We start from the raw sequence: 57,671 nt of genomic DNA, 5'->3' as shown, positions 1-57,671 counted from the left end.
GAGCTCGGTGTCCGCCGCGAATTGCGGCAGGACCGACGCGCCGAGCAGCGCGATGCCGCCGAGCGAAATTCCCACCGAAACGCGGCGATGTTGCGGAGTTTCCGCCGCGCGAATCGCGGCCGCCGCCGCAACCAAGCCGCCGACATCCGTCATCACCGACGCAATTCGCCGGATCGACAACGCGCGCGATGCGTGGTGCTCGGCCTGCGCACTGCCCCCGAACGCCGCATTCACGGAGCGCGGCCAGAGAAAGTCGAGCGTCGCGACTCGCTCTTCGGCATCGCCGCGCACCACGTCGAGTCCGCGTAGCCTCGGAACGATGTTGAGCGCGCATGCGTCGTACGTGCACCGAGACGTCAAAGCCGACGGCGCGTGTACGCTCCGTCCGGCGCAGACGCCGGCCGCGCACGCGAGCACGATCATGACTCGTCCGAACATGTTCCGCTCCCGGATAGTCGAATCCCTGCCGGACACCGCCCGGCAGGGATTCCGCAGAGGTGAGTTGTCGATCAGAAGCCCACGGCGCCCGCGATCATGAAACCGTTGAACTTGCCGCCGTTGTAGATGTTGTTCGATGGGAAGTTGTTGTACTCCTGCGTCACCCATTCGGCCTTGGCGAGCACGTTCGGTGTCACGAACCAACCGCCGCCGAGCTCCCAACGGTTCACGTTCTGATCCGTGTAGACCCTTGGCAGCATCTGCCCGTTGAGCGTGAGATACCGCGCGCCGCCGTAGAACCGCTCGCCGCCGCCGAAGCGATACAGCAGGTCGCTCGAGAACTGACGCAGGTTGCGCAGCTTCGGTTCGGTGAATGCTCCGCCACGGGCGGTTTCATAGCTGCCGAAGTATTCCAGTCCGCCGATCTTGACGAAGGGATTCAGAATTTCCGCATTGACCTTGTTCGAGAACCCGGGGCGGATCTCACCCGACCACGCGTTGGTGGTTTCGGTCGACGCGGTGTTCTCGAGCACATCATAGAAGGGCGAGCCGCCGCGATCGCCGGTGAACAGCGTGTTGCTCGCCGACTTGTTGTTCGAGTAGAAGCTGCCGGTCAGGCGGACGCGGACGCCTTCGTCGAGTTTGGTGTCGAATCCGAGCTTGCCGAGCACCGAGGCACTGCGCGCACCCGGAGCGGTGACTTGGCCATGCACTTCGCCGCCGGTCACGCCGAACATCGCGATGAGATCGCCAGGACGGTAGAACACTTCGCCGCCGATCTCGGTCGTGAACGCCTCGAGGATCGAGTTGCCGATGAACGGGTTGTACATCGAATTGCCGTTGTCCGAGCGGCGCGCATGATCGTCACCGTAGTCGATCTCGAAGTGACCAACCTTGAGTGTGACGTTCTTCATGAGCGCGTCGAGCAGCGCGGTGTGAATCGGCGACTCGTCCATCAGGAAGTAGCCGTCCTTCACCCAGCTCTCCTGGTGATGACGCGCGGAGAGATACGATGTCATGGCGACGCGGATCCCCGGCGCGATCTGCGCGTTCACGTTCAGGTTCGCGACCGCGTTGTTGAAGCCGTGACCGATCGCGATGAGTTGATTCGCATTCACACCGTTCGTGAGGGCGGACAGCGCGGCGTTCGTGTGGTCCAGGCCCTGGAACTCCTGCGTGAAGGCACCGCCGAGCGACAGCGCGAAGCCCGTGAACGGCACGGTGCTCTGCTTGGGCGGCTCGAAGATGTTGAGACCGCGGATGTCGGCCGGACGGATGTGATCGATCTCCGCCGGACGGTACAAGGTCACGGACTGCGGATTGATCTTGGGGTCCTTCTTGGCACTGTCCGGCTTGACGCTGTCCGTAGCAACGCGAGCAACGGTGGCGCTCGCGATTTTCATCGACGGCTGCTGGGCCATCGCAAGTCCGGCGACCAGGGTCGCGGCGGCTGCGAAGCTGAGAGTCTTGAGGCGTAGCATGGTAGTTCCTCCGGTCGGGATTCAGTCGAACGGGGTGCCGCCACTCGGCGGCGCGCCTCGCTCGATCTGATCCGAAGCTACGGCTCGCCAACCGGGGATTCCGTCGGGCAATAGCGGTCGCGCACGTGCGGGGATGCTTGTTTTTTTGTGAGGGAATTCCCCACAGCCTCGCGTCGCACGCGCTGGCCGACGCTATGCGCGAAGCGACGAAACCGGTCGGAGATCGCCACGTGCATGCGAAGGTTTCCCGGTGTGCCGGCCGGCGGTGTCATTCAACGCCTCGCGCGGCCCGCGCGGCGCCATCGACGTCCGCAGCGCGTTGAGAATCACCGCGACGTCGATCGCTTCCTGCACGCCCGCGCCGATCGCCGGCGGCAGATTGGTGACCGCGGCAACGAGCATGGCGACGCCGCTCATACTCAAACCCGCGATGATGCTCTGCCGCGCGATGCGCATCGTGCGGCGGCTGATGCCGATCGCGTCGACGACGCGGTCGAGCGAATCGGCGAGCAGCACGACGTCCGCCGCCTCCGCCGTGATGCCGCCGCCATGCGCGGCCAGCGCGACGCCGACGTCGGCAGCGGCCAGTGCGGGCGCATCGTTGATCCCGTCGCCAATCATCATCACCACGTGCCCTTCCGCCTGCAGCCGCTCGACGAACGACGCCTTCTCGACGGGCAACAGATCGCCGTGCGTCTCCGTGATGCCCGCGGTGGCGGCAACCGCGCGCGCGATGGGCGCATGGTCGCCGGACAGCAGCACCTCGCGCCGGACGCCGGCGTTCCGGAGCGCGCGCAAGACCGCGGGCAGCTCGGGTCGTATGCGATCGGCGTACTCGAATACGCCAGCGAGCTCGCCGTCGATGCTCATATAGGCGCGCAGCGTGGTATCGTCTCGCTCGAGGCGAGCGGCATCCATCACGCCGTTCTCGCAATACGGTACGACGAACGCGCGCGCACCGACGCGCACGTCGTGCCCGTCCACCTGCCCGCGCACGCCATGGCCCGGCGTCTCGGTCGCGCCGACCGCGCGCGGAATACCCAGACCGTCGGCGTGCACCGCGTCCACCAGCACGCGCGCCAGCAAGTGACTCGACTCCTGCTCGACCGCACCGGCGTAGCGAAGCACGGTGTCGCGATCGAATCGCGGCATCACGTTCGCGCGATCCAACGACGGCTTTCCAATGGTGAGCGTACCGGTCTTGTCGAACACGGCGGCATCCACGACCGCGAGACGCTCGAGCGCGCCACCGTGACGCACGATGATGAACCGGCGCGCCGCGCGATTGATGCCGCCGATGATCGCGACCGGTGTCGCGAGAATGAGCGGACACGGTGTAGCCACGACGAGAATCGCGAGCGCGCGCATCCAGTCGTGTGTGATCCAGACCGCCGCCCCGCAGACGAGCACCGTGACCGGCGTGAACCAGATCGCGTAGCGGTCCGCGAGACGCTGCAGCGGCGCCTTGCTCGACTGCGCCGAGCGCACGAGCTCCACGATCCGCGCATATTGGCTGCGTTCGGCCGGCGCGCTCGCACCCATGCGAAATGCGCCGTCGCCATTGATGGAGCCGCTCATCACGCTGACACCGGCCGTCGCGCGTACCGGCGCGACTTCGCCCGTGAGCGACGATGTGTTGAGCTCCGACTCGCCGTCGATCACGACGCCGTCGCACGGCACGGCGTCGCCGGCGCGAACGAGTAGAACGTCGCCCACACGGACCTGCGAGACCGGCACGTCCTCGACGCTCGTGTCACGCACGACGTGCGCGATGCGCGGCGCCGCATCCTCGAGCGCGCGCACCGCGGCCGACGCGCGACCCTCGGCATATTGCTCGAGCGCTTCGCCGCCGGTCTGCATCAACACGATGATCAAGCCGGCGAACGGCTGATCGAGCGCCACGCTTCCAATGATGGAGAGCGACGCCACCATGTCCGTCGCCAGTCGCCCGCGCAGCGCCTGACGCAGGGTGCGAACGACGACCGGCGCACCCGTGACGACGACGCCGATCATCCATATCAGCCGTGCGATGTCGGCGCGGCCAGTGACGTACAGTGCCGCGCCCGCGGCGAGGGTCCCCAGCGTCAGGCCCAGCGAGAACGTGCGTGCGCGTCTAGACATTGTTGGGCATGGCTCCAGAGCTCGAGGACATGCGAACGGCCGCGCCGACCGTCGCGAACCGCCCGCACGCCTCGACCGAGTTGACCGCTACGAGGTGAAGTGCAGCAACGTCTGCCCCGCACCGTGTACAACTCGGAGTGCAACGTCGCGGCCAGCGGCGTCACGCAGCACGTCGATCCCGGTTACCCCTCCGATGCCCCGCGAAAGATGACGTCGCGTATCGCCGAGCTGGCCGAACATCAGCTCCACCCGTTGGTCGTGACTGTCGAAACTGGCGCCGAGCAGCGGGTAGTCGAACTGTTGCGCCTGGGCGCCGATCTCCGGATCGTCGACTTCGAGGATGGACTTTCGTCCCATGTTCTTGCGCGTGAAGTCGTCCAACTGGGTGCTCCAGTCGTTGCGCGGAAGCGCGACCACCGCCGCCGGCTCGACCCGTGTTCGCACGCGTGTCATCGCGGCGGCGTGCGGCACCGTCAGCACGCTGCACGTCGCGCATCGCACGATACGCGTCGTGACGCTGCCGATCAGCAGGCGCGCCACGAAGCCGTGCCCATGACTTCCCGTGGCAATGAGGTCCGCGTTGACGCTCGACGCGAACGCCAGCAACTCGGTCGCCGGATCACCCTGCAGGAGCACGCGCTGCACCGTCATGTCGGGCGGCACGCGCAGTTGATCCTGCGTCTTCCGCAGCGCGGCGCCGGCATCCATCCGGTACGACGTGCCGGGCGCGTTCCACTCATACAGCGTGCTGTCGCGAGGCGCAACGTGCGCGAGATAGACTGTCGCCTCCGGCGCCGCGACCTCGAGCGCCAGCCGCGCCGCGCGCAGACTGGTCTCGCTGAAATCCGCCGCGACGACGATGCGCCGCGGCGCGTGCGTCGCCCCAGTGGCGACGGCGAGCACCGGGACGTCGGACAGGCGAATGAGCCGCAGCGCGGTCTCGTCGCCGAACACTCGATCCATCACCCGATGACGCCCAAGACCGGCAACGATCATGGTGGCCGCCGATTCGTGCGCGAGGCGCGTGACGACGGTCGCGGGATCTCCGTCGTACAACTCGACCGCACCCGACTCCTTCGCGTCGCTCGACCACCAGCGCTGCATCTGATCGATCACCGAGCGGCGCGCTTCGGCCCGTCGCGCCGCCTCGACATCGGCCGAGACGGAGAGCTGCATGTCGGGGCTCACCACCGGAACCGTTTTGAGAACGGTGACGATGCGGAGCGCGTCGGGAGAACCGGCGACCAGGCGTCCCAGGACGAGCGCGGGATCGGACTGATCGCGGCCGTCCGTCGCGATGATGATGGGCGCGGCACGCGAGGCGCGGACGCCGAGCTCCGGCGTGGTCGAAGGCATCTTGAGCGTGGTCATGGTTTCCTCCTCCAGAGGGACCCGCGGTCGGTGGGCGGGCGCTGATGGAAGAATGGACGCGACGCGGCGGCGAGTCCGTCGGCGATCCGCTGAAACGCCGTCGGGGAAAACCTTCCCCCTCAGAACAACTTCACGCTCACGTACCGCTTGGGATTGGCGCGGACGTCGGCGGCGAGCATCCGCAGCTCGGCGAGCAGCGAATCGGTGCGCCGATAGAGCGACGGATCGTTGAGCAGCAGCCCGAGGGTGCCGTCGCCGCGGTTCAACTTGCGCGCGACGCTGTCGCTGACGGCGAGCAGCGCATCGAGCCGCGCCTGCGTCGTCGACACCCGCGCGGTGAGGTCGCGCACTTCCGTCGCCGCGTGACGGAGCTCGACCGAGGCGATGCTGAAGTTCGCCACGAGACGCCGCGCGTCATCCGACGTCACGGCCGAATCGATACGGCGCGACGTCACCTCGACGCCCGCCGCCGTGCGATTGAGCGACGCCACCGCCGCGCGCAGCTGCGCGGAGAGCGAATCGATGTCCGACGCATGCGTCGTCGCCACGCTGCGCAGTGTCGTCGAGAGATCCGCCACATTTCGGATCGATGCGCGCAACTCGCGCGCCGCGGAATCATCGAACGCGACCTGCACGCGATCGGCGACGGTCGCCACGTCGCCCGCGATCTGCCCCGCCACCGCCGTGAGCTTGCCGATGCCGGGGAGCGACGCGCCCGGAAGCTTTCCCGCCTCGTGCGACGCCGCGTCGATCTCGCGCTGCACATCCGCGTCGCGCAGCGCCGCGCGCTCGACGATCGTCGCCTGCCAATCCCCGAACAGGCTCGATTCGTTGAGCAACACCGCCGGCTCCGCAGGCAACACGGTCGACGGATCGATCCGCATCCGCACCTCGACCCATCCGCGTGGCGCGAGCTCGATCGCCTGAATGCGTCCGCCAACCACACCGCGCACCACGACGTCGTTGCCGACGCGCGCATTCCCAACGTCACGGAAGAGCGCGACGACGTCGCGCTGCCGCCGCCCGACGTCGGTCTGCCGGGCCCACGCGACGCCCGCGATCGTCGCAATGACGACGACGACCACCACCAACCCGACGAGCGCATCGTATCGACGTTTCATCGCGCCGCCTGGCGGCCGAGCAGCCACGTCACCGCCCAGAATGCATCGAGCACGAGAATGCAGATCGCGGAGTACACGACCGCCGACGTGGCGGCGTTGCCCACGCCCACGGCTCCGCCTTCGGCGTTCAATCCGCGTCGCGATCCGACGATCGTCACGGCCGCGCCGAAGCTCGCCGATTTGACGAGCCCGTACTCGACGTCGAACGGCTGAAAGAACAGCCGGAATCCCTTCGTGAACTCGGCCGATGAGAGATGTAGCAACATCACCGAGGCCGCCCATCCGGCCGCGACCGCGATGAGCATGGCCGCCGCCACGACGACGGGAAACATCACGACTCCCGTGATCACGCGCGGCACGACGAGAAACGACACCGGATCGTAGCCGAGTGTCTCCAGCGCGTCGATCTGCTCGGTGACGCGCATGGTGCCGAGCTCCGCGGCGATGTTCGCGCCGACCCGCCCGGGCAGCGCGAGACCGGTGAGCACCGGCGCGAGCTCGAGCGTGATGGTCTTCTCGACGAGCGTTCCCACGAAGTAGAGCGGCACAGCGCCCGTGAAGGAGTAGCTCGCGAGCAGCGCGAGCACGATGCCGGTGAAGAGCGCGATGAATGCGGCGATCGGCAGCGAGCCGACGCCGAGCCGCCACATCTGCTGGATCGCCGGCGAACGCCACGTTCGTGCATCGCGCAACGACGCGGCAATGCCGCCGACGAACCGCGCGGTGCGCCCCACCACGCGCAGTCCGCGCAGCGTGGCGGTCCCCAGCGATTCAATCGGATAGAGCGGCGAGGTCATCGTCGTGACGGTGTGCGGTGCGCGCGAACGTTGGTATCTCGCGACGCCGCCGACTGTCGGGGATTTGGCGGACACCGCCCGGCCTTCGCCCGACAGCCCGGCCGCGCGCCTCGAGCCAGCTTGCGTTCGTATCGCACGTGGAGCCGAGCATGGCGCGTCATCGTGGACTTCGCATTGCCATCCGCATCACCGGCGTCGTTCTCGTCGCGGCCATCTGGGCGGCGAATGCGCTCAGGCCGACGACGTGGACGTGGGAGCGCGCGTTGAACGCGGCCGTGCTCGGCGCCGTCGTGATGCCGCCACTCCTCGGCTTCATCATCGCGTGGATGGGCACGTTCGATCATTCGGTGTTCGTCGTGACCTTCACCGCCGGCGCGTGGCTGGTGCTGGGCGGCGGTTTCGCGACGTCGGTGGTTCGCGCATTTGGGCGCCGGCGCGCACTCGACGCGGCGCATGCCATCCGACTCAATAGACCGTGAGAGGGGGATACATCATGTATCAGCACATTCTCATACCCGTCGACGATTCCCTCGCCGCGGACCGGGCGTTGCGTGTCGCGGGCGGGCTCGCCGCGCGCGACGGCGCCACGCTGACGTCGCTTCCGCTGCGCGCCGCTGTCGGTTGCGTGATGGCGGAGTGGGTGAGCCGACAGGCTCGCGAGCTCGACGCCGATCTGATCGTGCTTGCGGCGCCGCGCATCGGACGCCTCTCGAGCGTGTTCGCCGAGAGCGTCGGAGACTATCTCGTCGCGCACACGGACGTTCCACTGCTGGAAGTGCCCGAGGATCCCCGTCCAATGCGGCCCGGCGTGGTTCGGTCACGAAACGACTTCGCACGCATCCTCGTTCCAGTCGATGAATCGGCGGAGTCGCGCACCATTTTTGGACCGGTCGCGAATCTCGCGCGCCACGGCGTGTCGCAGATCCTCCTGCTCCGCGTGATCGAGCAGCCGGCGCCATCGCTGCAGCGGTTGCTTCGATCGAACTATCACGAGGCCGAGCGCGATGAGCAGGCGATGCAGACGGCCGTCGCCGACGCCTACGAGGAGCTCACGCACGCGGCGATCGACCTGGCCGCTCGGAGCGACTGCGACGTCGATTCGTACGTCATCGTGTCACGCGACGTCGCGGCTGCCATCCTGAAATTCGCGTGGACCTACAACGTCTCGGCCATCGCGATGGCCACGCACGGCAGCGGGGCTTCGTTGCAGAGTCGCGGACGCGTCACGGCCCGGCTCGAGCGCGAAAGCCGCCTGCCCCTTCTCCTCCGCCGCCCGCCGTCAGCGCCGTGGCGCGGCCGCGGCATCCCCACCGAGCGCGCGTCGGAGGCCATCCAATGCTCGTGAAAGACGCCATGACCTGGAGCCCCGCCGAAGTAGTGCCGGGCGATTCGATCACGACGGCGGCGCGGCTGATGCGCACGCACGGGGTGGGCCTGCTGCCGGTCGTCGAGAGCAAACTCTATCGCCAGTTGCTCGGCGTCGTGACCGATCGCGATCTCGTGGTGCGCGCGATGGCTGAGGAGCGGGCGTCAGCGGATCACGTGCGCGACGTGATGACGCCGGCGCCGGTGGCGACGATCGGACCGCTGGACAGCGTCGACCGGGCGCTGGCCGCGATGGACGCCGCGCGAGTGCGCCGGCTGCCCGTGGTCGACGAAGACGAGATCGTCCTCGGCGTGATCAGCCGGGTGGACATCGCGCGCTTGACAGCTTCATCGGTCGGTGCCTATATAGGCCATGACCTATGAATACGTGCTGACCGCCCTCGCCGATCCCACGCGCCGCGCGATGTACGCGCACCTTCGCCGGCGCCCCTATACCGTGGGCGAGCTCGCCGAACGCGTCGCCATTCGCCAGCCGAGCGCGTCGGAACACCTGCGCGTGCTGCACCGCGCGCATCTCGTGCACGATCGCCGCGAAGGGACGCGCCGCTACTACGCCGCGTCCACCGAAGGACTCGAGGCCCTGCACCGCTGGCTCGAGTCGATGTGGGACGACGTGCTCAGCGCCTATGCCGACGCCGGCGAGGCACCGGCACGCCCGCGTCCAACCCCTTCACGGAAACGCCGCCCATGACCCACGCATCTCGCGATGTCCCGCCGATTCGCCGATCGGTAACCGTTCCGTGGACGCCCGACGCCGCCTACCGCCGCTTCGTCGAGGAGTTCGGGCGCTGGTGGCCGCGTTACGGACACTCGATCGGCGGACGCCGCGTGAAGTGTGTCGTATTCGATGCGCGCGTCGGCGGCGCCATCTACGAGGAGCACTACGACGGCACGCGCTACGAGTGGGGCACTGTCACGCAGCTCGAGCCTCCGGCACGCGTGGCGTTCACCTTCCACGCGGCGTTCGCGCGCGCCGACGCGCAGCAGGTCGAAGTGACGTTCACGGCCGAGGGACGCGGAACACGCGTCGAGTTGGTGTCGTCGGGCTGGGAGCGGATGAGCGATCATGCCCGCGGCGCCTACGGCGGATACCGCATGGGCTGGGGCGGATTGCTCGCGCGGTACGCCGGGCGGTTCAGCGGCGTGGAGGTTCTGTTCACGTCGATGGCCGTCGCGATGGACGTCCTTCGCCAACGCGAGTCGTTCACGCGGAACAGCGAAGGGCGGATTTCTTCGACCGGAGCCCCTACATAAACGCGGTCGAATGAAGGTTGCGCGGTGTCGGCGGCCGTGACATGATGACGCTTCCCCTCAATCGAGGAATACGCAGATGGTCTCGAGCAAAGCCCTCACGCCCGCCGCGCTCGCGTACGAAGTGCCCCTGTCGCGCTTTCCGGACACGTACAACAAGCAGCCGCTCATGTACCTCGCGCTCGCCGCGCAGAAGAACAACTACGCGTTGTACATGACGGGACTCGCGGACAGCAAAACGCTGCTCGCCCGCCTCGCCGCCGCGTACAAGGCGCGAGGAAAGAAGCTGGACATGGGCAAGAGCTGCCTGCGATTCAAATCGCTCGACGAGCTTCCGATGGACGTTCTCGGCGACATCATCGCGTCGACGGGAGTCGATGACCGCATCGCGGTCGAGCAGAAACGCGTCGGGCGCTCGTGATCCCGTCGGAACGAAAGTCTACATCTACTGAGCGGCAGGCGCGGGCGCGACCAATACCGCGCATCGCGCATCGCGAACGACGCGCGTTCTCACGCTCCCCAGCACGATGCTGGTCGAGGAGCCCTCGTTCATCCCCTCCAAGCGTAATGAGCTCGCAGTGCTCGCGTCGTGCGTATTCAACGACGGGGCGACTGGGCTCGCCCTCGAGCATCGCTGAATCGACACGCCGCTTGGTGTGGCGGCGCAAGTCGCTGAGGGCCAGTTCCAGCTTGGTGCTCGCACCCGCGCGATAGAGCTCGACCAGGTCTCCCGGCTCGGCCTTGACGCCGGCGAATCCGCACACGTGCACCGCGGTCAGCGTTCCTGCGTCGCTCAGAATGTCGGTGCCAATCGCCGCGGCAGCCATGCTCGGCGCGGTGAAGTCGATCGCCGCCACCGCGCGCTCTGGCAGACCGCTCATGCGCGCAGGTACGGCAAGCACTGGAATCGTCGAGTGCTTCATCACCGCAATGGCGGTCTCGCTCCCGAAGATTCGATCGACGCGTTTGTGGCGGCCAAGTCCGGTCACAATCAGCGTGGCGCCCCACTGTCGCGCGAGATCGTCGATGGTAGACGCCGGATCGCCGATGACCGCGCGCGTCTCCCACTCACCCGCGGAGAACTGGTGGACCGCTTGCCGAACGGCTTCGAGCACCTCGAGTCGGCTCGTCTCGTCGAGCGCGACGGGATGCCGCATCGACGTGATCGTCGAGAGGTTGTGCGGGAACGGCGTGACGACGCCCAGCGCCAGCACAGGTGCGTGATACCGTTTGGCGATTGCGGCCGCCACCGTGGCCGCACCGCGTGATTCGGGCTCGCCGGCGGTCGCCAACAGCACGCGTACTTCCATCGGGCGGGGGGCGGCGACGCGCGAGCGACGCGTTTCCGCGCGCTCGCGAACAGTCTTGGTCATGACGTGCCTCCGTTGATCTCATCGTGCACGCGTTTGCATGGTTTCGTCTGTCGGCCGTTGGCCGTATGTCCGTCCCGCGTTCAGCCGTCCGGATTTGCCCGGACTCTCGCGCGCGGCGTGACGATCACCGAACAATTCGCGCAGCGCACCACGCGCATCGCCACCGGTCCGATCGCGACGCGATCCAGTGCCCCATGCCCGTGCATGCCTATCGCGAGCGCGTCCGCCGACCACTCACTCGCGAGCGAGAGCAGCTCCGTCGCCGGATCGCCGCGCAGCATCCGCGATGTGATGCGACCGCAGAATCCGGTCTGCAGCGTCTCCACCATGCGCCGCATGCCCAACTCGGGCATCGCGCGTCCGTCGGGCGTGCCGACGTGGGCCAGCACGATCCCGGCGTCCGGCGCGGCGAGCTCGCGCGCAAGGGTCGCCGCCTCCACGCTCGTCGGCGTAAAGTCCATGCCGACGATGACGCGACGGGGCGGCGTCGCGCGCCCTTCGGCGACGACAAGGACCGGCGTGCGACTCAGTCGCACGAGACGAAGCGCCGATTCGTCGCCGCTCAACCGATCGAGCACACGGGGTCGGCCGATGCCGACGATCAGCAGCGCCGATTCGTGCGTGTCGGCATACGCGGAGATGACGGCCGGTGGGTAGCCGGCGCGCGTCTCGATCGGCACGCTCACCGAGTCGCCGAACAGGCGCTCAATCTGCGCCTTCACCAGTGCCAGCTGCTCTGCCGCATCAGTGGGATCGACGCGCGCGTCGAACGGCGTCGTCGACGTGTTGCTTGGAATCACCGAGAGCACTCCGAACGAACCCATCGGAGCGAGATGGCGCGCCGCGCGGAGCGCGGCGTCGGCAGGCGTGCGACCGTCGCTCGCGACGAGAATGCCGTGCGGCCATCCCTCGCCGAGCCCATGATACTGTACGCGTGGTGCTGCGTTGACGAATGCGGTCATGCCAGGGAAGCTCGGCGATCGGGCGCCGGCGCGGTGTCGGGCGAGCAACCGACGAATGTCAGGAAACCCCTGACAGAACAGCGGCGCCCACGTGCTACACTGCCTGACAGCTATTCCCCGCCTCGAGTGCTGCTTCCAAAACTTGTTACAACGTTAAAGACGTATGACCGCGCCCAGTTCGGCCGCGATGTCATCGCCGGCGTCATCGTCGGCATCGTCGCCATTCCGCTGGCGATTGCCTTCGCGATCGCCAGCGGGGTCACGCCCGGGCGCGGCCTCTGGACCGCGATCGTCGCCGGGTTCCTGATCTCCGCGCTCGGCGGATCGCGCGTGCAGATCGGCGGACCAACGGGCGCGTTCGTCGTGATCGTCTACGGGATCGTTCAGAAGTACGGCATCGACGGTCTCACCGTCGCGACGTTCATGGCCGGTGCGCTGCTCGTCGTCATGGGACTATCCGGCTTGGGCGGCTTGATCAAGTTCATTCCGCATCCGGTCATTACGGGGTTCACGAGCGGAATCGCCGTCATCATCTTCTCGAGCGAGGTCAAGGACCTCGTCGGCCTGCGCATGGGCGCCGTACCTGCGGCGTTTCTGCCGAAGTGGAGTGCGTTCATCGAACACGCACGCGCATTCACTCCGGCGGCGCTCGTCGTATCGACGCTCACGCTCGCGATCCTCATCGTGTGGCCGCGCATCAATCGGCGCATCCCCGGGCCGTTCGTGGCGCTCATCGCAACGACACTCGTGGTGTACCTCGGACATTGGCCGGTCGAGACGATCGGCAGTCACTTCGGGCCGATCGATCCCTCGGTGCCGCACCCGCAGCTCCCGCATCTGTCGGTCGAGCAAATCACGGGGCTCGTCGGACCCGCATTCACGATCGCCATGCTGGCGGCGATCGAATCGCTGCTCTCGGCTGTCGTTGCGGATGGCATGATCGGCGGCCGTCACCGCTCGAACATGGAGCTCGTGGCGCAAGGCGTGGCGAACATCGCGTCGCCGCTGTTCGGCGGCATCCCCGCGACGGGCGCGATCGCACGCACCGCGACGAACGTCAAGAACGGTGGTCGCACACCCATCGCGGGAATGACGCACGCCCTCACGCTGCTGCTCGTCACATTGTTTTTCGGCCGTTACGCCGCGCTCGTGCCGCTGGCGACGCTCGCCGGCATTCTCGTCATTGTCGCGTACCATATGAGCGAGTGGCGAACCTTTCGGGCCGAGCTTCGTTCGCCCAGGAGCGACGTTGCAGTCCTCCTCACGACGTTCGGACTCACCGTCCTGGTCGATCTCACGGTGGCGATCGCCGTTGGTCTCGTGTTGGCGTCGTTCCTGTTCATTCGCCGAATGGCGACCACGGCAAACATCAACGAGGTACGCCGCGCGCTCGACGATGATGCCGATACCGACGACCTGGCCGAGTGGCAGGCGCGCATTCCCGACGGCGTGCGCGTGTTCGAGGTCGCGGGCCCGCTGTTTTTTGGCGCCGCGGAAACGTTCAAGGAGACACTCGGCCAGGTCGCCGAGCGTCCCCGCGTATTGATCATTCGGATGCGCGACGTGACGGTGCTCGATTCCACGGCCATGCACGCCCTGAAAGACGTCATGCGGCGATGCCACAGCGACGGCACGCGGTTGCTGCTGTCGGACGTGCAGTCTCAGCCGCTTGCGGCGCTCGAACGATCGGGACTCCTCGAGGAGATCGGACGCGCGAACGTCGCGCCGGACATCGAGAGCGCGTTGGCCGCCGCCGGCGGTTAGAAGCGCTCCCCTTTCGCTTCACGCACGGCGCTGCCGACCGCATGAATCCGCGACCACATCGTGTAGAAGAATACGGCGAGTCCTCGCCAGGCTCGGACCGAGCTCGCGCTCGGTCATCATCCAGCCGCCGATCGCGAGGCCGACGAAAAGAAACATGATTGCGGTCTTGATGTAGCGGCGAACGAGCGAGTACATGCGAGCATGATAGCGCGTGCCGGAGCGCGATGCCTCCAGGACCAGGAGTCCGATCGCTTGTAGGAGTTTCCCCGACGAACGCCGCGGCAATGTCCGCACAACGCATCCGGGATGCCGCCGACTTTGTCGGACGCCCACAATGGCGATTCTCATATCGACATGAGAAACTCGCCAATTCACGGGACCCGCTGATGCTTTCCCTCACCGCCGACTACGCCCTTCGTGCCATACTCGTGCTCGCGCGCGAGCCACGCGGTACCGCGGTGCAGTCGGACCGGATCGCCGCGGCGATCGATGCGCCGCGCAACTATTTGTCGAAGACCATGAACGCGCTCGCGAAAGCCGGCATCGTCGCAAGCGCGCGCGGTCCGCTTGGCGGCTTCGTACTGACGCAGGATCCATCGAGCCTGTCCGTCGCGCGCGTGGCCGAGGTGTTCGATGAGCCGCGGCTTCACCGGAAGTGTCTGCTCGGACGCCGCCAGTGCGACGCCGATAATCCCTGCGCCGCGCACGCACGCTGGTCCACGATGATGCGCTCCGCACGCGCTCCGCTCACCACCACGTCGATCGCCGACCTCCTCGGCCGCAACGGTATCTGACCCACCATATCCACGCTGAGATCATAGCCATGTCGTCCACCGTCACTCACCTTCCGATCCCTCTCAAGCGCGCCGCGGCGGCTGCCGCGCTGACCGCGCTCGCTCTCTTTGGCACCGCGACGATCACGAGTTGCACGCATGCCGATGCCGCTGAATCGCGCAACAATACCGTGCCGGTTCGCACGCCGTCGGATCCGATCGTCGGCCAGGAAGTCGCCGTGTTGACGGATGCGCCGAATGTGCCGCCGGCAATCACGCGCACGCACGCGACGAAAGTCATTGTCAATCTCGAGGTGATCGAGAAGACGATCCAGATCGCCGACAGCGTGCGATACAACGTGTGGACGTTCGGCGGCTCGGTGCCCGGCAAGTTCATTCGCGTGCGCGAAGGCGATCTCGTCGAGCTGCATCTCGAGAATGCGCCGGGCAACACGATGCCGCACAACATCGACCTGCACGCCGTCACGGGCCCGGGCGGCGGCGCGAAGTTCTCGATGGTGATTCCCGGCCATGAATCGATCTTCGCGTTCACGGCGATGAACCCCGGCCTTTTCATCTATCATTGCGCGACCTCGCCCGTACCGATGCACATGGCGAACGGCATGTACGGCATGATCCTCGTCGAGCCGAAGGCCGGGCTGCCCAAGGTCGATCGCGAATTTTACGTGATGCAGAGCGAGTACTACACGACGGGCAAGTACGGCGAGCATGGCCTGCAGCAGCTCGACATGGAGAAGGGCGTCGAGGAGCGGCCGACCTACGTGGTGTTCAACGGCGCCGTCGGCGCGATCGCGGGCGACAAGTCGTTGCAGGCGAAGGTCGGCGAGCGCGTGCGCATCTTCATCGGCGACGCGGGACCGAACCTCACGAGCTCGTTCCACGTGATCGGCGAGATCTTCGACAACGTCTATCCCGAAGGATCGAGCGTCGCGACCGAGCACGACGTTCAGACAACGCTCATTCCGTCGGGCGGCGCGTCGATCGTGGAATTCGGCGTGGAGAATCCTGGGGATCTGATTCTGGTCGATCATTCGATCTTTCGGGCGTTCAATCAAGGGGCGCTCGGAATGATTCACGTCGCGGGGGCGGCGAATGCGAAAGTGTTCGCGGCCATACAAGGGTTGGGCGTTCAGAAGGAATGATCGAAAACGCTGAAAGGGCGCAGGGCCCGAACGGCGCACACACAACGCACCTGTCATCCTGAGCGAAGCGAAGGACCTCTGTCATGCTTCTCCAACTCTCCCTCCCCCTCTCCGTCATTCTCACCGCCACGCTCGGCTCTCACGCGAAACCGCCGGCGAGCATGGCCGCAATCCCCGCCGGGTCCTACCGCCCGCTCTACGCGATGCCGGCCAGCCCGCGTACGCGCGTCGCCGCGTTCTCGATCGATCGTGAGCCCGTCACGCGCGGAGAGTTCCTTCGTTTCGTGCGCGAGCATCCATCGTGGCGTAAAAGCGCCGTCAAGCCGGCGATCGCCGAGTCATCGTACCTGAACGATTGGACAAGCGACCTCGATGCCGGCGACGGCAAGGCACTTCGCGAACCCATTCGAAACGTTTCGTGGTTCGCGGCCCGCGCGTACTGCGAATCGCTCGGCAAGCGTCTGCCGACGACCGACGAGTGGGAGTACGTCGCGGCGGCAAGCGAAACGAAGCGAGATGCGACCAGTGACCCCGCATTCATTCAACGGCTTCTCGCGAGCTACACAAACCACACCGGCGGCTTTCGCAACGCGTTCGGCGTGTCCGACCTGCATGGCGTGCACTGGGAGTGGACGTCGGACTTCGACGGCGGACGGATGGACCACATGCATCACCACGATCTCAACTGCGCCGGCGCGGCGATGGGCGCGTCAGATCCCTCGAACTACGCCGCGTTTCTTCGCTCCGCCTTTCGTTCCGGACTTACGACGCGTACGGCGGCGACCCACCTCGGCTTCCGTTGCGCGCTGCGCTGATCACATCATATAATTAGAGACTACTCATGTTCTCCACGACACACGCGCTCGACATACAAATGTCCATCAACGAGGTCCTCGGCCAGTACCCGTCCGCCGGCGCGCTATTGCATGCCTGCCGCATCGATACCTGTTGCCGCGGCCAGATGTCGCTCGCCGATGCCGCGACCGAAGTCGGCCTCGACGGCCACGCAATCGCCGCCGAGATCCTCGCGACCGCCGCCGCGACTGATTCGACGGTTGCTCCGGAGCCGAAGTCGTGCTCCTGCGGCTGCAGCTCGCATCGCTAGGAACTCGCGATGGACTGGTTTGCTCGCGCGTTCATCAAGTCCAGCCTCGCCTGGCTCGGCGTCGGCGTCACACTCGGCGTGTGCATGGCGGTCGAGCCGGCGCTGACGATCTACGCGCCGGCACACATGCACATCAACCTGCTCGGCTTCGTCACCATGATGATCTACGGCGTCGCGTATCACGTATTGCCGCGCTTCACCGGGCATCCGCTATGGAGTCGGCGCGTTCCGGTGTGGCACTGGGTCGCGTCGAACGCCGGGCTCGCGATGATGGTCGTGGGCATCGCGCTGCGCGTGCATCTGCAAACTGTGACAGCCGGCACGATCGTGCTGTCGGCCGGCGGAACGCTTTCGGCGCTTGGCGCCTACATGTTCATTCTGAATGCGTGGCGAACGATCGATGGAAAGCGCCTTCGCCACCCGGCGCCGTCGGGCGATCGCATGCATCGTATCGCCCGGTAATGGCGTTATCCTGAGCCGATTGATACTAGTCGGCGTTTAGCAAGATCATGAAATAAAGACCTGGCGAGACGGCCTCGGTCTGATTAGTGTTTGCCTCGAGTCATTCCCACCGGGCAGCACCACCCAACCATTGAGGCTGAATCGTATGCGATTCAAACGCTGGATCGGCGCGTCTGTCGTTCTCCTTTCCTCGTCAGCGTGCTTTCACCAAGTCGTGCAGACGGGTCGTACTCCCGGCTCGACGACGGTCGACAAGACGTTCGTCGCGACGTGGCTGTGGGGGATCGTTCCTGCGCAGCCGATCGACGTTCGCCAGCAGTGCCCGAACGGCGTCGCCGTCGTGACGACGGAGCAGAGCTTCTTGAATGGCCTGGTCGGGGGGCTGACGCTCGGCATCTATTCCCCGCAGCATGTCCAGATCACGTGCGCGTCGAGCACGGCAAGCCTGCCCACTGGCGCGCAAGTCGTGACGATTCCAACGACAGCGACGCCCGAACAACGTGGCCAAATGATCAACGACGCCATCAAGCACTCGCTCGATACTGACATACCGACAGTCCTCCGGTTCTAACCCCCCAGCCGAGGCAACTTCCGATGCATATAAAACTCGTTCTGCCAACACTTGCCGCGTTTCTTTGCGCCGGCTGCTATCACGTTACGGTTGTAACCGGCGCCCCCGAAGCGGCGCAGAAGATCGATAAGGAATGGCAGAATAGCTTTGTGTACGGGCTCGTTCCGCCCACTCAGATCGAAGCGCAGTCAACGTGCGCACAAGGCGTCGCGAAGGTCGAGACCGAACGCACCTTCCTGAACGGTCTCGTAGGCGCCATCACGTACAGCATCTACACGCCGATGCACACGAAGGTGACGTGTGCCGCCGGACCGGTAGCGCGCTAACACGCGCAAAGGCTAAGCGCGGCGGTCGGGGCAACGTGCTCCGACCGCCGCGTTCGCGCGCGATGTAGACGCGACGTCCCAGCCGCGTCTATCAAGTCACAACGAGCATCGTTCCCACATCGGCGACTTCGTGCGAATCAACTTGTTCACGGAATCACGCCGCTTCCGGACCGAACTGTCTCGTTCGTCGACGTCAGGGATCGACTCCTCCTCGATATGCACCCAGTCGGCGCATATCTGATCCATCACGCGGACGCTGAACACCATCGTACCGTCCCCGTGCAGCTCCGTGCGGCACGTCAGCGCAACCGAGACACAGCCTTTGGTCCATGGATCCATGCCGACCAGGTCCGGTACCCAGAACCAGCCGACAATGTGCGGATGGATGGCGCCGGTGTCGGGATCCGCCGTTGAAGCGGCGACGAGCCTGGCAATGTCTGGCCGCAACGTCGCGACGAACGTCACCGAATCGACGCCATGAATCGTCAACGGCGTAGCCGACAGCGTGACCGGCTTCTCCGTCGCATGACGTGCCTGATTCGCGCGCGAATCAGTCGCGCGCGACTGACACGCCGCGAGACACATCACTGAACCACCGAAGCGCAGCAGCCAATGAGCAAGCCGCGGAGCGCGAACGTTGCCCGACGGATCGACGGCGGTCAGCATGTGTACCTCGGCGTCCGGCTCTATTTTATCGCTCGACGCGCCCAGAACGGTGACAACCGCCGCGCCATCGCACTCGCGTGCTGCAGACGCTCGCCATGCGCCGCCAACAGATCGCTTCGCGATACGATCCCGACGACGCGACGCGGCTCGTCCCGCGTGACCACGGGAAGACGGCCGACGTGATGTACGACCATCAAATCGGCCGCTTCGCGCAGCGTGTTCTCCTCGAACACGGCGACGGGCGGACGATGAATCAGCGAATCGAGCGGCTCGCCCTCCGTTCGCTTCGCGTCAAAGATGTCGCGTCGCGTCAACACGCCGACGAGAAGATTGCGCTCGTCTACAATCGGAAATCCCTGGTGCGCCGTGTCGCCCGAGCTGTCGAGCAACCACTTGCGCGCTTCGGCCACCGACATCGCGGCGCGCAACGTCTGTACCTTGCGCTTGCCGACGGCACCGACGTTCACGCGTCCCAGGTAATCGATCGCGTACTCGGCGCGGATGCTGATGCCACGCCGTGCGAGCTTCTCCGTCATGATCGAGTTTCGCCCAAGGAATAGCGCGACCAGATAACTCGAACTGCATCCGACGAGCAGCGGTAATAGTCCGACCGGTTGTCGCGTCGTCTCGAACGCGAACACCATCGACGCGAGCACCGCGTGCGACGCACCGGCGAACAGCGCGGCCATGCCGACCAGACCGGCGACGTGTGCGTCGAGCGCGGCCGCTGGAACGAGTCGCGCCGCACCGCTGCCGATGCCCGCACCGACCCCGGCGCCGATCGTGAACAACGGCGCCATCGTTCCGCCCGAGGTGCCGCTGCCGAGATACACCGCCCACGAAATGAATTTCAGAATGACGAGCACCGCGAGCGCCCGCCCGACGATCGTGCCATCGATCTCGCCGATGATGTTTTCGTAGCCGACGCCCAGCGTGCGAGGCTCGATCAAGCCGATGCAGCCCACCACGACGGCGCCGATGGCCGGCCACCACATGAAGTGAATGTGCCAATGTTCGCCGTAGTGCTCGAACGCGTCCTCGACCCCATACGTCACGCGTGTAATGAACGTCGCGACCACGCCCATCACGAGACCGAGCGCCGCGTATCCGGCCAACGCCGTTCCGCTGGGCTGTTGCATCGTGGCGATCGGAAAGATCGGCGCCGTACCGTGGAACACGATGCGCGTCGCGGCGGCCGTGGCCGCGGCGAGCGCCACAGGAATGAGCGATCGCGGACGGTATTCGAACAACAGGAGTTCGACGGCGAGCAACACCGCGCTCACCGGTGTGCCGAACGTCGCGGCCATGCCCGCTGCCGCGCCAGCACCGAGTAGTGTCTTGCGTTCGTCGGCGGTGACGCGAACGATCTGTCCGGCGATCGATCCGAGCGCGCCGCCGGTGGCGATGATCGGGCCCTCGGCGCCGAACGGCCCGCCGGTTCCGATGGCAATCGCCGCCGATAAGGGTTTTAGAATGAGCACGCGTGGCGCGATCTTGCTCTCGCCGAACAGCACGCGTTCCATCACTTCAGGAATGCCGTGGCCGCGAATCGCCTTCGAACCCCAGCGGGCCATGAAGCCGACGATGATCGCGCCGAGGATCGGAATGAGCAGCAGCGCGGCCGGGTGCCGCATGCCGAGGCCCGGTGCGACGAGCGCGGTGCTCCAACGATCGTAGAACGACACGTTGGTGACGAGGCCGATCAGGCGGCTGAGAAACTCCGCGCACAACGCCGCGAGAAACGCGACGACGATCGCCATCACGGTGATGACGAGCGTGCGTTGATCGACCGGCTCGTATTCGGCCGGCGTGAGCGGCGTGCGTTCGCGCATCGCCGACGCGTCCTCGATTTGCTCGAGACCGGGCGAAACGGGTATGGCGTCCGCAGGCGTCAAGCTGTCCGGCGGATTGATTTCAGGTTCATCCATAGACGTCAATATAATGGGAACCCAATTCAGGCTGCTCGCTCTCGGAGATCCACCACGCGAGGGGTGTGCCCGGTGTGCTCGAAGAACCGCTCGAGGTCCGTGCGGGCCATGATCAACGTGGCGGTGTTCGTGAGCGGATGGCATCGCCAGAGCGGCGCGTTCCAGACGTCGCGATCGACGTAGAGCTCGACGCCCAGCGTTTCGTCGTGAATCAGTCCGAGGACGGTCACCGAGCCGGGCGTCACACCCAGGTATTTCATCAGTCGCTCGGGCGATCCGAAGCTCAATCGATCGGCGTCTGCCTGCTCCGTGAAATCCTTGATGTCCACCGCCTTCTCGCACGTCGTGACGAGCAGCAGGTGGCGGCGTCCGCGCTTGTCGCGCAGAAAGATGTTCTTGGTCTGCACGCTGTCGTGACCGGGGAGCGCGGCGAACGCCTCGTCGCACGTGAAGACCGGCGCGTGGTCGTGTCGCTCGAACGGAATCTTCAGTGCGTCGAGTGTCGCGAAAAGATCGGGCATGCGACGCAAGCTACGCATGCTAGTAGGCCAAGGTGAACCTCTCTCGAACGTGCTTGGGCTGCTCGATCTCGTCTACCAGCGCGACCGCGTAATCCTCGTACGTGATGTAACTCTTCCCCGAAGCATCCGCGACGAGATTGTCGCCGCCGAGGCGGAATTTGCCGGTGCGTGCTCCGGGCCCGATTTCCGCGGCTGGACTCAAGAATGTCCATTCGACGTTGCCGCCCTCGGCGCGATAAACGTCCAACGCGTCGCGCCCCTCGATTGCTTCACCGAGATAGGCAGGAGGAAATCCAGGTTGATCCATGAGCTTCTTGCCCGGCGCGACCTCGAGCGAACCCGCGCCGCCCACGACGATCAATCGTTTGACGCCGGCCGCCGCGAGTCCGGCGATGAGTCCGCGCGCCGCGTCACTCAGTGAGGGCGCGGGCAGATTCGACTTCGCGTTGGGGCGCGGTGAGATCGCGCTCACCACGGCGTCGGCGCCCTTCACCACGCGCGCAACGCTGTCGGCATCAGTCGCGTCGCCTTTCACGAGACGTACGCGCGGATCGGGCGGTGTGGCGTTATCGGGATCGCGCACGACACCGGCGACCTCATGTCCGCGACGCAATGCTTCCTTCGCGATGCGCTGCCCGATGTTTCCCGATGCTCCGAACAAGACGATCTTCACGAGCGACTCCTGGCGGTGGTGCGAACGAATCAGCGCCGTGGTCGCGCGGTTCCTCCGACGTCGGATGCCGCGCTCGCCGCGCTCGGCACACCCTGTCGTGCCGTTACGAACGCCGCGCCGAGTGCCAGCATGAGCAATGCCGCCACGAACGCGGCGACGCCGAGCCATTTCGCGTCGTCCCAGAACAATCCGCCGGCGGATCCAGCGACGCTCGAGCCGACGTAATAAAAGAATAGATATAGGGCCGCGGCCTGGGCCTTTGCGTGCTGCGCGCGCAAGCCGACCCAGCTGCTGGCGACCGAATGGCCGCCGAAGAATCCGAACGTCAGCGTCGCGATGCCAATCACGACGAGCGCCAGCGGCCGCGCGAGCGTGAGCGCGACGCCGGCCACCATGACGATCGTCATCAACACGAGCATGCGGCCGCGGCCGACACGATCGGCGCGCGCGCCAATCCATGCCGACGCGAAGATGCCGACGAGATAGACGGTGAAGATGAGACCGACCGCCGATTGGCTCAGCGCGTACGGCGCATCCATCAGGCGATAGCTGATGTAGTTGTAGCTCGTGACGAAGCTCCCCATCAACAAAAAGCCAATCGCGAACAGGGGTACGAGCCGACGGTCACGCAGCTGCTCGCCGAACGTTCGAAACAGGTCGCCGAAGTGCGTCGGACGCGGCTGAAAGTTTCGCGACGGCGGCAGCGTGCGCCAAAAGATGACTGTCGCAACGAGTCCGAGCAGTCCGATGACGCCGAGCGAGTAGCGCCACGACAGGAGGTCGGCGATGAGGCCCGTGAGCAATCGTCCACACATGCCACCCAGGCCGTTACCGCCGATCGAGAGGCCGACGCCGAGGCCGACGGATGTCGCGTCGAGCTCCTCGCTGAGATAGGCGAGCGAGATCGCGGGCAGGCCGGCGAATGTTATCCCGGCGAGCGCGCGCAGCGCGAGAAACGTTGGCCAGTGCGGAACCACGGCGCAGACGATCGTGAGCACCGACGAGGCGAACAGCGACGCGACCATCATCGGTTTGCGGCCGCGCGATTCGGAGATCGCGCCGGCGAGAATCATCGCCGGCGCGAGGAGGCCGGTGGTCAGGGAAAGAGAGAGGCTCGATTGTGCGGCGCTGACGTGAAAGTCGCGCGCGAACACAGGCATGAGTGGTTGCACGCAGTAGAGCAGCGCGAATGTCGCGAAGCCCGCCGCGAACAGCGCGAGCATCGCGCGGCGGAACTCGGGGGTTCCGTGGTGGATGCGAGTGGAATTGTCGGGCACGCGAATGAACCTAAAGGCGCGCGTTTGGTGGAGAGGGTACCGCGGCCGTGCGTTTCGTCGACAGGGTACCGCGGCCGCGCGGCGGCCGAGTGGGCGGCGCGGCGACGCGCGCCGTTCGTCATCCTGAGTCGCGCCGCGACGAACGGATCTCGTCCGCGTCCCGGCATCGGGATCACGTACGCGGATGAGATCCTTCGCTTCGCTCAGGATGACACCACGGCCTGCCCGACGAGCGACGGGCCGAGGATGTCTGGAGGCGAGGCGTGGCAATAGTGCCCGGCCGTATCGGCACTATTGCACTCGCTCGCCGGAAGACATCCCCGGCCCGGAGCGCCCACTGCGTCCACGCGCGCACACATCGCGCGAAACGCGAGACGCGCTAGTACATGCGCACACCCGCGCGGATCTGCTCGAGACGCGCCGCCGAGCCGCTGAACATCCCATCCGGATAGCGGCGGTACTGCACCATCTGACTGAAGATCCCGGCCTGATCGTAGTGATTGAGCCCGAGCCCCGCGAGGAACTGAAGACGCAAATTGCGATCGTGGTTGATCTGCGCATCGGCCAGCCACGGCCGCAGCATCTCTTCATTACCGGCGAACGTCGAGAACAACTCCGTTGCGTTCGAGAATCCGATCTCGCGCAAGGACGCCGACACCTGCGCGTACTCCGGACTCGCGAGCTTCGCTTCGATCGCGTCGACGTCGATTTTCATCGGGCCAGGCACGTTCTGGCCGACGAGCACGAGATCGTAGCCGCCGCCGTTGTTCGTGTTGCCGAAGACGACGGCATTCGGGAACGCCTTCATGAAGGTCGCGACTTCGCTCTTCACCGCCGGCGTGCCGCTCTCGTAGAGCTGCACGAACAGCGTGACGACGCCGCCCGGATTGAGATGCTCCTTTGCGACGTTGAAGAACTCTTCCGTGTACAATGTCGCCGCGCCCTTCACCCATGGATCGAGCGGATCCGACGTGATCGCGTCGAACTTCTGGTCGGTAGTGAGCACAAAGTGACGCGCGTCGTCGATCTGCACGTGCACCTTGGGATTCGTCACGACGTTGAAGTTGTGCGCGCCGAAATACTTCGACACCACCTTCGGCACCAGCGGCTCGATCTCGGCGATGGTCTCGCGCTTGAGCCGCGGCTCGATGCTCACCGCGCCCGCCGTGACACCGGCACCACAACCGATCACGAGCACGTTGTCCGCCTTCGGCGGCAAGAGCGTCGTGAGGTGGCCGAGCATGCGTTGGAGCCGCATGTCCTGCGGCTCGCTCGACGCCTGCACCTTGCCCGCATTGTGATAATTGAGCACGCCATTAGAGAGTTGTGATACCGCCACCGACGCCGTCATGCCTTCGCCGACATAGATGAAATCGCCGGCGTTGTCGAGCCGCGTCGCGAACCAGCGCCCATATCCGACGAGAAGCGGCGGCACGGGCGGAACGAGCTTGCTGCCATAGATCGCGAGGATCAGCGCGTACGCCGCCAAGAGGATCGCTCGGCGCCGGCCGCGCGCGCGCACCTGAGTGCCGCGCCGCAGGTCGAACACCAGGTCGGGCAGCAGGTCGGGCAGCAGCGCGATCATCGCGCTGACGGCCGCGACGCTGATGAGTACCTGCTGCGACTTCTGCGATCCGATCCACGCGATCAGCAGCAGGCTGCCCAGTAGCGCGCCGACGATGCCGCCGATGGTGTTCGCCGCGTATACGCCCCCGACGAGGCGACCCGGATCCCTTTCGTCGCGGCCGACGGCGGCAAGCGCCAGCGGGAAGCTCGCGCCCCACAAGATGGCAGCGGGCAGCACCGCCCACAGGCAGCGCACGAGATCGATCTGAAACGTGTTCGTCGGCGTGGATGCGAGACTCGGATTGATCGGCCAGTATGGAAGCTGCTCGAGCATCGCGTGCGCGGCCCAGGCGATCGCGACCGCGAGCATCGCCTGACAGAACGCGAGCGCGCGGCGCGGATTCGTCGACGCGCGACCGACCGACGCGCCGATCGCGCTGCCGATGCCCAGTCCGAAGAGAAACGCCGCGAGAATGATCGAGAAGGTGTACGTCGTGGCGCCAAGGAGGAGCGAGAGCAATCGCGTCCAGATCGCTTCGGCCGCGAGAGCCGTGGCGCCCGAGAGGCCGATGCTTACATAGACAGGCCACATGCCGCGCGGAATGAGACGCGGACGTTCGCGCGGCGCGTCATCATGCGCGTCATCATGCGCGTCATCATGCGCGTCGACCTCGCTCGTTGCCGGCGGCGAGTATCGCGTCACGCGTGAGAGCGCGAGCGCCGCACCGACGACGATCAGATCGATGAACGCCGCGACATAGGTCGCGATCGACATGTCGTAGATGCGCAGCAGATAGAAGCCGGCGAAAAGCGACCCGAACACCGCGCCGCCGATGTTGCCGCCGTAGAAGAAACCGAGCCACGCCACGCCGTCAGCGGTCGTCTCCACCCAACGCGCGATCGCGGGCAGCGTCGCGCCCATCAGGATCGTCGGCGGCAAGAGGCACAGCGCGCAGATGATACCGCGCACGAAGATGCCGTTCATCCCATGCACGGCGATCTTGAAGTACAGGCCGCCGACGTACGGCATACCCCACAACACGAGCAGTCCGAACAGCGCGATCGCGCCCTCGAGCATGGCGTACACGCGCAATGGATGTTGCGCGCGCGACACGTACTTCGACAGGAAGAGACTGCCGATGCACATGCCGCCCATGAACGTGCCGAGCAAGACGGCCATCGAGACGGCGCTGGAGCCGACGATGAGGCTGAGCAACTGCAGCCACACGATCTCATAGATGAGTGCCGCGGCGCCGCTGCCGACGAACAGCAGCACGAGGAGCGGGAGGAATCGGTTGGCCGCGATCGGGTCGGCCGGAATGATGGGAGCCGAACCGGTGTTGTAGGCTTGCGTACGGCGAGCGGATTTGGTCGACGACACGGCGTGTGAGGGCTTGAGGGACGTCGAAGGCGGCGGGAGGAACTGACAGACTACGGGTGTTAGTGGGCAGATGTTGGACGGTGGACCGGGTGTTGGCTAGGGAGAAAAAGCGCGCGCGTGTCATCCTGAGCGGAGGCGCGGAGCGCCCGCCGCTTGTGTCATCCTGAGCGGAGGCGCGGAGCGCCGGAGTCGAAGGACCCCCTTCACTACGGAGAGCTCCTCCGCCGGGACGGGGGTCCCTCGACTCGCTCGCTGCGCTCGCTCGGGATGACACGAGTTGCCGGCAATCAAGGCTTGACAGCACCGCAGGATGTAGACACTCTACATCAACCCTGTAGACACCCTACATCCATGTCCAGACACCCGCTCTCCCGCGTCGAGCTCCTCCAAGGCACGCTCGACTTCATCATCCTCCAGACCCTGCGCTGGGGACCGCGGCACGGGTACGGCATCGCGCAGATCATCCGCGCCAATTCGAACGACGCGCTCCAGGTGGAGACGGGGTCGCTCTACCCGGCCCTCCACCGCCTCGCGAAGAAGAAGTGGATCTCGGCCGACTGGGACGTCTCCGAGAACGGCCAGCGCGTCCGCGTCTACACGCTCACGCCCGCGGGGCGCAAACAGCTCGCCGTCGAGCGCGATAAATGGGAGCAACTCACGCACGCCATCGCCGGCGTCATGCGTCCACCCGTCACCGAGGGTGAATCATGAGCATTTTCTCACAGTTGCCATGGCAGCGTCGTCGCGATACCGACGACGCCGCGCTCGACGAGGAGTTGCGCGCGCATTTCGGCATGGCCGTCGCGGACCGTATCGCGCGCGGCGAATCCCCGGACGAAGCCCTCGCCGCCGCTCGCCGCGAATTCGGCAACGTCGGCCACGTCAAGGAAGTCACGCGCGAAACGTGGGGTGGCCTCTGGGTCGAGCGCCTCCTTCAGGATCTTCGCTACGCGCTGCGTTCGTTGCGGCGCACGCCGACGTTCGCCGTCGTCGCCGTACTCACGGTCGCGTTGGGCATCGGCGTCAACACGGCGATGTTCACCGTCGTCAACGGCGTGCTGCTTCGGCCGCTGCCGTTCGAGGATCCGTCGCATCTCTACATGATCGCGCACGCACCCGCGAACTCGCCGTTTCTCGCCTGGAACACCATGGCCGACCGCGAATACGCGGAATATCGCGGAGCAACCCGCGCGTTCGCGGCGACGACGGCGTACAACGCGTACGAGGCAACACTCGTCGGCGTGGGCGAGCCGGCGCACGTTCAAACCGTGCGCGTCACGCCGTCGTTCCTATCCGTGCTCCGCGTGCGGCCACAACTCGGCCGCGGGTTTCTGCCGAACGAGGATCGCCCGGGCGACGATGCAGTGGCCATGCTCAGCGCCACGCTCTGGCGCACACGATTCGGCGCCGACTCGAGCGCGATCGGCCGCAGCATCACCATCGAAGGCGAACGACACACGATTGTCGGCGTGCTGCCCGACGGCTTCGATTTTCCGGCGCGCGCGGAAATCTATCTGCCGATGTACATCGCCCTCGACCCGCATCGCATGGCGATGCGCCCGGTCATCGGCCGGCTCGCGCCGGGCGCGAGCGTCGCCGACGCGACCGCCGAGCTGGACGCGTTCATGAAACGCATCGAGCGCAACCTGCCGGACCAGCGCAACGAACACGCGGTCTCGCGCATCGTTCCGCTCCGCGATGCGGTCGTCGGCGAGACGCGGCACGCGTTGCTGCTCTTCAGCGCCGCGGTGGGATTCGTGCTGCTCATCGCGTGCGCGAACGTGTCGAATCTCCTGGCGATGCGGGCCGCCGCGCGCGGTCACGAGTTCGGCATTCGTGCCGCGCTCGGCGCGTCGCGCATGCGCATCATTCGGCAACTGTTGACGGAGAGTCTCGTGATCGCCGTGATCGGCGGCGCACTCGGTGTGGGCGTCGGCATGGTGTGTCTGCGCGTCGCGCTCGCGATGGCGCCTCCGGGCCTGCTGTCCCGCACGAGCGAGATTCACCTCGACTGGCACGTGCTCGCCGCGACGCTCGCCGCGTGCGTCGTCGCCGGCGTGGCGTTCGGCCTGCTGCCGGCGTTGCACACGGCGCGCCGCGATCTTCGCGGCACATTCGGCGCGCCGGGGCGCGTCACGACGCGCTCCGCGGCGCGCAGCATCATGGTGCTGATCGAAACGTCGCTCGCCCTCGTCCTGCTCGTCGGTGCGGGGTTGCTCGTGCGCAGCTACGTGCGGCTGGTGAACGTCGACCTCGGTTTCAAGCCGGACAACGTCGTCACCGTCACGCTGGACTTGCCGGAGAGCCGGTACCGCAGCGCCGAAGCGCTGCACGCAACGCAGCGAGAGTTGTCGGCGCGCATCGCGTCGATTCCCGGAGTCGCGGCGTCCGCCGCCGTGAACTGGATGCCGATCACGGCGGCACTGACGATGGGCGATTTCGAGCTCGCCGACGGGCGCGAACTGCCGCCGGACTACATGGTCGCGAAACCGTGCATCACGCCCGGGTACTTCGCGATGATGCGCATGCCCATTCGCCACGGACGCGCGTTCACGAACGCGGACGACGCGCGCGCGCCGCTGGTCGCGGTCATCAGCCGCTCGGTGGCGAGCTACTTCTGGCCGAAGGGGAACGCGGTCGGACAACGTATCGCGATGGAGGATCATCCAACCGCCGCCGACTGGATGACGATCGTCGGCGTCGTCGACGACGTGCACCAACACAGCGCTCGTGACGGGACCATGCCGGCGATCTATCTGCCGCTTGCGCAGACGAAGCGCACGGGCTGGCTCGAGCACCTGACATTCGGTGCGCGCACGACGGGCGACGTCGCTCGAGTGGCGTCGGCGATGCGCGCCGCCGTCCACGCGGTCGATGCCGATCAACCGACCGAGTCGATCGAGACGATGAGCAGTATCGTCGCGTCGTCGGTCGCCGAGCCGCGGTTTCAGACGGCCGTGCTGACCTTGTTCTCGGTGCTCGCGTTGGTGCTCGCCGCCGTCGGCATCTACGGTGTGCTGGCGTATTCTGTCGGTGAGCGCACGCGCGAGTTCGGCGTTCGGCTCGCGCTCGGGGCAACGTCGCGCGGCGTCGTGCGCATGGTACTCATGCGCACCCTGGTGCTCATCGTGCCGGGGCTGGCGATCGGACTCGCGGCAGCGTTCGCGCTGATGCGATTGCTCTCGAAGTTCCTGTTCGAGATCACGCCGACGGATCCCGCGACCCTCGTCGGTGTCTCGGTCCTGCTCGCGACTGTCGCGCTGGTGGCGGCGTGGGCGCCCGCGCGCCGAGCGGGGAAGGTGGATCCGATGACGGCGTTGCGCGCAGAGTAGCTTCCGTCCCGGACTATCTCTTGCACTTTCGGTGGTCTCGCCATGACCACCGTCGATACCACGGTCGCCGAGCCCGACGCACTCGACTCATACGAATTCCGCGTCACCCGCATCCGCGCGTTGCGCGGCCCGAACTATTGGCGCCTGGCGCCGGTCATCGCCTGCGACGTCCGACTCGGCAAGCTCGAGGACGTCGCATCGAATGAGATCCCAGGCTTCTGCGAGCGACTGCTCGCGAATCTTCCATCACTGCGTGAGCATCCGTGCTCGCGCGGTGATAGCGGAGGCTTCGCCGAGCGGCTCAATGAAGGCACGCATTTGCCGCACGTGCTCGAGCATGTTTCGCTCGAGTTGCAGTCGCTCGCGGGCAGTGACGTCGGCTTCGGCCGCGTCGTTCAGTCCGGCGACGCCGGCGTATGGTGGGTGATCGTCGAGTACGAGGAAGAGGAGGTCGGGCTCGAGGCGATGCACCAAGCCGTCCGATTGATTCGCGCGTGCATCGATGGCGCGCAGGTCGGCATGGATGATTTGATCGACGACTTGCAGGATCTCTACGAAACCGTCCAGCTCGGTCCGTCGACGGCGGCGGTGGTCGAAGAAGCACGACGCCGCAACATCCCGGTGCGCCGCCTCAACTCCCGCTCGCTGATTCAGCTCGGGCTCGGCAAGAATCTGCGGCGCATTCAGGCGACGGTAACCGAGTTCACGAGCTCGATTGCCGTCGAGATCGCGCAGGACAAGGAAGACACGAAGCGCGTCTTGAGCAACATCGGTTTGCCGGTACCGCGCGGCGGCACGGTGAGAACGCTCGATGGCGCGATCGAGCTGGCCGAAGACATCGGCTATCCGGTGATCCTCAAACCGATCGATGCGAGCCACGGCCGCGGCATCTCGGGCAAGCTCGACTCGCCGGATTCCATCGGCGAAGCGTGGGAGATGGCGCGCTCCGTGTCGCGGCGCGTGCTGGTCGAGCACTATCACGAAGGGAACGATCACCGCGTGCTGGTGGTGAACGGCAAAGTGGTCGCCTGCGCGGAGCGGGTGCCGGCGCACGTGGTCGGCGATGGCGTGCACACGATCATCGAGTTGATCGAGATCGCGAATCGCGATCCGCGCCGCGGCGTCGGCCATCGAAAAATTCTCACCCGGCTGCCGAGCGACGATCGCACGGTGGCGTATCTCGCGAAACGAGGGCTGACGCTCGACACCGTCCCGCCGAAAGACGAGAGAGTTTTTCTGCGCGGGACGGCGAATCTCTCGACGGGCGGGACGTCGATCGATCGCACGGAGGAGATGCATCCCGACAACGTCACCGCGTGCGAGATGGCGGCGGGCATCGTCGGTCTCGACATCGCCGGCATCGATGTGCTGACGAGAGACATCGGCGTGCCGTTCCGCGAGAACGACGCGGTGATTCTCGAGGTCAATGCGGCGCCCGGCATTCGGATGCACACGCATCCGACCGAGGGCACGGCGCGCAACGTCGGCACGCCCATTCTCGACATGCTGTACCCGCCGGGCTCGGACGCCACGATTCCGATTCTCGCGGTCACGGGCACGAACGGAAAGACGACGACGGTGCGGTTGCTCGCGCATCTGTTCCGCAACACCGGACATCGCGTTGGGTTCACGACGACGGACGGGGTCTACATTCAGAATCGCCTGGTGATGGAAGGCGACATGACGGGCCCGTTCGCCGCGAACATCATCCTCTCGAACCCGACGATCGACGTCGCGGTGCTGGAGACCGCGCGCGGAGGCATTCTGCGCTCGGGACTCGGGTTCGAGGAATGCGACGTCGGCGTCGTGCTCAACGTCAGCGCCGATCATCTCGGCCTGCGCGGCATCAACACGATCGAGCAGTTGGCCGATGTGAAATCTGTAATACCAGCGGTAGTAAAACGCGAGGGTCACGCGGTGCTCAACGCCGACGACCCGCTGGTCTTCGCCATGCGCGACAAGACGGGCGCCGACATCGTCCTGTTCAGCACTACGGCGCCGGGCGAGAACCAGCTGGTCGAGGACCATATCGCGCGGAACGGCATCGCCGCGAACATCGAGGACGGTCAGTTCATCATTCGCCGGGGGCGGCTGCGCATTCCGATCGCGAGCGAGCGCGAAGTGCCGCTCATGCTTGGCGGCGCGGCGCGATTCCAGCGGCAGAACATTCTCGCCGCGATCGGCAGCGCCTACGTGCAGGGTATGCGCTACGATGACATTCGCGCCGGCCTTCTGTCCTTCTTCCCGTCGGCGTCGCTCACGCCCGGGCGGTTGAATCTCATTCGCCTCCACGGCGGCGCCCGCGCAATGGTGGACTACGCGCACAATGCCGCCGCGCTCGAGGGACTCATGGACTTCGTGCATCGGCTGCCGGCGCGGCGGCGGATTGGTATCGTCACCGTACCGGGCGACCGCCGCAACGAAGACATCATCCGCGCCGGCGAGCTCGTCGCGAGCTTCGATCACGTCATCATCAAGGAAGACGAAGATCTGCGCGGCCGCGTTCCCGGCGAGATCGCCGAGCTGCTCGAGGAAGGTTTGGTGAAGGGCGGGCTCGAACACGAGGAGATCGAGATCATTCGCAACGGGCGCGAGGCGATCGATGCCGGCATCGTGCAAGTCACCGAGGATGATCTGCTGGTCGTGATCGCCGAGAAAGTGCCGCAGACGCTCGCGGCGATTCGCGCCCACGCGGTGACCGCCACGTGACGTCCGGCGAGGTCACCGAGACCGTTCGGGATCCAACCGCCGAGATCAAGATCACGACGCTGCACTCGACGCGCGGCATCAACTTCTGGTCGAAACGGCCGGTCATTCGCATGGACCTGGCCGTCGGCGCGTACGATGAGATCCATTCCGCGGCCGTCGACGGGTTCACCGACCGCTTGCTCGCCGCGCTGCCGGGTTTACAGGATCATCATTGCAGCATCGGCTCGCGAGGAGGGTTCGTCATTCGCCTCAAGCGCGGCACCTATGCGCCGCATATCATCGAGCACGTCGCGCTGGAGTTGCAGGCGCTCGTCGGCCACGAGGTTGGCTACGGCCGCACGCGCGGCGGCGACGTGCGCGGCGAGTACACCGTCGTCTTCGAGCATCGGCACGAGCAAGTCGGGATGCGCGCTGCCGCTGCCGCGCTCGACATCGTACAGCGCGCCTTCGCCGGTTCGCTGGAGACAGTTCATCCGATCATCGAAGAGCTCGAGTCACTCGCCGGCACCACGAACACACCGGAGCTGCGGCAGCGGGTGACATGCGGCATCACTGGCGGCGGTCCGCGCGCCGAAACGCAGGCGGAGTTGGTGCGCCTGCTCGAGGCGCGCGGTGTTCAGGATCCGCTCGTCATCGACGCGGCGCCGTCGTACCTGCTGCAAGCCGGACTCCCCTACTCGCGCTCCGAGATCGCGATCATTCTCGATGCCCGCCCCGGGAACGCCGTGCCCGAGCGTTACCAGGAACCGGAGAATGCGCGGCGCCTCGTGGGCATCGTCGCCGACGCGGTGCCGCGGAACGGCACGGTCATCTGCCCGGCGAAGGAGTGGGAGCTGCAGGATTACGCGCGCGATCTCGATTGCCGAGTGGCGATCTTCGCGGTGGACGACGACGTGACGTGGCGCGATCAGCGCGTCGCATCGGCGGTCGGTCTCGTGCGCAACGGAGAGATCTGGGTCGAGCGATGCGGTGATCCCGTGTCCGCGGGAATGCTGCGCGATGACGTGTCCGCCGAAGCGCAGGTGGCCGCCGCCCTCGGCGAATACGTAACGAGAGTCGACTGTGCGTGAGCGGCATGAGAAACGTGAGAACGGCGTTCCCCGCGTCGACGAACCGGTCGACGTTCCGGCCGCATCCGAGCAAGGGAGCGACGGCACGCTGATTCTGATCGGCGGCGCCGCGACACCGCACGGCCACGCGATGCGATCCTTCATCGACGCGACCGGCGCGGCCAATGGGGCGCGCATCGTCGGATTGACGACGGCGAGCGGCGAAGCGGTCGACGCCGCGGCGTATTGGAAGGGCGCGTTCAATCACATCGGCGTGCGGAACGTGGACATTCCGATTTTCGAGGCACGTGAAGACGTCGACGCGCGCATCGCGCGCATGATCGACGAGGCGCAAGGCGTATTTCTCGGCGGCGGCGACCAGGTGAAGCTGGTCACGTCATTGAGCGGAACGAAGACGTGCGCGGCGATGCGCGAGCTGTTCATGCGCGGCGGCACGATCTGCGGGACGAGCGCGGGCGCCGCGGCGTTGAGCCAGCTCACGATGGCCGGCGGCGAGATGGACGAAGAAGGCAACCTCGTCGAGCAGTACATCGGACCGGGCTTCGGATTGCTCGGCCACGATGCGATCATCGACACGCACTTCTCGCAACGACGCCGTCTACAGCGTCTGTTTCTCGTCGTCGCGTCGAACACGCAGTTGTTTGGACTCGGCATCGATGAAGACACGGCGCTCGTCGTGCACGACGGCGTCGGCGAAGTCGTGGGGGCGGGCGGCGTGACGTTCGTGGACGGGCGAGATACCGTGCGCTTCGACAATGCGGGGGATCTCGAGAAGGGGCGCCAGCTCACGCTGTCGCATCTGCGCGTCGGCATCGTGGGGACGCACTATCATCTCGATCTGCGCCGGCGCGAGTTGCATGAATTGGTGAGCGGCGAACCGAGTCCGCATCGGCGCGGGATGAGCAATAGCGCGGTGGTGGTGGCGGACCTCTAAGGACCGCGGCACGGTGCTAGCGGAGCCGCGCGCGCGGCGGTACCCTATAGAAGTCCCCGCCACTTTCATCGTACCCCAGGTACTCCCCGTGAAACCGCATCAGGCTCGCGATATCACTGTCGCGCTCCTTCTCGTCCCGGCGGCGTTTGGTTGTCGCTCGCCACAGCCGGCAGTCGCGACACCCGCCCCCGCACCCCTCGCCTCCACTGCGCCCGCCCCGGCGCCCACTGCGACCCAAGCCGCTCGACCCGCGCCCGAAAAGCCCGCCGAGCAACCGCACCCGATGGCTGGCATGCCCGACATGACGGACATGTCGATGTCGGCGACGATGCCTCGGATCACGATTCCCAAGGGCGCGCTCTACACCGAAGCCGACGTGCGCTTCATGCAAGGCATGATCGCGCACCACGCACAGGCGATCTACATGTCACGCATGGCGGCGGCGCACGGCGCCGATGCGCGCGTGCTGAAGCTCGCGAACAAGATCGACCAGTCGCAGGTCGCCGAAATCAAGCTGATGCAGCAGTGGTTGCGCTCGAACGGCCAATTCGCGCCGGATACTTCGTCGTGGCACAGGATGTCGATGGCCGGCATGCTCACGAGCGCACAGCTCGCGCAGCTCGACTCGGCGAAGGGGCCGGAGTTCGACCGGCTCTTTCTGACCGGCATGATTCACCACCATAAAGGCGCGCTTCAGATGGTGAGCGATTTGTTCGCGAGTCCGCTCGCCGCGCAGGATGTGGACGTCTCTGTTTTCGCCAACGATGTAGTTGTCGTGCAGACGGCGGAGATCGGCGTCATGCAACAGATGTTGAACGGACTGTGAACCCCCCACGGAGCTTCATTAGATGAGTATTCGTCACACGTACGCATTCGCGTTCGCCGCCCTGCTCGCCGCGGCACCGGCGCTCCTCTCGCAGACGTATCCCAAGGGCAACGACCCGCGGAACGGCCTCAAGGCCGGCTTCCTCGACGCCGGCACCGCCGCCAAGAACATGCGGCTCGTCTCATTCACGAAGAAACCCGCCGAGTTCGATACGGCGAGCGGCCTCACCTTCATCAACTCGGATCTCGCGTTCAAGGGCAACACGATCGTGCAGGGCAACTTCGCGGGATTCACGGTGTGGAACGTGAAGAATCCGGCGAAGCCCGAGATGCTCGCCGTCGTGCCGTGCATCACGTCGCAGGGCGACCCGTCGATCGTCGGCAATCTGCTCTTCGTGTCCGCGGAAGGCAACGGCAATCGCAACGACTGCGCGAAGGGCGGCGTCAAGGATCCGAAGGATCACATGGCCGGCGTGCGCATTTATAACATCTCTAATCCGCGCATGCCGAAGCTCGTCAAGAACGTGCAGACGTGCAAAGGCTCGCACACGCACACGGTCATCCCCGACCCCAAGGACAAGAACATCGTCTACCTCTATGTCTCGGGCAGTCAGGCGGCGCGTCCGGACAGCGAGCTCGCCGGCTGCAACAACGGCACCGATCCCGCGGACGAGAACAATTCGATGTACCGCCTGGACGTCATTCGCGTGCCGCTCAACCATCCCGAGCAGGCCGCGGTGGTGACGGGCGCGCGCATCTTCACGGGACTCGATGCCGCGCCGACGAGCGCGATCCGTCGCGAAGCGTTGCAGTCGCGTGGCAGCCGTGGTGGTCGCGGCAATCGTGGCGCGGCGGGCGCACAAGGAGCGCAGGGCGCCCAGCAGGCGGGCGATCCGATCGTGCCCACGGGCCCGAAGAACTGTCACGACGTGACGGCGTATCCCGCCATGCACCTGCTCGCCGGCGCGTGCGCCAGCTATGGCCTGCTCGTCGACATCTCCGATCCGATGCACCCGGTGCGCCTCGACGCGCGCGCCGATACGAACTTCTCACTCTGGCACACCGCGGTGTTCAGCAATGACGCATCGAAGGTCGTGTTCACCGACGAGTGGGGCGGCGGCACGCAGCCGATGTGCCAGGCCACGAGCATGATGGAGATGGGCGGCAACACGACGCTCACCATCAGCGGCGGCAAGATGACGCAGCGCGCGTACTTCAAGATTCCGTCGGCGCAGTCGGCGCAGGAGAACTGCGTGTCGCACAACGGCGGACTCGTGCCGGTGCCGGGCCGCGACATCATGGTGCAGGGCTGGTATCAGGGCGGCGTCGACGCCATCGACTTCAGCGATCCCGATCATCCGTTCGAGATCGGCTTCTTCGATCGCGGTCCGGCCGACCTGCCGCCGGCGCCGGGCGACACCGCGAACAAGTCGATCAGCCGCCAGCGCGGCACGATCGGCGGCTCGTGGGGCGCGTACTACTACAACGGCTACGTGTATTCCTCCGAGCTCGCGCGCGGCTTCGACGTGCTCGAGCTGCTGCCGAGCGATGAGTTGTCGAAGAACGAGCTCGAGGCGGCGAAGCTGGCGCGCATCGACGGGTTCGACCCGAAGACGCACGAATACAATCCGCAGAGCCAGCCGCACGTCACATGGCCGGCGGCGTTCCCAGTCGTTCGCTCGTATCTCGATCAGCTCGTGCGCAATAACGGCTTGTCGAGCGACCGCACGTCGGCGATCGATCAGGCGCTCACGGCGGCCGAAAAGCAGAGCGGCGCCGCACGTGCCAAGTCGCTTCAGGCACTCGGCGCCAAGGTTGACGGATATGTCGACGCCGCGCGCGATCCGGAGCGGGTGAAGACGCTGGCGAACGAGATCCATCGGCTGGCTTCGGCGACGAAGTAGCATCGTCATTCCGAGCCGCAGGCGAGGAATCTTGCAGGTTGGTAGAGAGAATAGTGACTCTACCAGGACGTCAGATTCCTCGCTTCGCTCGGAATGACAGCCATTCGCCGCACCACGTCAAACACGAGCCGCGTGCCGAACTCCAACGAGTTCAACGGCACGCGCTCGTCGTTTCCATGCATGCGTGATTCATCATCCGCATCGAGGGGAAACGGCAGCAGGCCGAACGTCTGCACGCCCCAGGCGCGCAGCTGCGCGCTCTCCGTTGCTCCCGTGCTCATGTACGGCACCGTCACGATCGACGGGTCGAGCGACGTAACGGCGTCCCGAATCGCGGCGAACATCGGCGATTGATGATCGGACGCCGGCGCATCGGTTCCACGCGACGTCACCGCGATCGTCACGGCATCGTCGGCAACCATAGCCTGCAGCCTATGGACCACGTCGTCGATCGAATCGCGCGGCAACGTCCGCACGCTGAGCGTCGCTGTGGCCTCGGCCGGAATCACATTGTGGCGCATGCCCGCCGACATCACCGTCGCCGAGATTCCCGTGCGCAGCACCGCGTTGTACATCGGCAACCGACAGAGCTCGGCGTATCCGCGCTCGGCGACACTCTTGTCGTCCGCGCCGACGTCGCGCATCGCCGCCGCGACATTCGCCTCTGGCCAGATGGCGCTCAGCCGCGCGAAGAATTCGCGCACGGTGGGAATGAGTCGCACCGGCTCTTGATGCGCCGTAACGATGGCAACGGCCCTCGCCAGCCGCGCGACAGCGTTCCCCGCGAGCGGCACAGACGCGTGCCCGCTCGGCCCATGCGCCGTGATCGTCACGACGTGCGCCGCCTTCTCGGTCGTCTGCACCGCGGCGTACAGCGGCTTCCCATCGACGATGCGAATTCGCCCGCCCTCGTTCAACGCATACTCGGCGCGGATGGCGTCGGGATGATTCGCGATCATCCATCCCAACCCATACGCGCCGCCGGTTTCCTCGTCGGACGTCGCCGCGAAGATGACGTCGCGGCGAAGCCTGAGCCGCCCGGCGTCGACGTCGCGCTTGGCGGCAAGCATCGCCGCGAGATTCGCCGCCAGCATGCCCTTGTCGTCGATCGCGCCGCGGCCATAGAGCGCGCCATGACGAATCTCACCGCCGAACGGATCGACGCTCCACGACTCGCGCTCGACACCCACCACGTCCATGTGCGCGGTGATGAGAATCGGCGGCGCGCTTCCATCGCCGCGCAGGCGGCCGATGAGGTGCGCGCGCCCCGTCACGGGCTCGAACAGCTGCGTCTCGACTCCCGCCGCCGAGAGCGTCCGTTCGATGTACTTCGCCAGCGGCAGCTCGTTGCCTGGCGGATTGGTGGTGTCGATCTGGATCATGCGGCGCAGGTGCGCCACGGCGTCGTCGATCATCGGGATTAGAAACTCACTATTCGGGATTCGCAGATAAACTATCGCGACCGAATCCACGATCATGAATCGACCACCCACGCGGGATCGCTGCCGCAGCCGGACTCAGCCACGAGCTTGCCCCCGCATAACCCGCCCGTGTAACGTCCGGGGTTTACGAACGGAGCCCTCGCCGCATGGATGACGGGCCGGCAGCCAGCGAATCGTCGGGAACAACAAATGTCGGGGCGCTCGCGCCAGCATCCACTCCCGCGTGGGCGCAGTTCGCGCTGCTCGTCGAGAATCTTCGCGACGGCATTACGGTGCAGGACATGCGCGGGCGGCTCGTCTACGCGAACGAGCGTGGCGCGCGAATGAGCGGCTACGACTCCGCCGCCGCCCTGCTCGCCGCCCCGGTCGGCGACTACCTCCGCCGGTTCGAGGTGTGCGACGCCAGCGGCGTTCCGCTTCCGATCGAGGGACTGCCCGGACGTGTCGCCATTCAGCGCGGCCACGCCGACGCCGTACTTCGCGTGCGCGAACGCGCCACCGGCCGCGAACGGTGGTCCGAAGTGCGCGCGTACGCCGTGCGCAACGACGGCAAGCTTGGCGAGACGCAGTTCATCGTGAACGTCATTCGCGACGTCACCGAAATGATTCAGCAGCAGCTGCTGCTCGAGGAGCAGGCGAACGAGCTCGAGAAACACAGCGCGCAAGCCCACGCGCTTGCCCATGAGCTCGAGCGCACGAATGCGGAGCTGGCGGCGTCGCTGGTTCTCGCCGAAGAGTCGCGCTCGCTGGCGGAGCAGCGCGCCGAGCTGCTGGCGCATCTGCATGCGCTCACGCTCTCGCTCTCGCACGCGCCGGCGCCGCGGGATGTGGCGGAGATCGCGGTCGAGGAAGGCCGCGTCGCGGTTGGCGCCGACCACGCGTCGCTGTGGCTGCTGAGCGACGACGAATCGTTGATTCGTCTCGAGCGCTATCACGCGATGCCCGACGGCCTGGCGACGCAGTACCAGGAGTTGCCGGCCGACGCGCCGTTCCCGCCGGCCGACGCGATTCGCTCGGGCGAGACCGTGGTGTTCGAGGATCAAGCGTCGCTCATCGCGCGATATCCGAATCTCATCGAGCTGGTCGAGCGCAGCGGGGTCGCGTCGGGCATCTCGATGCCGGTGCGCGTCGGTGGCCGAATGATCGGCGCGCTCACCTACACGTACGCCGCCGAGCGTAGTTTCTCGGCCGACTTTGTGGCGAGTCTGCGGACATTCGGGAAGGGAGTCGGGCTGGCGCTCGACAGCACGCGAACGCGTGAAGCGCTCGAGACGGCGCGCGCCGATGCCGAAGCGGCGAGCGAAGCAAAATCGTCGTTCCTGGCGACGATGAGCCACGAGCTTCGCACGCCGCTCAACGCGATCGTCGGCTTCACGGATCTCTTACAGATGGGCATTGTCGGGGCGCCGACCCCGTTGCAGGCCGGCTATCTCGAGCGCATCCGCAAGAGTACGGAGCATCTGCGACAATTGATCGACGACGTGCTCGACCTCTCGCGCATCGAGGCGGGAGGGCTGGCGGTCACCGTGCAGATCGCGTCCGCGCAGGAAGTGATGAACGAAGCAGTATCGCTCGTGCGCCAGGACGCGCTCGATCGCGGCCTCACGCTCGACCACACGTGCCGGAACGCGATCAACTACCTGGGCGATCCGCTGCGCGTGCGTCAGATCCTCGTGAACCTGCTCTCGAACGCCATCAAGTTCACGCCAAGCGGCGGCTCGGTGCACTTGATGTGCTCCCCGGCGAACGACATTCCGGGGACGGTGGTGTTCGTCTGCGAGGACACCGGCGTCGGAATTCCGCGCGAAGAGCTCGATCGAATCTTCGAGCCGTTTACGCAGACGGGACATGTCTACACGCGCACGCACGGCGGAACGGGACTGGGGCTGGCGATCAGCCGCCGGCTGGCGCGCATGATGGGCGGCGACGTGGCGGTGTTGAGCGCGGTCGGCAAGGGATCGCGCTTCGCGCTGACGTTGCCGAGCCGGCAGCTCGGCACCTGAGGGTCGAGGCGCGCCGGCGCGATCAGACGTTACAGATCTCGAACGCCTGCTTCATGCCGGCGACCGGGTCGCCTTTGGGCACGAACTCCTGGCCGACGTAGCCGGTGTATCCCAGGTCGGCGATTGCCTGCATGACGCGATGGTAATTGAGCTCCTGCGTGTCGTCGATCTCGTTCCGGCCCGGCACGCCGCCGGTATGGAAGTGGCCGATGAACGGGTAATAGGTCCGGATGGTCCGGATGATGTCGCCTTCCATGATCTGCATATGATAAATATCATATAAGATCTTTAATCGCGGCGAATCGACGCCCTTCACCACCTCGGCGGCCCAGGCCGTGTGATCGGCCTGGTAGTCCTTGTGATCGACCTTGCTGTTCAGCACCTCGAGGCAGAGCGTCACGCCGTGCTGCTCGGCCGCCGGCGTCACCCGCTTGAGGCCCGCGACGCAATTCGCGATGCCTTCGCCGTCGGACAAACCCGCGCGATTGCCACTGAAGCAGACGATGTTCGGCACCCCCGCCGCCGCCGCTTTGGGAAGCAGCGCCTCGGCATCGGCGACGAGCTTGTCGTGATGATCCGGCCGATTGAAGCCGACGGGAATCGAGCCGAAACCGTTGGCCATGGCGCACGCCAGGCCGTGACTCTTCACCACGCTCCAATCCTTTTCGTCGAGCAGCTCGACCGAGGCGTAGCCGATGCTCTTCGCGGTCTCGCAGAGGTCGTCGAGGGGGATCCGGGCGTAGCACCAGCGCGACAACGACTGCCGTACGCGATGGGCGATGGGCGATGGGCGCTGGGCGACCGATTTCGTCGTGCCGAGCGCGGTCGCCGCCACCGCGGAAGCCATCGCACGCAGAACGCTCCGCCGGTCAGACATCGACCCGCCCAGCGCCCATCGCCCAGCGCCCACCGCTCACAGCGCGCCTGCCTTCATCTCCCGCACCGCATGATCCACCGCCCGCGCCGTCAACGCCATGTACGTAATGCTCGGATTCTGACACCCGTTGCTCGCCATGCACGCGCCGTCGGTGATGAACAGGTTCTTGACGTCCCACGCCTGATTCCAGCGATTGAGCACACCGTCGTTCGCCGTCTTGCTCATGCGCGCGCCGCCCATCTCGTGAATGCAGTGGCCCGGCGGATTGCTCGAGCCATGCGTGCGGATGTTCGTGCAGCCCGCGGCGTCCAGCATCTCGGCCATCGCGGTCTGCATGTCCTTGTCCATTGCCTTTTCATTGTCGCGCCACCGCACCTCGATGCGCGCCGACGGCACGCCCCACTTGTCCTTCACGGTGTCGTCGAGCGTCACACGATTGGCTTCGTTGGGCAGCGTCTCACCCCATCCCGACGCCGACAGCGACCAGGGACCCAGCTCGTTGATGAGAGAATTCTTGAAGTCGGTGCCGTAGCCCGGCATCCGCCCGCCGCGGCCCCACCCATCGCGGCCCGATCCGCCCTGCATGCCGTAGCCGCGCAGAAAGTCCGGATGCTGGGATTTCACATTGCGGAATCGCGCGATGTAGATGCCGTTCGGCCTCCGCCCCGTCGTGCGCCTGTCGGTGAAGCCCGGCACGGTTCCCGACGCCCCTGATCCATAGTGATGATCCATCACGTAGCGGCCCAGAATGCCGCTCGAGTTCGCGAGGCCGTCCGGAAAGCGCGTGCTCTTCGAGTTCAACAGGAGACGCACCGACTCGATCGCCGACGCACATAGAAATACGACACGCGCCGTGTATTCACGCGACTGCATCGTGTTGGCGTCGATCACACGCACGCCGCGCGCGCGACCGCGCTTCGGATCGTACAACACTTCGGCCACGACGCTGTTCGGCCGCAGCGTGAGATTGCCCGTCGTGCGCGCCGCGGGCAACGTCGAGCCAAGACTATTGAAGTACGAGTGCGTGATGCAGCCGCGCTCGCACGGGCCGCAGTAGTGGCACGCCAGGCGGCCGTTGTGATTCTGCGTCAGGATCGCCGCGCGGCCGATCGTCATCACGCGCTCGCCGCCGAACTTCGAAAGGATCTTGGGTCGCGCGTATTCCTCGACGACGGTCATCGGCATCGCGGGGAGAAATTCGCCATCCGGCAGCTGCGACAATCCCTCGGGCGCGCCGGTCACGCCGATGAAGCGCTCGACATGCGAGTACCACGGCGCGATGTCCTGGTAACGAATCGGCCAATCGTTGCCGTGGCCGTCCCGTGCATTCGCGCCGAAATCCAGATCGCTCCAGCGATAGACTTGCCTACCCCACGTGATCGAACGCCCGCCAACCTGTCGGCCACGGAACCACTTGAACGGCGCGTTATCGGGCGTGGTGTACGGATTCTCCGCGTCCTTCACGAAGAACTTGTGGCCCATCTCATCGCACGCGTAGCAGCCACGCTGAACCGGATAGTCGCGCTCGAGCGCCTTGCGGTCGCCCATGCCGCGGAAGTGCATCTGCCACGGCTGCACGTGCTCGACGAAATCGGTATTCGGATCGATCGGGCCGCCCGCCTCGAGCACGAGCGTTTTCAGGCCGTGCTCGGTGAGCTCCTTCGCGGCCCAGCCTCCGCTGATTCCCGAGCCGACGACGATCGCGTCGAAGTGCGTGGTTTCAACCATGCGGCATCGCCATCGGCATCGGCGCACCGCCGTCGAACTTGCCGGGCATCACCTCGTAGTGCAGCACCGTCTTCATCACCGGCTCGCTCGTGAAGTAGCCGTACACGATCAGATCCTTGAGCCGCCAATACGTGTGCGCCGGTTCGCCGCGGCGATCGCTCGACGATTCGATTGCGTCGAGCGCCGCGGGGTCGATCGCGTCGAGATTCGCGACGAACGTCTGGCGATCGACCTCCGTCATCTGCTCGCTCACGATCACGTCGATGAACGCCGGCACGCCGACGTCCGTCGCGCTCGGCGTCTCGGTGCGGGGAAGAATGACGTCGGCAATCGCGCCGATGTGCGCGAGCTGCGCCTCGCTCAAGCCGTCGCGAGGCGCAACGCCCGATGCCACCCGCTCCCACGCCGCGAAGGCGTCGTGCGGCAGCAGGGAGGACGCGCCCGCGGCGGCGAGCGACTTGAGTAGCGTGCGGCGGTCCATGGTCTATTCTCCGCCGCGCCGCGCCGCGCGTCAAGCGCCCGCGATCAATCCGTCCGCAGCGCGATGAGGGGATCCACACGCGTCGCCCGCCGCGCCGGAACGATGCACGCGATCGTCGCCGTTCCGCCAAGCACGATCGCGACGACCGCCATGACGAGTGGATCGCCCGGCCGCACGCCGAACAACGCCGCGCTTGCCGCACGCACCAGCACGAGGCCAACGACGAGGCCGATCGCCATCCCGACAGCGGTCTGACGCGCCCCCTGTCGAAAGACCATGCCCAACACGTCGCCAGCGGTTGCACCGAGCGCGAGCCGAATTCCCAGTTCGCGTATGCGCCGGCTGACGGAGAATGCCATCACCGCGTACAGGCCAATCGAAGACAGGACGAGCGCCACCGCGCCGAAGATGAGGAAGATCGTCGCGAAGACATTGAACAACCACATCGGCTGTTTCATCACGTCGGCCATGCTCTGGACCTTGTACACCGGCGTCTCAGGATCGATCGACGCCACGATGCGACGCAATGCCGCGCTTGTCGCGTCGCCCGTGCCGCGCAATGCGACGACCCCCGTCGCATGCCCGCCCTCCTGCCAGAACGAAGTGAGCACTTCCGGCGGCCACGGATTGTCGATGCTCGCCGCGAACAGCGTCGGAATCACACCGATGATGGTGAGCCACGGCGCCGTCGAGTCCGAGCTCACACGAATTCGTTTGCCGATCGCGTCTTCGCCATGAAACTGGCGGCGCACGAACGACTCGCTGACGACAGCGACGTCCGCTGCGCCGGAACGATCGGCGGCGGTGATCGTGCGGCCGCGTGTCGCGCGTACACCGAACGTCGTGAAGAAACCGGGCGTGACCGCGAGCGAGCTGACGATCGGTCGTTCTCGCTGCGTGCGATACGTGCGGCCTTCGACGTACGCATGATGCGATACCCATCCGGCACCGGGCAGTCCGTTGCCGAGATATACGCCGCCGTTCCCCGGCAGCGTGGCAAGCTCGCGATCGAGGCGCTCGAAGAACGCGCGCTGACGCACAGTGTCGCCGGTCGTCAGTGTCACTCGCGCGGTAACCAACCCGGCTGTCGTGAAGCCCGGATCGACGTCCCGCAAATTGACGATACTGCGCGTGATGAATCCCGACGCGAGCAAAATCGCGCTCGACACCGCGATCTGAACGACCACGAGCGTGCGACTCAGCCGGCCGACGCGCAGCGATGACGCACCGTGTGATTCATCCTTGAGCACCGCGCTGATGTCGATGCGCGCGGACTGAATCGCCGGCGCCAGCCCCGACACGATGCTCGCCACGACCGCCGTCGCGACGACGAACAGCAGCACCGCGGGATGCAACCCGACGTCCATCCAGAACAACGGCGACTCCGCATTGGCGACGGCGCGGTTGAACACGGTGATTCCAACCTGCGCGATCGCAATCCCGACGATCGCCGCTCCGATCGCGAGAATGCTCGACTCGACGAGCGACTGGCGCACGATGGCCAGTCGCGAGGCGCCAAGCGCGGTGCGAATGCCGATCTCGCGGCTCCGGTTGGCCGCTCGATCGAGCAGCAGGTTGGCGACGTTCGCGCACGCGACGAGCAACACCAGGAAGACGGCAACGAACATCGTGTTCATCAGCCAGTAGAATCGCGGGTTGACGGACGCGCGCACGAACGGCAGCACCACGATGCGCATCCTCGCATCCTGAACCGGCCGGACGGCCGCGAGCCGGCCCGCCAGGCTCGCGAACTCGGCATTCGCATTCTCATATGACGCGTCCGGCCGCAGCCGGCCGACGGGATTGACCATCGGTCCCTCGCCCGGCGGCACGGTCGCGTTCGCCTGCAGCGGCAGCCAGATCCGGGTGCTATACGGAAACTCGAATGCGTCGGGCATCACACCGACGATGGTGCGGGGACGACCGTCGACACGAATCGTGGCTCCGACCACGTTCGGATTCGACGCAAACCGGTCGCGCCAGAGCGAATGACTCAGGATGGCCGCCGGCGGTGCCGATGGATCGGCGTCCGCCGCTTGAAACGAGCGGCCAAGCGCGGGCGCGGTGCGCGTGACTTCGATCGTGCCGACGGTGACCTCCGCCGCCTGCACGCGATCGGCGCGATCCCCGCCGCTCACGTTCACCGTGGACGTCGAGTAGGCGCCGAGTGTCTCGAAGGAACGCTGTTGCGCCCGGTACGCGGCGAGATCGCCGAAGGGAATGAGCGCGTCGACGCCCGGCTCGCGCGGATCGATGAGCTTCACCACCGCGATGCGCGAGGGATTGTCGTAGGGCAGTCCCTTGAGCAGCAATCCATAGATGATGCTGAACATCGCCACCGTGAGGCCAATGCCGAGCGACAGCGCGGCACTGCCGGCGATGAGCGTGGCCGGACTGCGCCGGAGCGACCGAAAGCCCTCGCGGAAATCGCGCAGCACCGACGTCGAGCTCCACACGCGCGCTCGGCTCTGCACGACACGGCGACGTCGGCCGATCACCGCCCCCTCGAATGCTTCGTCGCGTAGTTGGCGGAGCAATCGTTCACGCGCCGCCGTCGCGCCGATCTGCGGCGTCAGCTCGGTGAACTGCTGCTCGAGATGCTGGGCGACCTCCTCGACGATGTCGGCTTCGTCCTCGGACCTCAATCCCGATGTGGACAGCCGCGCGCGCACGTCGGCGCGCCAATCGAATGACTCAGGTGACTGGTGTGACTCACGCATATCGCACCCCCGCGACGCGGTTGATTGCCGACACGAATTCACGCCACCCTTCGCGCTGGGCGACGAGTGGCGCGCGGCCGGCGGGCGTCAGGCGGTAGAAGCGGCGCCGACGCTCGCCCGCCTTCTCGACCCAGCGCCCCGCGATCCATCCGCGATCCTCGAGCCGATAGAGCAGCGGATAGAGCGAGGCGACGTGAAACACCAACACGCCCTTCGACCGCGACTCGATGAGCTTCTGAAGCTCGTACCCATGCCGGTGCTCGGTCTCGAGCAGCGACAGTACGAGGAATTCGGCACTGCCTTTCTTCAGTTCGTCGGTGAGCATCGCTGGCGCTCGATATGTGGGACTGACACATATAGCAGCGCACCGTATGGGTCCGTTAACGGCGAAGCGTGATGAAACGGCCGGCATTTCCATTAAGAGTCGATTAAGCGGCCGAGCAGGCCGACGAGCGACTCGCCGAGCGGCTCGCCGAGCGGCTCGACTTGCCGGGCAGCGCCCCGCGCACCACAATTCCGCCGACCACGCCCCCATTCTCCCGACCCTTCGAGCCCATGTCCCGTCTTCGCATCGCCGCCGTGGCGGTACCTGCCGCCGCGCTCATGTTCCCGCTCGCCGCGTCCGGCGCCCAGCTGTCCAGGAACCCACCCAAGGGGCCGCTCGTCGAATTCGACAAGATGACCTGGCCCGAAGTCAAACAAGCGATGGCCGAAGGCAAGACCACGGCCCTCATCTATACGGGCGGCACCGAACAGCGCGGTCCGCAGAATACCAACGGCGGCCATACCATGATGGCGCAGGCGACGGTCAAGGCGATCGCCATCAAACTCGGGAATGCGATCGCGCTGCCCGTCCTGCCGTACACGCCGAACAACGCGAGCGCGACGCTGCCCGGCACCATCGGCCTCACGCCCGAGATTCTCGGCGCGGTACTCGAACGCCTGACCGAGCAGGCGATCGCCACCGGCTTCAAGAACGTCATCCTCATGCAGGATCACGGCGGCGGCACGAACGTGTACGGCGAGGTCGCGAAAAAGCTCGACGCCAAGTACGCGCCGCAGGGCGTGCGCGTCTTTTTCTGCGATGAGGTGTACGCCAAGGCGCAGGGCGACTTCGACGCCTGGCTCAAGGCGAACGGATATCCGGTGAGCTCGCACGCCGGCATCCCCGATACATCAGAGATGTGGTATCTCGATTCCGCCAACGTCTACGTCCGCGCCGATCTCATTCCTACCGCGCTCGGCGACACGCTCGGGCGCGGCGCGCAGCGCGATCCAAAGGTGCCGCGCATCAACAACGGCATCTCGGGCGACGCGCGGCGCTCGACCAAGGAGCTCGGCAAGAAGGCGTTCGACATCAAGGTCGATTACGCCGTGCGGCAGATCAACGCGTTCCTGGCCGGCACGGAAACCAACAAGTAGTCCTTCGGAGACCTGGCCGTGCGATCACGCTTCACGCTCGTTACGCCGCCGGAACCGGCGGAGCCGGTCTATTACGACGCGCGCTACGAGATGGAGCTCGCGCAGGAAGAGGCCGCGCTCCGCGACCAGTTGCCCGGCGGCGGACGCATTCGGCTCGTCGCCGGGTACTTCTCGGTCATCGGCTGGCTGATGCTCGCGGGTCTCGGGTTCTCGTCGATCGCGATGCTCATGACGCTCGTCGACCACTGGCGGGAGCTGCGCATCTGGGAGGGCTACGCGATGCTTGGGCTGACCTCGTGGGCGAGCTTGTACACCGCGCGGTTGTTACGGCAGCGTCGGCGCGCCGGAGGATTTACAGCGATGCTCGGGTTTACGGCGACGCTCGCGTCGGTGGGCCACGGGCTCAGCACGGCATCGATCGTGACGAGTGCCGTGGGTCTTTGTTTGACGGCAAGCGTTTGGAAGCATCTCGAGTAGACGGTACGCAGCGTACTGGCGCAAGAAAAACACCACGGACCAACTTCGGACGTACACGGATCGGCACGGAGACGGCGTTGAACGTTTGACGTTGAACGCCTTTTTTAGAAAACCCTCAGGACGCTTTGTGGCTCGAAGCGTCCTGAGGGTTTTCTAAAAAGGCCATGAAACTGCAGTCAATTGCAGTTTACGCCGTCTCCGTGCCGTTCCGCCGTTGTCCGCCGTCCGTCCGTGGTCGCTTTTGTCCTACCGTCCACTGCTCGTCGCCGCGGCGGGCGCGACAGCCCTTGGCTCATCATTCCAGTTCATGATCGAGTTGAAGATCATGTTGAACTCTCCGTGGTTCTGCCAGCGATACACCGGATTGTTCGCGAACATGATCACCCGCCCGCCCCCGTTGTACGCCTGCGGAATGTCCACCGCGAACGCGCGATTGCGGAGATTGTCGGCGCCCGTGATCGAACCGCTCAGCACCGACGCGTCGCCGCCCACGTACTCGCCGATCACGTTCGCCTGATCGGCGATCCCGACGCGGAACACCTGGGATCCCTGTGGGAACTTGATCGGGAAGATCTTGTTCTCGTAACCGTAGAAGACGGGGCTGTTGGCCTTGACGATCTCCGCCTGGATGAGCGGCTTCTGCGCCGCGACGCCGGTGGGATTCTCCGAATCCACCGTGTGCGCGAAGCCGAATTCGATCGGGAAGCGCGACGATTGCAGGGCGGTGATCAGCGTGCCGCCCTGCTCCAGGAACTTGCCGAACGTGTCGGCGCCCGCCTGGCCAAATCCTCCACTCATGTCCGGCGTCGAGCCGTACATGCCGAGGAATTTGTACTTGTCACTTTTCTCATAGGGCTGCGGCTTCGCGGCCTTCGCGGCCATCACCGCGGTGCGATTGATGTTCTGCGCCGCCATGATGATGACGTCGTAATCCTTGCGCAGGTCGCCCTGTTCGACGCGCTCCTTGAAGATCAGATCGTAGGGAATGCCGAACTGATCGAACGCGTGGCGATACCAGCCCAGCTCCTGCGTGCCGTTCCACTGGGAGTAGATCGCGATGCGCGGCGCGTCACCATCATGGGACGCCACCGTCGGGAGCGACGAGAGTGCGGCGGCGGTGAGCCCCAACTGCTCGACCTGCGCGCGCGCGGCCTGCAGATCCGCCGGCGAGCCCGTCACGATGAACGAACCCGCGGGGAAATTCACGCCTTCGGCCGTGAACGACTGCTCGGCGATCTTCATCGGCACGTTCCGCAGCTTGTAGCGGAACGCGATCATGTTGTTCGAGCCGTAGTGTGCCACGGCGAGTCCGGCGGTGCCGCTGCCTCTTACGGTGCCGTGGACCACCGCCGTCTTCACGAGCGTCGACGGCGCGTCCAGAATCGCCTTGTCCTTTACTTCCTTCACGTCGACGTTGAACGCGTAGCCCATCGACCAGCCGCTGTCGTCGTAGGTCTGGATGGCGGGATCAGGGTAGTCCTGGCGCTCGAGCAGGTTTTTCGCGAGTCGGCCGTACGGCTGGTTGAGCTTGATGACGTACGAGCCCGCGGGGAATTTGTCGCTCCCCACCGACGCGTCCTTGTCGAGCGTTCCGATCTCGATGCCCTGCGCGCGCAGCACGTTCACGAGCGTCGCGACCTTCGTCATGTCGCGCTGCACGGGGATCACGTAGCCGAACGGCGCTTCGGTCGAGCCGTGCTCCAGCGAGTTTCGCGTCTTGATATAGAAGTTTTCTAATATCAATTGTGGAAACATCGACGTGAGCTGGAGCGCCGACAGCACGCCGGTCTCCATGTAGTTCGTGTTGTCGCGCCGCGTGAAGTTCTGGATCGCGTTCGGCGGAATCGGCAGGCCGCGATACCACTCGCGCGGCTGTGCGCCACCGCAGCCCGTCGGCACGCTCGAGCGGGCGCCGTTGCAGGCGCTGAACGCTCCGGTGCCTCCGCGTTGGGTGTTGGGCGCTCCCGCGTTGGGCGTTGGGCGCTGGGCGTTGGGCGACTGCGCTGAGTCCCCGGCTGCACCACCGCGCCCCCCACGGCCACCCCGACCACCGCCGCCACGACCACCACGTCCGCCGCCGGCAGCGTTCGCACCAGCCGCATTCGCGCCAGCCGCATTCGCGCCAGCCGCATTCGCACCAGCCGCATTCGCGCCAGCCGCATTCGCTCCGCGCCGAGCCGTCGAATCCGCCGAGGAATCCCGCCCAGCGCCCACCGCACCACGCCCAACGCTCGGCTCCCGCCCCGACTGCGTCTCGTACATCCGCATCATGCCGTTGTGATTGTACGCGACCGAGCCCAGATAGCCCGGCGAATACCCATCCATGAACGCGTGCGTGTACACGCCCGGCATACCCCACTTCGTCATCTGCGCCAGCTCCCAATTCGAGAACCACGGCAGCTCGGCGAACAACAACGGATCGAGATTCGGGTTCTGAGGCGGCCCGCCCGAATACGTGTACATCAACGGCTGCGCTTCGTGCAGATCGTGCATGATCGGCGGATGCGCCGTGTAGTACCAATCCGTGATCGCGCGCATCGACACCTGTGAGAGGTTGATGTCGCGATTGTTGTCGTGATACACGTACTTGCCCCAGTAGGGGAGCTGCCCCGCTGGGTTGGGCGGTGGGCGCAGGGGGTTGGGCGGCCCAGCCGCACCACCATTGGCCGCCGAATCACCAGCGGCACGTCCATCGCCCAGCGCACCACGCCCATCGCTCGTCGCGGCCTGCATGTCGAGCCCATGATAGAACCAATCGACGTTGCGATCCCGTCCATCCGGATCCGCCGCCGGCGTGATCGACACGATCACGTTGTTGCGAATCTGACTCACGAGCGGCGACGTCTCGGTCACCAATCGATACGCCAGCTCCATCAACATCTCCGACGGTCCGGTCTCGCCCGAGTGCAAGCCGCCCATGAAGTGATAGTTCGGCTTCGTCGTCGCGATGAGCTGGCGAATCTCGGCATCCGAACGCCCGCGCGGATCGGCAAGCTTCGCCAGATTGTCGCGGTTGCGTTGCAGATTGCGGATGTTCTCCGGCGACGACACCCAGATCACGACGAGCTCGCGGCCCTCGTCCGACGTCCCGATGTGCTCGACCTTCACACGATCCGGCGCGGCCTTGGCCAGGGCGCGATAATACTTGAGGATGTCGGCGTAGTACGTCAGCTTGGCGGGTGCGCCGATGTAGTAGCCCAGAACGTCCTTCGGCGATGGAATGCCCGAGACCTTCGGCAAGTGATCGACCAGCGGGCTGCCATACTGCGCACCGCCAGTCCACTGTGTGTAGAGTTTGGCGAAGTCGTCGTACTGCGTCTGATGCGGATCGCGCGTTTCGTTGACCGCGGCCTGCGCATGAAGCGACCGCGGGAACGTCATCGCCAACGCGGCGATACATGTGATGGATGTGACCGCGGGACGCAAAACGCGGCGCGAAGCAGAACGCAGCCGCCAGGAATGGAAAATCATCAACGGTGCTCCGTCGAGTGGTCGTGCACGTGAGGAGGGAGGTACAATGCAGCGAGATGAAGCATACGAGTCGGCCCAGCCATCGGCCAGTGACACCGGCGTCGTCCGCAACGCGCTGATCCCGCGCAGAAGCTTTCTGATCGCCGCGGTCGGCGGACTCGCCGGGTTCAAGCACGTTGCGCTCGGGCGGCCGCATTTCGACGACGTGACCATCGTCGAGTTCTCGAACGACGGAAAGCGACTGGGCACCGCGCGCGTGCCGAAAGTCGTGAAATCCGACGCTGAATGGCGCAAGCAACTGTCCGCGCAGTCCTACCACATCACACGGCAGCGCGGAACCGAATATCCATTCACCGGCGCGTACTGGAATCTTCACGATCGCGGCATCTTCCGCTGCATCTGCTGCGACACGCCACTATTTGACTCGGCAGTCAAATTCGATTCCGGCACCGGATGGCCAAGCTTCTGGCAACCGATCGCCGAGGAGAATCTTCACCACGGCGAGCCGAGCCCGGGGGATCGCGAAAGCGAGGTCACGTGCCGGCGATGCGACGCGCACCTGGGCGATCTGTTCAGCGATGGACCGAAGCCGACCGGCCTTCGCTATTGCATCGACTCCGTCGCACTGCGCTTCGTCAAGGCGAGCTGAGCGTTTCGTCGTTCGCTGCCCCCGCTATTCGATGAGCCGTCGCGTGGGGCGCTGCGTGATCGTCGCGCTCCCGCGCAGCTCGTCGAGCTCGGCGTCGGTGAGCTCCGTCCAATTCGGGGGAAACGGAGCCAGCCGGCGCTTCTCGCCCTTCGTCTCGAACACGAGCCACCCGCCCGCCCACGCTCGCCCCAGCGGCACGCGAAAGCCCTTCTTTTCACGGCGCTCCTGCGCGGGCGGCAGCGTCGTCCCGTGGACGGGCGTCCGTCGTCGTTCGGCGTATTCCGGTTGAACCGACCAGACGTCCCACAGCCGGCCCTGCGGATCGGTGTACGTGCGATGCGGCATCGAGGGCGAATGCTGGGGTGAGTGAACCCCAACTCGCAAGGCTCAGACCGGCGCGTTTCGCGCCGGCCGTCTTCCCGCGTCCGCGATCAAGGCTCGGCAGCCTAGGATTCGACCGTCTCGAGATATCCAGCCAGCTCGAAGTTGCCGAAGAATCGCGCCCAGTCGGATGCGGTCGCTTCGTGCGCCCCGTCCTTGAGCTGCGGATTGGCGCCCGCCGCCAGCAACACGTCGACCACTTCGCGCGAATCACACTTCGCGGCATAGTGCAGCGGACGCACGGATTGCTCGACCGGCGCGTTTGGATCCGCGCCGCGCTCCAACAGAAAGCGCACCGTGTTCGCGTTGCCGAGCGCCGCCGCGGTGTGAATCGGCATCTCGCCGAAGCCGCTCGCGGGATTGATTCCATCGCGCCGCGCGTTCACGATGTCCACGCCCTCGAGCGCGAGCCGCGCAAGCCCCGCCGTATCGTCGAGCGCGGCGAGTATCCATGGATCGCGCTCACCGGTGACTTCCATGAGAAATTTCGCAATCGGCCGGCGCGAGCGGCGTCCGTACGCAGCCGATCGTGCCGCCGTCGATCCGTACTTGTCCACCGCCTCGAGTGGCGCACCACGGTCGATGAGCAGCTGCGCGACCTGGATCGTCGCGGCGAAGTGCAACGGCGGCGCATGATTCGCCCGCTGCGCGCGCACGACGCCCGGCTGCGACGTGATGATCGCGTCGAGCCGCTCGACGTCGCCGAGTGCGGCGGCTTCCCACGCGTCGACGTGCGCGCCGTGCGAGAGCAGCAGCTCGACGAGCGAGCGCGATTGGCGTCCCGCGGCGATGAGCAGCGGCGTCCAGCCGTCGTACATGTCGCTCGGATGATTCGGATCCGCGCCCATGCGGAGCAGCATCGCGGCAACGTCCGTGCGTCCGTTCTCCACGGCAACGTGCAGCGCCGTCGGTTCTCCGGCCCAGATCGGATGTGGTCCCGTCACCTTGGCCAGCTCGGGCGACTTCTCGAGCACACGCCACGCGGCAACGGCGTCGCCTGCGCGTGATGCAGCGAACAGCTCGTCGAGAGCTTTCAAGTCGGCCTCCAGTTTTCTCGCGGAGATTTTGCACCCGAGAATTCGAATGCGCTAGGAGTGGCCTCGACGAGCGATGTTCAACCGTTTCGCGACCGGCAACTTTCGTTCAGTCGCGTTGGGCGCGTGCCTACGTTTCGCGCATGCATCTTTTCGAGCCTCTCACCCTTCGCGGTGTCACACTGCGCAATCGCATCGGCGTTTCGCCGATGTGCCAGTATTCGAGCGTCGACGGGTTCGCCGACGACTGGCATCTCGTTCATCTTGGCCAGTTTGCCGTGGGCGGCGCGGGTGTCGTGCTCACCGAAGCAACGGCGGTGCTGCCCGAAGCGCGCATCAGTCCACAGGACTTGGGGCTCTGGAAGGACGAGCACGTGGAGTTTCTCGCGCGCATCGGCCGGTTCGTGCGGGCGCACGGCGCGGTGTGGGGATCACAGCTCGCGCATGCCGGACGCAAGGCGAGCACGGCACGCCCATGGGAGGGCGGCGGCCCGCTGAGCACGGAGCTCGGCGGTTGGTCGCCCATCGATGCACCGAGCGCGATTCCGTTCGACACAGAGTACCAGACGCCGCGCGCGCTCGACGCCGAAGGAATCGAGCGCGTGATATCGGCATTTCGTGATGCCGCGGTTCGGGCGCTCGCCGCCGAGATGGAGATGCTCGAGATTCACGGCGCGCACGGCTACCTGTTGCACGAATTCCTGTCGCCGATCTCGAACACGCGCAACGATGAATACAGTGGATCGTTCGAGAATCGCACGCGACTCCTGCGGCGCGTCATGCGTGAGATCCGGAAAGTCTGGCCCGAGCGGTTTCCGCTGGCCGTACGCCTCTCGGCGACGGACTGGCGCGACGATGGTTGGACCATTGATGAGACCGTCGAGCTTTCGCGTTTGCTCGTGAGCGACGGTGTGGACCTCATCGATTGCTCGAGCGGCGGTATCGCGCCGAAGGTGAGAATTCCGGTCGGTCCGGGCTATCAGGTGCAATTTGCCGAGCGTGTTCGACGCGATGCGCACGTTCCGACGGCGGCGGTTGGGTTGATCACGAGTCCCGAGCAGGCCGAGACGATCGTGCGCAGCGGTCAGGCGGACATGGTCGTGCTCGCGCGCGAGCTGTTGCGCGATCCGCATTGGCCGTTGCGCGCGGCGCGTGAGTTGCGCCGCGACGCGCCGTGGCCGCCGCAATACGAACGCGCGAAGTTGTGAATATCGTAACGCGGCGCGGTGCGGCGCGGTGCGGCGCGGTGCGGCGTAGTGCGCCGCCGCGGTTCGCGCGGTAGGTTTGCGACGTGGAGAATGCGAAGTCATCGAGCCCCATTGCCGTCGAGCGCGCGCTCGATGTCGTCAGCGACGTCTTCGTCGTCTTCGATCGCGACTTCCGGATCGTCTTCCACAACGCGGCGAATCGGTCGGCGATGAAGGCGGCGGGCATGGATCCGGATGCGGCCGTCGGCAAGCATGTGCTCGATGCGATGCCGCAGCTCGAAGGCACTACGGGATTTGTCGAGTCGAAGCGTGCACTCGACGAACGCATTTCCACCGAGTGGGAAGAGTCCTACGGGCCGGACGTGCGTCTGCGCGGACGGGCGTATCCGACCGAAGACGGCGGCATTCTGGTCGTCGCCACCAACGTCACCGATGAGTGGCGTGCACGCGAGGCGGCGCGGCATGCGCTCGAGCGCGCTCGCCGTCTCCAGGATGTCACGCTGCAGCTTGGCAAAACGCTCACGACGGACGGCGTCGCGCACGTCGCGTTGACGCACGGACTCTCGGCGCTGCGCGCGGCGGCCGGCATCGTCTACGTGCTCGACACCGAGACGAATACGCTGCACGCGACGGCGTTCGACGGTATCCGAGACGACGTGCTGCCGATGGGTCATGTGGTGTCGATGGATTCAACGACCATGATCTCCGAGGCCGTGCGCGCCGGCCAACCGATCTATATCGACAGATTGGGCGACGCGGTCGACCGCTACCCGCACATGCGCGAAGCACAGCACCGCGTGACACCACAAGCGTGGGCGTCCATTCCACTCATCAACGACGGCCGCACGCTCGGCGGCATCACGCTTGGTTTCAACGACCTGCCGGAATTCACGCAAGACGATCGAGATTTCATCGAGACGTTCGCCGCGCAGTGTGCACAGGCGCTCGAGCGAGCGCGGCTCTATCAGGAAGCGGCGGGTGCGCGCATCGCGGCCGAGCAGGCGAATCGCGCGAAGAGCGATTTTCTCGCGGCGATGAGCCACGAGCTCCGGACGCCGCTGAATGCGATTGGCGGCTACACCGATCTGATGGCGATGGGGTTGCGCGGGCCGCTCACGCCCACGCAGGAGGAGGATCTGCGGCGCATCGCGCGCAATCAGACGCACCTGCTCGGCATCATCAACGACATTCTCAACTTCGCGAGGCTCGAGGCGGGCGGCGTCGATCTCGAGATCGAGGACATGTTGGTGCACGAGGTGTTGTCGGGCATCGAGCCCCTCGTCGCACCACAGCTCGGGCAGCGGCAGCTGGCCTTTCGTCTCGAACCGATCGACCGAACGTTGAGCATGCGCGCCGATCGCGAGAAGGTTCAGCAGATTCTGCTCAACCTCCTCACAAATGCGGGCAAGTTCACGGAGCCCGGCGGCGACATCAGCGTGGGCGCCGCGTGCGACGGCAGCACGGTGCGCATTGCCGTGCGTGATACGGGCGTGGGCATTCCGAGCGACAAGCTGGACGCGATCTTCGAGCCCTTCGTGCAGGTGCATCGCGCGCTGGCGCGTCCGACCGCCGGCACCGGACTCGGCCTGGCGATCAGCCGAGACCTGGCGCGCAAGATGGGCGGGGATATCACCGTGGCGAGCACGCCGGGCGCCGGCTCGACGTTTACTCTGGCGATACCTCGCGTCCGCGCGATAACATAGGGCTCCCCCCACCCTTGATCGCGACGATGCGTACAGGCGGTACAGCCGTCGTTTCGCAAATTCTGATGTTCACCGCGGCACTGGCCGCGCTCGCGTCGCTGTCTGGCGACGCGAGCGCGCAGCGCGGCACGAAAGAAGAAGCGCCCGAGTTCACGCGCCAGGGCCTTCTGATCATCAACTTCGGTCCCGCGCGCGGGACGGACTGGCGACAGGGCCATCGCGCCGCGGACGCCGTCCGCGCGCGTGTCGGCCGCTTCGTCAACCGGCGCGACGTCGAAGTGATCGACGGCAGCGACATCAACGATCACTTCGATCGCGCCGGCTACAACGCCGACAGCACGTTCGACGAGCAACGCGACATTCGGCCGATGGGCAAGTACATGCGTGCCGACGAATATGTCCTCGGCGTGGTACGCAACGCCGCGGGCACTGTTCGATTGTCGGGCGAGCTCGTGCTCATGCGCGACGACAAGCTGCGCCAGCCGCTGGCCGAAGTGTCGGCGCCGAGGCTGGACTCGGCCGCGGCGTTGTTCGCGCGCGAGATCGGCGCGGCGCAGTCGCAGGTTCTCGCGCAGCGCCGCTGCGAGAATGCATTGCGCGACGGCAGCGGCAATCGCGCGATCGCCGCGGCGCGTGAGGGTGTGTCGGTGTATCCGCGCTCGACGCTCGCGCGCACGTGCCTGCTCTGGGCGCTGCGGCAAACCGGGCCGCCGACGGAAGTGCTGTCGGTCGCGCGCGAGGTGCTCGCGCTCGATTCAACGAACTTTTACGGAATTGAATCGGCGGCGATCGCGCTCGACTCGCTGCGTCGTCGCGACGACGCG

52 protein-coding genes (2 of these 52 running past the window's edge) are annotated in these 57,671 nt (G+C 66.0%); 28 read left to right on the top strand and 24 right to left on the bottom strand.

From position 1 onward, the window contains the following. The 6 genes from VN706_16915 to VN706_16890 form a co-directional block, all read right to left on the bottom strand. A protein-coding gene (locus tag VN706_16915; protein HXT17323.1) for a hypothetical protein crosses the window boundary here: on the bottom strand, nt 1-438 show its 5' portion. It extends 75 nt beyond the left edge of the window; 438 of the gene's 513 nt are visible here — the first part of the coding sequence; it begins with the start codon at nt 436-438; its stop codon lies off the left edge, out of view. 71 nt (nt 439-509) lie between these two features. Continuing rightward, nucleotides 510-1,919, bottom strand: coding sequence for a hypothetical protein (locus tag VN706_16910; GenBank protein ID HXT17322.1), 1,410 nt, complete (start codon nt 1,917-1,919; stop codon nt 510-512). 192 nt (nt 1,920-2,111) lie between these two features. Continuing rightward, on the bottom strand, nt 2,112-4,040 hold the full coding sequence (locus VN706_16905) for a heavy metal translocating P-type ATPase (protein HXT17321.1): 1,929 nt from the start codon (nt 4,038-4,040) through the stop codon (nt 2,112-2,114). 87 nt (nt 4,041-4,127) lie between these two features. Further along, the gene (locus VN706_16900; protein ID HXT17320.1) at nt 4,128-5,411 is read right to left on the bottom strand and encodes a universal stress protein; all 1,284 of its coding nucleotides are present in this window, start codon (nt 5,409-5,411) and stop codon (nt 4,128-4,130) included. Between the two features lie 119 nt (nt 5,412-5,530). After that, entirely contained in the window at nt 5,531-6,532 is a 1,002-nt protein-coding gene (locus VN706_16895; protein HXT17319.1) for an MlaD family protein, read from the bottom strand. Then, nucleotides 6,529-7,329 (bottom strand): ABC transporter permease, encoded by an 801-nt coding sequence (locus tag VN706_16890; protein HXT17318.1) that lies wholly within the window; start codon nt 7,327-7,329, stop codon nt 6,529-6,531. The genes VN706_16895 and VN706_16890 overlap by 4 nt, the downstream gene beginning before the upstream one ends. A 149-nt stretch (nt 7,330-7,478) precedes the next feature. Here VN706_16890 and VN706_16885 point away from each other — a divergent pair, with 149 nt between their 5' ends. The 6 genes from VN706_16885 to VN706_16860 all read left to right on the top strand — a co-directional run bounded on the left by VN706_16885 (nt 7,479) and on the right by VN706_16860 (nt 10,387). After that, nucleotides 7,479-7,808 carry a hypothetical protein gene (locus tag VN706_16885; protein ID HXT17317.1) on the top strand — a complete coding sequence of 110 codons (330 nt, stop codon included), beginning with the start codon at nt 7,479-7,481 and terminating at the stop codon, nt 7,806-7,808. 14 nt (nt 7,809-7,822) lie between these two features. Beyond that, complete coding sequence (locus VN706_16880) at nt 7,823-8,674, top strand: universal stress protein (protein ID HXT17316.1); 852 nt, start codon at nt 7,823-7,825, stop codon at nt 8,672-8,674. Further along, nucleotides 8,665-9,078 carry a CBS domain-containing protein gene (locus VN706_16875; GenBank protein HXT17315.1) on the top strand — a complete coding sequence of 138 codons (414 nt, stop codon included), beginning with the start codon at nt 8,665-8,667 and terminating at the stop codon, nt 9,076-9,078. The genes VN706_16880 and VN706_16875 overlap by 10 nt, the downstream gene beginning before the upstream one ends. Continuing rightward, nucleotides 9,068-9,406 carry a metalloregulator ArsR/SmtB family transcription factor gene (locus tag VN706_16870; GenBank protein ID HXT17314.1) on the top strand — a complete coding sequence of 113 codons (339 nt, stop codon included), beginning with the start codon at nt 9,068-9,070 and terminating at the stop codon, nt 9,404-9,406. The genes VN706_16875 and VN706_16870 overlap by 11 nt, the downstream gene beginning before the upstream one ends. Continuing rightward, nucleotides 9,403-9,969, top strand: a complete 567-nt coding sequence (locus VN706_16865; protein HXT17313.1) for an SRPBCC domain-containing protein — start codon at nt 9,403-9,405, stop codon at nt 9,967-9,969. Before VN706_16870 ends, VN706_16865 begins: the two co-directional genes overlap by 4 nt. Before the next feature lie 76 nt (nt 9,970-10,045). Beyond that, entirely contained in the window at nt 10,046-10,387 is a 342-nt protein-coding gene (locus VN706_16860) for a DUF1801 domain-containing protein (GenBank protein ID HXT17312.1), read from the top strand. Here VN706_16860 and VN706_16855 read toward each other — a convergent pair. Both VN706_16855 and VN706_16850 read right to left on the bottom strand, forming a co-directional pair. Beyond that, a complete protein-coding gene (locus VN706_16855) occupies nt 10,323-11,339 on the bottom strand; it encodes a universal stress protein (protein ID HXT17311.1) in 1,017 nt (338 codons plus the stop codon). The genes VN706_16860 and VN706_16855 overlap by 65 nt on opposite strands. 80 nt (nt 11,340-11,419) lie before the next feature. Then, nucleotides 11,420-12,301 carry a universal stress protein gene (locus tag VN706_16850; protein HXT17310.1) on the bottom strand — a complete coding sequence of 294 codons (882 nt, stop codon included), beginning with the start codon at nt 12,299-12,301 and terminating at the stop codon, nt 11,420-11,422. Nucleotides 12,302-12,427: 126 nt separating this feature from the next. On the opposite strand from VN706_16850, the gene sulP reads away from it, so the two are divergent. After that, complete coding sequence (sulP, locus tag VN706_16845) at nt 12,428-14,065, top strand: sulfate permease (GenBank protein ID HXT17309.1); 1,638 nt, start codon at nt 12,428-12,430, stop codon at nt 14,063-14,065. Nucleotides 14,066-14,083: 18 nt separating this feature from the next. Here sulP and VN706_16840 read toward each other — a convergent pair whose 3' ends face one another. Next, nucleotides 14,084-14,260 (bottom strand): hypothetical protein, encoded by a 177-nt coding sequence (locus tag VN706_16840; GenBank protein HXT17308.1) that lies wholly within the window; start codon nt 14,258-14,260, stop codon nt 14,084-14,086. Nucleotides 14,261-14,451: 191 nt separating this feature from the next. Here VN706_16840 and VN706_16835 point away from each other — a divergent pair, with 191 nt between their 5' ends. The 7 genes from VN706_16835 (at nt 14,452) to VN706_16805 (ending at nt 18,465) form a co-directional block, all read left to right on the top strand. Next, entirely contained in the window at nt 14,452-14,859 is a 408-nt protein-coding gene (locus VN706_16835) for an Rrf2 family transcriptional regulator (GenBank protein ID HXT17307.1), read from the top strand. Nucleotides 14,860-14,888: 29 nt separating this feature from the next. Further along, nucleotides 14,889-16,001 (top strand): copper-containing nitrite reductase, encoded by a 1,113-nt coding sequence (nirK, locus tag VN706_16830; protein HXT17306.1) that lies wholly within the window; start codon nt 14,889-14,891, stop codon nt 15,999-16,001. Nucleotides 16,002-16,084: 83 nt separating this feature from the next. Beyond that, entirely contained in the window at nt 16,085-16,816 is a 732-nt protein-coding gene (locus VN706_16825) for a formylglycine-generating enzyme family protein (protein ID HXT17305.1), read from the top strand. A gap of 26 nt (nt 16,817-16,842) precedes the next feature. After that, a complete protein-coding gene (locus VN706_16820; protein ID HXT17304.1) occupies nt 16,843-17,106 on the top strand; it encodes a DUF542 domain-containing protein in 264 nt (87 codons plus the stop codon). Between the two features lie 9 nt (nt 17,107-17,115). Continuing rightward, the gene (locus VN706_16815; protein HXT17303.1) at nt 17,116-17,568 is read left to right on the top strand and encodes a hypothetical protein; all 453 of its coding nucleotides are present in this window, start codon (nt 17,116-17,118) and stop codon (nt 17,566-17,568) included. Nucleotides 17,569-17,713: 145 nt separating this feature from the next. Then, a complete protein-coding gene (locus VN706_16810; GenBank protein ID HXT17302.1) occupies nt 17,714-18,139 on the top strand; it encodes a hypothetical protein in 426 nt (141 codons plus the stop codon). Nucleotides 18,140-18,162: 23 nt separating this feature from the next. Continuing rightward, nucleotides 18,163-18,465 (top strand): Bor family protein, encoded by a 303-nt coding sequence (locus VN706_16805; protein HXT17301.1) that lies wholly within the window; start codon nt 18,163-18,165, stop codon nt 18,463-18,465. A 96-nt stretch (nt 18,466-18,561) separates the two neighbouring features. Here the strand turns inward: VN706_16805 and VN706_16800 are convergent, their stop codons facing one another. The 6 genes from VN706_16800 to VN706_16775 form a co-directional block, all read right to left on the bottom strand. Beyond that, nucleotides 18,562-19,131: a hypothetical protein gene (locus VN706_16800; GenBank protein HXT17300.1), complete on the bottom strand. Its 570-nt coding sequence runs from the start codon at nt 19,129-19,131 to the stop codon at nt 18,562-18,564. A gap of 20 nt (nt 19,132-19,151) precedes the next feature. After that, nucleotides 19,152-21,059: a chloride channel protein gene (locus VN706_16795; protein ID HXT17299.1), complete on the bottom strand. Its 1,908-nt coding sequence runs from the start codon at nt 21,057-21,059 to the stop codon at nt 19,152-19,154. A 26-nt stretch (nt 21,060-21,085) separates the two neighbouring features. Then, on the bottom strand, nt 21,086-21,580 hold the full coding sequence (locus VN706_16790; protein HXT17298.1) for a prolyl-tRNA synthetase associated domain-containing protein: 495 nt from the start codon (nt 21,578-21,580) through the stop codon (nt 21,086-21,088). 19 nt (nt 21,581-21,599) lie between these two features. Further along, a complete protein-coding gene (locus VN706_16785; GenBank protein ID HXT17297.1) occupies nt 21,600-22,253 on the bottom strand; it encodes an NAD(P)-dependent oxidoreductase in 654 nt (217 codons plus the stop codon). Nucleotides 22,254-22,282: 29 nt separating this feature from the next. Further along, the gene (locus VN706_16780; GenBank protein HXT17296.1) at nt 22,283-23,530 is read right to left on the bottom strand and encodes an MFS transporter; all 1,248 of its coding nucleotides are present in this window, start codon (nt 23,528-23,530) and stop codon (nt 22,283-22,285) included. 379 nt (nt 23,531-23,909) lie between these two features. After that, a complete protein-coding gene (locus tag VN706_16775; protein ID HXT17295.1) occupies nt 23,910-26,477 on the bottom strand; it encodes a fused MFS/spermidine synthase in 2,568 nt (855 codons plus the stop codon). A 351-nt stretch (nt 26,478-26,828) separates the two neighbouring features. Between VN706_16775 and VN706_16770 the strand changes: the two genes are divergently transcribed. The 7 genes from VN706_16770 to VN706_16740 are packed head-to-tail and all read left to right on the top strand — an operon-like array spanning nt 26,829 to nt 37,251. Continuing rightward, nucleotides 26,829-27,188, top strand: a complete 360-nt coding sequence (locus VN706_16770) for a PadR family transcriptional regulator (GenBank protein HXT17294.1) — start codon at nt 26,829-26,831, stop codon at nt 27,186-27,188. Further along, nucleotides 27,185-29,809: an ABC transporter permease gene (locus tag VN706_16765; protein HXT17293.1), complete on the top strand. Its 2,625-nt coding sequence runs from the start codon at nt 27,185-27,187 to the stop codon at nt 29,807-29,809. The genes VN706_16770 and VN706_16765 overlap by 4 nt, the downstream gene beginning before the upstream one ends. Before the next feature lie 42 nt (nt 29,810-29,851). Further along, a complete protein-coding gene (cphA, locus tag VN706_16760) occupies nt 29,852-32,518 on the top strand; it encodes a cyanophycin synthetase (protein ID HXT17292.1) in 2,667 nt (888 codons plus the stop codon). Further along, nucleotides 32,515-33,588, top strand: a complete 1,074-nt coding sequence (locus tag VN706_16755; protein ID HXT17291.1) for a hypothetical protein — start codon at nt 32,515-32,517, stop codon at nt 33,586-33,588. The genes cphA and VN706_16755 overlap by 4 nt, the downstream gene beginning before the upstream one ends. Continuing rightward, nucleotides 33,581-34,522 carry a cyanophycinase gene (locus tag VN706_16750; protein HXT17290.1) on the top strand — a complete coding sequence of 314 codons (942 nt, stop codon included), beginning with the start codon at nt 33,581-33,583 and terminating at the stop codon, nt 34,520-34,522. Before VN706_16755 ends, VN706_16750 begins: the two co-directional genes overlap by 8 nt. Before the next feature lie 13 nt (nt 34,523-34,535). Then, the gene (locus VN706_16745; protein HXT17289.1) at nt 34,536-35,348 is read left to right on the top strand and encodes a DUF305 domain-containing protein; all 813 of its coding nucleotides are present in this window, start codon (nt 34,536-34,538) and stop codon (nt 35,346-35,348) included. Between the two features lie 22 nt (nt 35,349-35,370). After that, the gene (locus tag VN706_16740) at nt 35,371-37,251 is read left to right on the top strand and encodes a hypothetical protein (protein HXT17288.1); all 1,881 of its coding nucleotides are present in this window, start codon (nt 35,371-35,373) and stop codon (nt 37,249-37,251) included. Between the two features lie 59 nt (nt 37,252-37,310). Here the strand turns inward: VN706_16740 and VN706_16735 are convergent, their stop codons facing one another. Further along, the gene (locus VN706_16735; protein HXT17287.1) at nt 37,311-38,666 is read right to left on the bottom strand and encodes a M20/M25/M40 family metallo-hydrolase; all 1,356 of its coding nucleotides are present in this window, start codon (nt 38,664-38,666) and stop codon (nt 37,311-37,313) included. A 173-nt stretch (nt 38,667-38,839) separates the two neighbouring features. Here VN706_16735 and VN706_16730 point away from each other — a divergent pair, with 173 nt between their 5' ends. Continuing rightward, a complete protein-coding gene (locus tag VN706_16730; GenBank protein HXT17286.1) occupies nt 38,840-40,696 on the top strand; it encodes an ATP-binding protein in 1,857 nt (618 codons plus the stop codon). 22 nt (nt 40,697-40,718) lie between these two features. On the opposite strand, the gene VN706_16725 is transcribed toward VN706_16730, so the two are convergent. The 5 genes from VN706_16725 to VN706_16705 are packed head-to-tail and all read right to left on the bottom strand — an operon-like array spanning nt 40,719 to nt 46,827. Then, nucleotides 40,719-41,573, bottom strand: coding sequence for a TIM barrel protein (locus tag VN706_16725; GenBank protein ID HXT17285.1), 855 nt, complete (start codon nt 41,571-41,573; stop codon nt 40,719-40,721). Nucleotides 41,574-41,609: 36 nt separating this feature from the next. Further along, nucleotides 41,610-43,301 (bottom strand): GMC family oxidoreductase, encoded by a 1,692-nt coding sequence (locus VN706_16720; protein ID HXT17284.1) that lies wholly within the window; start codon nt 43,299-43,301, stop codon nt 41,610-41,612. Beyond that, nucleotides 43,294-43,782, bottom strand: coding sequence for a gluconate 2-dehydrogenase subunit 3 family protein (locus VN706_16715; GenBank protein ID HXT17283.1), 489 nt, complete (start codon nt 43,780-43,782; stop codon nt 43,294-43,296). The genes VN706_16720 and VN706_16715 overlap by 8 nt, the downstream gene beginning before the upstream one ends. Nucleotides 43,783-43,826: 44 nt before the next feature. Then, nucleotides 43,827-46,502 (bottom strand): ABC transporter permease, encoded by a 2,676-nt coding sequence (locus VN706_16710; GenBank protein HXT17282.1) that lies wholly within the window; start codon nt 46,500-46,502, stop codon nt 43,827-43,829. Continuing rightward, nucleotides 46,495-46,827 carry a PadR family transcriptional regulator gene (locus VN706_16705; protein ID HXT17281.1) on the bottom strand — a complete coding sequence of 111 codons (333 nt, stop codon included), beginning with the start codon at nt 46,825-46,827 and terminating at the stop codon, nt 46,495-46,497. The genes VN706_16710 and VN706_16705 overlap by 8 nt, the downstream gene beginning before the upstream one ends. A gap of 230 nt (nt 46,828-47,057) precedes the next feature. On the opposite strand from VN706_16705, the gene VN706_16700 reads away from it, so the two are divergent. Together VN706_16700 and VN706_16695 are read left to right on the top strand one after the other, a co-directional pair. Next, on the top strand, nt 47,058-47,924 hold the full coding sequence (locus VN706_16700; protein HXT17280.1) for a creatininase family protein: 867 nt from the start codon (nt 47,058-47,060) through the stop codon (nt 47,922-47,924). A gap of 18 nt (nt 47,925-47,942) precedes the next feature. Then, nucleotides 47,943-48,401, top strand: coding sequence for a hypothetical protein (locus VN706_16695; GenBank protein ID HXT17279.1), 459 nt, complete (start codon nt 47,943-47,945; stop codon nt 48,399-48,401). A gap of 246 nt (nt 48,402-48,647) precedes the next feature. Here the strand turns inward: VN706_16695 and VN706_16690 are convergent, their stop codons facing one another. Beyond that, nucleotides 48,648-51,782, bottom strand: a complete 3,135-nt coding sequence (locus tag VN706_16690; GenBank protein ID HXT17278.1) for a M14 family zinc carboxypeptidase — start codon at nt 51,780-51,782, stop codon at nt 48,648-48,650. Between the two features lie 136 nt (nt 51,783-51,918). Between VN706_16690 and msrB the strand changes: the two genes are divergently transcribed. Beyond that, complete coding sequence (gene msrB, locus VN706_16685; protein HXT17277.1) at nt 51,919-52,521, top strand: peptide-methionine (R)-S-oxide reductase MsrB; 603 nt, start codon at nt 51,919-51,921, stop codon at nt 52,519-52,521. A gap of 24 nt (nt 52,522-52,545) precedes the next feature. Here msrB and VN706_16680 read toward each other — a convergent pair whose 3' ends face one another. Both VN706_16680 and VN706_16675 read right to left on the bottom strand, forming a co-directional pair. Further along, nucleotides 52,546-52,866: a hypothetical protein gene (locus VN706_16680; protein ID HXT17276.1), complete on the bottom strand. Its 321-nt coding sequence runs from the start codon at nt 52,864-52,866 to the stop codon at nt 52,546-52,548. 101 nt (nt 52,867-52,967) lie between these two features. Beyond that, nucleotides 52,968-53,939: an ankyrin repeat domain-containing protein gene (locus VN706_16675; GenBank protein ID HXT17275.1), complete on the bottom strand. Its 972-nt coding sequence runs from the start codon at nt 53,937-53,939 to the stop codon at nt 52,968-52,970. Between the two features lie 140 nt (nt 53,940-54,079). On the opposite strand from VN706_16675, the gene VN706_16670 reads away from it, so the two are divergent. The 3 genes from VN706_16670 to VN706_16660 form a co-directional block, all read left to right on the top strand. After that, the gene (locus VN706_16670; protein HXT17274.1) at nt 54,080-55,144 is read left to right on the top strand and encodes an NADH:flavin oxidoreductase/NADH oxidase; all 1,065 of its coding nucleotides are present in this window, start codon (nt 54,080-54,082) and stop codon (nt 55,142-55,144) included. A gap of 83 nt (nt 55,145-55,227) precedes the next feature. Beyond that, on the top strand, nt 55,228-56,847 hold the full coding sequence (locus VN706_16665; protein ID HXT17273.1) for an ATP-binding protein: 1,620 nt from the start codon (nt 55,228-55,230) through the stop codon (nt 56,845-56,847). 65 nt (nt 56,848-56,912) lie between these two features. Beyond that, nucleotides 56,913-57,671: the 5' end (the start) of a hypothetical protein gene (locus tag VN706_16660; GenBank protein ID HXT17272.1), read on the top strand. 1,044 nt of this gene lie beyond the right edge of the window; only the first 759 of its 1,803 coding nucleotides appear in the window; it begins with the start codon at nt 56,913-56,915; the stop codon falls past the right edge of the window.

The organism is Gemmatimonadaceae bacterium, from assembly GCA_035606695.1.
Classification (GTDB): domain Bacteria; phylum Gemmatimonadota; class Gemmatimonadetes; order Gemmatimonadales; family Gemmatimonadaceae; genus JAQBQB01.
Note: the sequence above shows the minus strand (reverse complement) of the source record. Positions and strands in the feature narration are given on the sequence as shown.

Coding starts and splice junctions, on each gene's coding strand:
- VN706_16910 (HXT17322.1), bottom strand. CDS start 1,919: ATGCTACGCCTCAAGACTCTCAGCTTCGCAGCCGCCGCGACCCTGGTC.
- VN706_16905 (HXT17321.1), bottom strand. CDS start 4,040: ATGTCTAGACGCGCACGCACGTTCTCGCTGGGCCTGACGCTGGGGACC.
- VN706_16900 (HXT17320.1), bottom strand. CDS start 5,411: ATGACCACGCTCAAGATGCCTTCGACCACGCCGGAGCTCGGCGTCCGC.
- VN706_16895 (HXT17319.1), bottom strand. CDS start 6,532: ATGAAACGTCGATACGATGCGCTCGTCGGGTTGGTGGTGGTCGTCGTC.
- VN706_16890 (HXT17318.1), bottom strand. CDS start 7,329: ATGACCTCGCCGCTCTATCCGATTGAATCGCTGGGGACCGCCACGCTG.
- VN706_16885 (HXT17317.1), top strand. CDS start 7,479: ATGGCGCGTCATCGTGGACTTCGCATTGCCATCCGCATCACCGGCGTC.
- VN706_16880 (HXT17316.1), top strand. CDS start 7,823: ATGTATCAGCACATTCTCATACCCGTCGACGATTCCCTCGCCGCGGAC.
- VN706_16875 (HXT17315.1), top strand. CDS start 8,665: ATGCTCGTGAAAGACGCCATGACCTGGAGCCCCGCCGAAGTAGTGCCG.
- VN706_16870 (HXT17314.1), top strand. CDS start 9,068: ATGACCTATGAATACGTGCTGACCGCCCTCGCCGATCCCACGCGCCGC.
- VN706_16865 (HXT17313.1), top strand. CDS start 9,403: ATGACCCACGCATCTCGCGATGTCCCGCCGATTCGCCGATCGGTAACC.
- VN706_16860 (HXT17312.1), top strand. CDS start 10,046: ATGGTCTCGAGCAAAGCCCTCACGCCCGCCGCGCTCGCGTACGAAGTG.
- VN706_16855 (HXT17311.1), bottom strand. CDS start 11,339: ATGACCAAGACTGTTCGCGAGCGCGCGGAAACGCGTCGCTCGCGCGTC.
- VN706_16850 (HXT17310.1), bottom strand. CDS start 12,301: ATGACCGCATTCGTCAACGCAGCACCACGCGTACAGTATCATGGGCTC.
- VN706_16840 (HXT17308.1), bottom strand. CDS start 14,260: ATGTACTCGCTCGTTCGCCGCTACATCAAGACCGCAATCATGTTTCTT.
- VN706_16835 (HXT17307.1), top strand. CDS start 14,452: ATGCTTTCCCTCACCGCCGACTACGCCCTTCGTGCCATACTCGTGCTC.
- nirK (HXT17306.1), top strand. CDS start 14,889: ATGTCGTCCACCGTCACTCACCTTCCGATCCCTCTCAAGCGCGCCGCG.
- VN706_16825 (HXT17305.1), top strand. CDS start 16,085: ATGCTTCTCCAACTCTCCCTCCCCCTCTCCGTCATTCTCACCGCCACG.
- VN706_16820 (HXT17304.1), top strand. CDS start 16,843: ATGTTCTCCACGACACACGCGCTCGACATACAAATGTCCATCAACGAG.
- VN706_16815 (HXT17303.1), top strand. CDS start 17,116: ATGGACTGGTTTGCTCGCGCGTTCATCAAGTCCAGCCTCGCCTGGCTC.
- VN706_16810 (HXT17302.1), top strand. CDS start 17,714: ATGCGATTCAAACGCTGGATCGGCGCGTCTGTCGTTCTCCTTTCCTCG.
- VN706_16805 (HXT17301.1), top strand. CDS start 18,163: ATGCATATAAAACTCGTTCTGCCAACACTTGCCGCGTTTCTTTGCGCC.
- VN706_16800 (HXT17300.1), bottom strand. CDS start 19,131: ATGCTGACCGCCGTCGATCCGTCGGGCAACGTTCGCGCTCCGCGGCTT.
- VN706_16795 (HXT17299.1), bottom strand. CDS start 21,059: ATGGATGAACCTGAAATCAATCCGCCGGACAGCTTGACGCCTGCGGAC.
- VN706_16790 (HXT17298.1), bottom strand. CDS start 21,580: ATGCCCGATCTTTTCGCGACACTCGACGCACTGAAGATTCCGTTCGAG.
- VN706_16770 (HXT17294.1), top strand. CDS start 26,829: ATGTCCAGACACCCGCTCTCCCGCGTCGAGCTCCTCCAAGGCACGCTC.
- VN706_16765 (HXT17293.1), top strand. CDS start 27,185: ATGAGCATTTTCTCACAGTTGCCATGGCAGCGTCGTCGCGATACCGAC.
- cphA (HXT17292.1), top strand. CDS start 29,852: ATGACCACCGTCGATACCACGGTCGCCGAGCCCGACGCACTCGACTCA.
- VN706_16740 (HXT17288.1), top strand. CDS start 35,371: ATGAGTATTCGTCACACGTACGCATTCGCGTTCGCCGCCCTGCTCGCC.
- VN706_16735 (HXT17287.1), bottom strand. CDS start 38,666: ATGATCGACGACGCCGTGGCGCACCTGCGCCGCATGATCCAGATCGAC.
- VN706_16730 (HXT17286.1), top strand. CDS start 38,840: ATGGATGACGGGCCGGCAGCCAGCGAATCGTCGGGAACAACAAATGTC.
- VN706_16725 (HXT17285.1), bottom strand. CDS start 41,573: ATGTCTGACCGGCGGAGCGTTCTGCGTGCGATGGCTTCCGCGGTGGCG.
- VN706_16720 (HXT17284.1), bottom strand. CDS start 43,301: ATGGTTGAAACCACGCACTTCGACGCGATCGTCGTCGGCTCGGGAATC.
- VN706_16715 (HXT17283.1), bottom strand. CDS start 43,782: ATGGACCGCCGCACGCTACTCAAGTCGCTCGCCGCCGCGGGCGCGTCC.
- VN706_16710 (HXT17282.1), bottom strand. CDS start 46,502: ATGCGTGAGTCACACCAGTCACCTGAGTCATTCGATTGGCGCGCCGAC.
- VN706_16705 (HXT17281.1), bottom strand. CDS start 46,827: ATGCTCACCGACGAACTGAAGAAAGGCAGTGCCGAATTCCTCGTACTG.
- VN706_16700 (HXT17280.1), top strand. CDS start 47,058: ATGTCCCGTCTTCGCATCGCCGCCGTGGCGGTACCTGCCGCCGCGCTC.
- VN706_16690 (HXT17278.1), bottom strand. CDS start 51,782: ATGACGTTCCCGCGGTCGCTTCATGCGCAGGCCGCGGTCAACGAAACG.
- msrB (HXT17277.1), top strand. CDS start 51,919: ATGCAGCGAGATGAAGCATACGAGTCGGCCCAGCCATCGGCCAGTGAC.
- VN706_16680 (HXT17276.1), bottom strand. CDS start 52,866: ATGCCGCATCGCACGTACACCGATCCGCAGGGCCGGCTGTGGGACGTC.
- VN706_16670 (HXT17274.1), top strand. CDS start 54,080: ATGCATCTTTTCGAGCCTCTCACCCTTCGCGGTGTCACACTGCGCAAT.